This window comes from Glacieibacterium arshaanense (assembly GCF_004681125.1).
GTDB classification, from domain to species: domain Bacteria; phylum Pseudomonadota; class Alphaproteobacteria; order Sphingomonadales; family Sphingomonadaceae; genus Polymorphobacter_A; species Polymorphobacter_A arshaanense.
The window spans coordinates 734983-792653 of the sequence record NZ_SIHO01000001.1; the positions used below are offsets into that span (position 1 = coordinate 734983).

Annotated in this window: 51 protein-coding genes and 1 tRNA gene (1 of these 52 running past the window's edge); 29 read left to right on the top strand and 23 right to left on the bottom strand. The window is 65.5% G+C overall.

Features of this window, described 5'->3' with window-relative positions; translation table 11 throughout:
• Positions 1-18: 18 nt before the first annotated feature.
• Positions 19-1356, top strand: a complete 1338-nt coding sequence (locus EUV02_RS03365) for a hypothetical protein (RefSeq protein ID WP_135244791.1) — start codon at positions 19-21, stop codon at positions 1354-1356.
• Positions 1353-2864, top strand: a complete 1512-nt coding sequence (locus EUV02_RS03370) for a Dyp-type peroxidase (RefSeq protein WP_135244792.1) — start codon at positions 1353-1355, stop codon at positions 2862-2864. Before EUV02_RS03365 ends, EUV02_RS03370 begins: the two co-directional genes overlap by 4 nt.
• A gap of 45 nt (positions 2865-2909) precedes the next feature.
• Here the strand turns inward: EUV02_RS03370 and EUV02_RS03375 are convergent, their stop codons facing one another.
• Positions 2910-5210, bottom strand: a complete 2301-nt coding sequence (locus EUV02_RS03375) for a hypothetical protein (protein WP_135244793.1) — start codon at positions 5208-5210, stop codon at positions 2910-2912.
• Positions 5211-5602: 392 nt separating this feature from the next.
• Here EUV02_RS03375 and EUV02_RS03380 point away from each other — a divergent pair, with 392 nt between their 5' ends.
• On the top strand, positions 5603-7153 hold the full coding sequence (locus EUV02_RS03380; RefSeq protein WP_135244794.1) for an acyl-CoA synthetase: 1551 nt from the start codon (positions 5603-5605) through the stop codon (positions 7151-7153).
• An 84-nt stretch (positions 7154-7237) separates the two neighbouring features.
• Here the strand turns inward: EUV02_RS03380 and EUV02_RS03385 are convergent, their stop codons facing one another.
• The 3 genes from EUV02_RS03385 to EUV02_RS03395 form a co-directional block, all read right to left on the bottom strand.
• Positions 7238-7558 carry a 2Fe-2S iron-sulfur cluster-binding protein gene (locus EUV02_RS03385; RefSeq protein WP_135244795.1) on the bottom strand — a complete coding sequence of 107 codons (321 nt, stop codon included), beginning with the start codon at positions 7556-7558 and terminating at the stop codon, positions 7238-7240.
• Positions 7559-7614: 56 nt separating this feature from the next.
• Positions 7615-8880: a cytochrome P450 gene (locus EUV02_RS03390; protein WP_135244796.1), complete on the bottom strand. Its 1266-nt coding sequence runs from the start codon at positions 8878-8880 to the stop codon at positions 7615-7617.
• Between the two features lie 131 nt (positions 8881-9011).
• Entirely contained in the window at positions 9012-9743 is a 732-nt protein-coding gene (locus EUV02_RS03395; RefSeq protein WP_135244797.1) for a gamma-glutamyl-gamma-aminobutyrate hydrolase family protein, read from the bottom strand.
• Between the two features lie 127 nt (positions 9744-9870).
• On the opposite strand from EUV02_RS03395, the gene EUV02_RS03400 reads away from it, so the two are divergent.
• Positions 9871-10533 (top strand): hypothetical protein, encoded by a 663-nt coding sequence (locus EUV02_RS03400; RefSeq protein ID WP_135244798.1) that lies wholly within the window; start codon positions 9871-9873, stop codon positions 10531-10533.
• Between the two features lie 302 nt (positions 10534-10835).
• Here EUV02_RS03400 and EUV02_RS03405 read toward each other — a convergent pair whose 3' ends face one another.
• The 7 genes from EUV02_RS03405 to EUV02_RS03435 form a co-directional block, all read right to left on the bottom strand.
• Entirely contained in the window at positions 10836-11957 is a 1122-nt protein-coding gene (locus EUV02_RS03405; RefSeq protein WP_135244799.1) for an ABC transporter ATP-binding protein, read from the bottom strand.
• The gene (locus EUV02_RS03410) at positions 11954-12883 is read right to left on the bottom strand and encodes an ABC transporter permease (protein WP_135244800.1); all 930 of its coding nucleotides are present in this window, start codon (positions 12881-12883) and stop codon (positions 11954-11956) included. The genes EUV02_RS03405 and EUV02_RS03410 overlap by 4 nt, the downstream gene beginning before the upstream one ends.
• Entirely contained in the window at positions 12880-13767 is an 888-nt protein-coding gene (locus EUV02_RS03415) for an ABC transporter permease (RefSeq protein ID WP_207790098.1), read from the bottom strand. Before EUV02_RS03415 ends, EUV02_RS03410 begins: the two co-directional genes overlap by 4 nt.
• A gap of 13 nt (positions 13768-13780) precedes the next feature.
• Positions 13781-14827, bottom strand: coding sequence for an ABC transporter substrate-binding protein (locus EUV02_RS03420; RefSeq protein WP_243445745.1), 1047 nt, complete (start codon positions 14825-14827; stop codon positions 13781-13783).
• Positions 14828-14899: 72 nt separating this feature from the next.
• Positions 14900-16276, bottom strand: coding sequence for a glutamine synthetase family protein (locus tag EUV02_RS03425; protein WP_135244802.1), 1377 nt, complete (start codon positions 16274-16276; stop codon positions 14900-14902).
• Positions 16273-17532 (bottom strand): NAD(P)/FAD-dependent oxidoreductase, encoded by a 1260-nt coding sequence (locus EUV02_RS03430; RefSeq protein ID WP_135244803.1) that lies wholly within the window; start codon positions 17530-17532, stop codon positions 16273-16275. Before EUV02_RS03430 ends, EUV02_RS03425 begins: the two co-directional genes overlap by 4 nt.
• The gene (locus tag EUV02_RS03435) at positions 17533-18936 is read right to left on the bottom strand and encodes a glutamine synthetase family protein (RefSeq protein WP_243445746.1); all 1404 of its coding nucleotides are present in this window, start codon (positions 18934-18936) and stop codon (positions 17533-17535) included.
• Positions 18937-19087: 151 nt separating this feature from the next.
• Here EUV02_RS03435 and EUV02_RS03440 point away from each other — a divergent pair, with 151 nt between their 5' ends.
• Complete coding sequence (locus EUV02_RS03440; protein ID WP_135244805.1) at positions 19088-20605, top strand: Do family serine endopeptidase; 1518 nt, start codon at positions 19088-19090, stop codon at positions 20603-20605.
• A gap of 1 nt (position 20606) precedes the next feature.
• On the opposite strand, the gene EUV02_RS03445 is transcribed toward EUV02_RS03440, so the two are convergent.
• Both EUV02_RS03445 and EUV02_RS15855 read right to left on the bottom strand, forming a co-directional pair.
• Positions 20607-21914, bottom strand: coding sequence for a spinster family MFS transporter (locus EUV02_RS03445; RefSeq protein ID WP_135244806.1), 1308 nt, complete (start codon positions 21912-21914; stop codon positions 20607-20609).
• Between the two features lie 200 nt (positions 21915-22114).
• Positions 22115-22342, bottom strand: coding sequence for a hypothetical protein (locus tag EUV02_RS15855; protein WP_243445796.1), 228 nt, complete (start codon positions 22340-22342; stop codon positions 22115-22117).
• A gap of 30 nt (positions 22343-22372) precedes the next feature.
• On the opposite strand from EUV02_RS15855, the gene EUV02_RS03455 reads away from it, so the two are divergent.
• Both EUV02_RS03455 and EUV02_RS03460 read left to right on the top strand, forming a co-directional pair.
• A complete protein-coding gene (locus tag EUV02_RS03455; protein ID WP_279379488.1) occupies positions 22373-22861 on the top strand; it encodes a sigma-70 family RNA polymerase sigma factor in 489 nt (162 codons plus the stop codon).
• Positions 22862-22933: 72 nt separating this feature from the next.
• The gene (locus tag EUV02_RS03460; RefSeq protein WP_135244808.1) at positions 22934-23410 is read left to right on the top strand and encodes a hypothetical protein; all 477 of its coding nucleotides are present in this window, start codon (positions 22934-22936) and stop codon (positions 23408-23410) included.
• Here the strand turns inward: EUV02_RS03460 and EUV02_RS03465 are convergent.
• Together EUV02_RS03465 and lepA are read right to left on the bottom strand one after the other, a co-directional pair.
• Positions 23407-24321 carry an alpha/beta hydrolase gene (locus EUV02_RS03465; RefSeq protein ID WP_135244809.1) on the bottom strand — a complete coding sequence of 305 codons (915 nt, stop codon included), beginning with the start codon at positions 24319-24321 and terminating at the stop codon, positions 23407-23409. The genes EUV02_RS03460 and EUV02_RS03465 overlap by 4 nt on opposite strands.
• Positions 24322-24326: 5 nt before the next feature.
• Positions 24327-26135 carry a translation elongation factor 4 gene (gene lepA / locus EUV02_RS03470; protein ID WP_135244810.1) on the bottom strand — a complete coding sequence of 603 codons (1809 nt, stop codon included), beginning with the start codon at positions 26133-26135 and terminating at the stop codon, positions 24327-24329.
• A 123-nt stretch (positions 26136-26258) separates the two neighbouring features.
• On the opposite strand from lepA, the gene EUV02_RS03475 reads away from it, so the two are divergent.
• Complete coding sequence (locus tag EUV02_RS03475; RefSeq protein ID WP_135244811.1) at positions 26259-26714, top strand: c-type cytochrome; 456 nt, start codon at positions 26259-26261, stop codon at positions 26712-26714.
• 117 nt (positions 26715-26831) lie between these two features.
• Positions 26832-28130, top strand: coding sequence for an FAD-dependent oxidoreductase (locus tag EUV02_RS03480; RefSeq protein WP_135244812.1), 1299 nt, complete (start codon positions 26832-26834; stop codon positions 28128-28130).
• A gap of 4 nt (positions 28131-28134) precedes the next feature.
• Here the strand turns inward: EUV02_RS03480 and EUV02_RS03485 are convergent, their stop codons facing one another.
• A complete protein-coding gene (locus EUV02_RS03485) occupies positions 28135-29094 on the bottom strand; it encodes an alpha/beta fold hydrolase (protein ID WP_135244813.1) in 960 nt (319 codons plus the stop codon).
• A gap of 124 nt (positions 29095-29218) precedes the next feature.
• Here EUV02_RS03485 and EUV02_RS03490 point away from each other — a divergent pair.
• The 12 genes from EUV02_RS03490 (at position 29219) to EUV02_RS03545 (ending at position 41522) form a co-directional block, all read left to right on the top strand.
• Positions 29219-29295, top strand: a tRNA-Pro gene (locus EUV02_RS03490).
• 124 nt (positions 29296-29419) lie between these two features.
• Complete coding sequence (locus tag EUV02_RS03495; RefSeq protein ID WP_135244814.1) at positions 29420-30286, top strand: enoyl-CoA hydratase; 867 nt, start codon at positions 29420-29422, stop codon at positions 30284-30286.
• Between the two features lie 95 nt (positions 30287-30381).
• Positions 30382-31794 (top strand): DUF3336 domain-containing protein, encoded by a 1413-nt coding sequence (locus EUV02_RS03500; protein WP_166430482.1) that lies wholly within the window; start codon positions 30382-30384, stop codon positions 31792-31794.
• A 39-nt stretch (positions 31795-31833) separates the two neighbouring features.
• Positions 31834-32763, top strand: a complete 930-nt coding sequence (locus tag EUV02_RS03505; protein WP_135244816.1) for an HAD family hydrolase — start codon at positions 31834-31836, stop codon at positions 32761-32763.
• Between the two features lie 51 nt (positions 32764-32814).
• Positions 32815-33657 (top strand): M48 family metalloprotease, encoded by an 843-nt coding sequence (locus tag EUV02_RS03510; RefSeq protein ID WP_135244817.1) that lies wholly within the window; start codon positions 32815-32817, stop codon positions 33655-33657.
• Between the two features lie 225 nt (positions 33658-33882).
• A complete protein-coding gene (locus tag EUV02_RS03515; RefSeq protein ID WP_135244818.1) occupies positions 33883-34566 on the top strand; it encodes a TetR/AcrR family transcriptional regulator in 684 nt (227 codons plus the stop codon).
• Positions 34563-35906, top strand: a complete 1344-nt coding sequence (locus EUV02_RS03520; RefSeq protein ID WP_135244819.1) for an FAD-binding oxidoreductase — start codon at positions 34563-34565, stop codon at positions 35904-35906. Before EUV02_RS03515 ends, EUV02_RS03520 begins: the two co-directional genes overlap by 4 nt.
• The gene (locus tag EUV02_RS03525) at positions 35903-36727 is read left to right on the top strand and encodes a DAPG hydrolase family protein (protein WP_207790099.1); all 825 of its coding nucleotides are present in this window, start codon (positions 35903-35905) and stop codon (positions 36725-36727) included. The genes EUV02_RS03520 and EUV02_RS03525 overlap by 4 nt, the downstream gene beginning before the upstream one ends.
• A 94-nt stretch (positions 36728-36821) precedes the next feature.
• Positions 36822-37745 (top strand): UDP-2,3-diacylglucosamine diphosphatase, encoded by a 924-nt coding sequence (locus EUV02_RS03530; protein WP_243445747.1) that lies wholly within the window; start codon positions 36822-36824, stop codon positions 37743-37745.
• Positions 37742-38794 (top strand): glycosyltransferase family 4 protein, encoded by a 1053-nt coding sequence (locus EUV02_RS03535; protein WP_135244820.1) that lies wholly within the window; start codon positions 37742-37744, stop codon positions 38792-38794. Before EUV02_RS03530 ends, EUV02_RS03535 begins: the two co-directional genes overlap by 4 nt.
• Before the next feature lie 168 nt (positions 38795-38962).
• Positions 38963-40240: a Xaa-Pro dipeptidase gene (locus EUV02_RS03540; protein WP_135244821.1), complete on the top strand. Its 1278-nt coding sequence runs from the start codon at positions 38963-38965 to the stop codon at positions 40238-40240.
• The gene (locus tag EUV02_RS03545) at positions 40230-41522 is read left to right on the top strand and encodes a Xaa-Pro dipeptidase (protein WP_135244822.1); all 1293 of its coding nucleotides are present in this window, start codon (positions 40230-40232) and stop codon (positions 41520-41522) included. The genes EUV02_RS03540 and EUV02_RS03545 overlap by 11 nt, the downstream gene beginning before the upstream one ends.
• 3 nt (positions 41523-41525) lie before the next feature.
• On the opposite strand, the gene EUV02_RS03550 is transcribed toward EUV02_RS03545, so the two are convergent.
• Together EUV02_RS03550 and EUV02_RS03555 are read right to left on the bottom strand one after the other, a co-directional pair.
• Positions 41526-42425 (bottom strand): MurR/RpiR family transcriptional regulator, encoded by a 900-nt coding sequence (locus tag EUV02_RS03550; protein WP_135244823.1) that lies wholly within the window; start codon positions 42423-42425, stop codon positions 41526-41528.
• Positions 42426-42506: 81 nt separating this feature from the next.
• Positions 42507-43106: an SOS response-associated peptidase gene (locus tag EUV02_RS03555; RefSeq protein ID WP_135244824.1), complete on the bottom strand. Its 600-nt coding sequence runs from the start codon at positions 43104-43106 to the stop codon at positions 42507-42509.
• Positions 43107-43204: 98 nt separating this feature from the next.
• On the opposite strand from EUV02_RS03555, the gene EUV02_RS03560 reads away from it, so the two are divergent.
• Both EUV02_RS03560 and EUV02_RS03565 read left to right on the top strand, forming a co-directional pair.
• Positions 43205-44083: an alpha/beta hydrolase gene (locus EUV02_RS03560; protein WP_135244825.1), complete on the top strand. Its 879-nt coding sequence runs from the start codon at positions 43205-43207 to the stop codon at positions 44081-44083.
• 17 nt (positions 44084-44100) lie between these two features.
• On the top strand, positions 44101-46218 hold the full coding sequence (locus EUV02_RS03565; protein ID WP_135244826.1) for an acylase: 2118 nt from the start codon (positions 44101-44103) through the stop codon (positions 46216-46218).
• A gap of 1 nt (position 46219) precedes the next feature.
• On the opposite strand, the gene EUV02_RS03570 is transcribed toward EUV02_RS03565, so the two are convergent.
• Positions 46220-48199, bottom strand: coding sequence for an alpha/beta hydrolase family protein (locus tag EUV02_RS03570; RefSeq protein ID WP_135244827.1), 1980 nt, complete (start codon positions 48197-48199; stop codon positions 46220-46222).
• Positions 48200-48335: 136 nt separating this feature from the next.
• Here EUV02_RS03570 and EUV02_RS03575 point away from each other — a divergent pair, with 136 nt between their 5' ends.
• Together EUV02_RS03575 and EUV02_RS03580 are read left to right on the top strand one after the other, a co-directional pair.
• The gene (locus tag EUV02_RS03575) at positions 48336-49592 is read left to right on the top strand and encodes a cysteine desulfurase-like protein (RefSeq protein WP_166430483.1); all 1257 of its coding nucleotides are present in this window, start codon (positions 48336-48338) and stop codon (positions 49590-49592) included.
• A gap of 56 nt (positions 49593-49648) precedes the next feature.
• The gene (locus EUV02_RS03580) at positions 49649-50050 is read left to right on the top strand and encodes an acyl-CoA thioesterase (protein ID WP_135244829.1); all 402 of its coding nucleotides are present in this window, start codon (positions 49649-49651) and stop codon (positions 50048-50050) included.
• Here EUV02_RS03580 and EUV02_RS03585 read toward each other — a convergent pair.
• Positions 50047-50454, bottom strand: a complete 408-nt coding sequence (locus EUV02_RS03585; RefSeq protein ID WP_135244830.1) for an SRPBCC family protein — start codon at positions 50452-50454, stop codon at positions 50047-50049. The two genes, EUV02_RS03580 and EUV02_RS03585, sit on opposite strands and share 4 nt — an antisense overlap.
• Before the next feature lie 114 nt (positions 50455-50568).
• Here EUV02_RS03585 and EUV02_RS03590 point away from each other — a divergent pair, with 114 nt between their 5' ends.
• From EUV02_RS03590 to EUV02_RS03605, 4 genes are read left to right on the top strand one after another with little or no spacing between them, the layout of a single operon-like run.
• Entirely contained in the window at positions 50569-51726 is a 1158-nt protein-coding gene (locus EUV02_RS03590; RefSeq protein WP_135244831.1) for an iron-containing alcohol dehydrogenase, read from the top strand.
• A 52-nt stretch (positions 51727-51778) separates the two neighbouring features.
• Positions 51779-52987, top strand: a complete 1209-nt coding sequence (locus tag EUV02_RS03595; RefSeq protein WP_135244832.1) for a CaiB/BaiF CoA transferase family protein — start codon at positions 51779-51781, stop codon at positions 52985-52987.
• Positions 52968-53741 carry an SDR family NAD(P)-dependent oxidoreductase gene (locus tag EUV02_RS03600; RefSeq protein WP_135244833.1) on the top strand — a complete coding sequence of 258 codons (774 nt, stop codon included), beginning with the start codon at positions 52968-52970 and terminating at the stop codon, positions 53739-53741. Before EUV02_RS03595 ends, EUV02_RS03600 begins: the two co-directional genes overlap by 20 nt.
• Positions 53742-53750: 9 nt before the next feature.
• Positions 53751-55475: a RyR domain-containing protein gene (locus EUV02_RS03605; RefSeq protein ID WP_135244834.1), complete on the top strand. Its 1725-nt coding sequence runs from the start codon at positions 53751-53753 to the stop codon at positions 55473-55475.
• Positions 55476-55579: 104 nt separating this feature from the next.
• On the opposite strand, the gene ilvC is transcribed toward EUV02_RS03605, so the two are convergent.
• From ilvC to EUV02_RS03620, 3 genes are all read right to left on the bottom strand, one after another.
• Positions 55580-56599, bottom strand: a complete 1020-nt coding sequence (ilvC, locus tag EUV02_RS03610; protein WP_135244835.1) for a ketol-acid reductoisomerase — start codon at positions 56597-56599, stop codon at positions 55580-55582.
• Between the two features lie 70 nt (positions 56600-56669).
• Positions 56670-57179: an acetolactate synthase small subunit gene (gene ilvN / locus EUV02_RS03615; protein ID WP_135244836.1), complete on the bottom strand. Its 510-nt coding sequence runs from the start codon at positions 57177-57179 to the stop codon at positions 56670-56672.
• Positions 57179-57671 carry the 3' portion of an acetolactate synthase 3 large subunit gene (locus EUV02_RS03620; protein WP_135244837.1) on the bottom strand. Its footprint extends 1277 nt past the window's final position, so only the last 493 of its 1770 coding nucleotides appear in the window; its start codon lies off the right edge, out of view; its stop codon occupies positions 57179-57181. The genes ilvN and EUV02_RS03620 overlap by 1 nt, the downstream gene beginning before the upstream one ends.

The following is a 57671-nucleotide window of genomic DNA, read 5'->3' on the forward strand; positions in this document are numbered from 1 at the left end:
CCGCAATCGGATTTCCTGGTGTTCGCGCCTGTCCGCGATGGACAGATTGAAGCACTGCGGGCGTTTCTGGCCGGATGCTGCGCGCCTGGTGCACCCGGCCATGCCGACCTGGCGAACCCTGACATTAACTTCGCTGCGCTGCCGATGCTGCACAATATCCGCGCCTTCATTGGCGAGGATCCGTCGCTCGGCGACCGTGCCTTCCACCCGCGCAGCCTCAACACGCTGTTCGGGCACGGTGCCTGGCCGGTCGAGCGTGTTTCGCTCGGACTGCTCGGTTGCTGCGACGGCAGCGTCGATGCGTTTCTGGTGGCGCTCGCAGCGCAGTGCGACGGCTGGCTCGCGGCGCTGTTCATGCATTGCGAAGGCTTTGGCGCCGGTGACGACGTGCTGGCGTTCATGCGCGGCCATGTCGTCAAGTCGCTGGCGAGCTATGTCAACGGACCGGGCCGCACGGTGGTCGCGGTGCATGAAAACGCAGCGCTGCTGACGGCCTTGCGCGCGGCGCGTGGCGCGACGGTCGGGTATGATCCGGCAGCGACGGCGCGGCAACTGGCGGCCGTCGTCGACGTGCCGCTGACACCGCCGGCCCCGACAACGGCCGGTTACGCCTTCGCCAGCCTGCTGCATCTGCTCAGCGTGCCCGCCGCCGTGCTCGCGCTGGTCTCACTGCTGGTCTGGCTGGCACTGCGTTACCCATGGCTGTTCGTGCTGGTGCTGGTGGCCGCGACGGTCAAGCTGTGGTGGCTGCGGCACATCGAAAGCACCGACCCGCTGGTCGTCGTGCCGCCCGACCCCGCCGACATCGCGGCGCGCTCGGCGTTTGAGGATCACGACAGCGCCAACCCGTTTACTGCCATCGGCACGATCAAGCCGGGGCTGTTCCGGATGGGGCTGGTGCGCGTCATCCACTATGTCATCGACTGGGGCGCACGGCACCTGTTCCGCAGCGGGCGCCTGGGGCGCGTCGGCACGATTCACTTTGCCCGCTGGGTGCTGATCGACGGTGGCCGCCGCGTGATTTTCACCAGCGAATATGACGGCAGCGCCGAAGCCTATATGGACGACTTCATCAACAAGGTCGGCTTCGGGCTCAATGTCAGCTTCACCAACGGCATCGGCTATCCGCGCACGCGCTGGCTGATCCTCGACGGCGCCAGCGATGAACAGCGCTTCAAATATTTCATGCGCCACCACCAGATCGTCACGCAATTCTGGTGGCGCGCCTATCCCGGGCAGACAACGTTCGACCTCGCGCGCGCTGCGCGCGTCCGCGCCGGCTATGTCAAGCTGTGCGCCGGCGAGGACCTCGACGAGCTGGCGGCGGCGCGCTGGCTGGCGGAGATCGCCGCATGACCCGCACCTTCGCCCCCGAACCCGTCACTGAATGGGACGATATCCAGGCGCTCGCCGCGAGCGGGCTGGGTGCGCTCGCTGCGAGCGCCTTCCTGCTGCTCGACGTCACCGATGTGGCGGCCGCACGCGCGTGGCTGGCGGCGACCCGCCCGACCAGCGTCGCCGATATCAATGCCGCGCGCGCTGACGGCCGCATCGTCAGCACGGCGTTGCAGCTGGCGCTCAGCGCGCCGGGGCTGGCGGCGCTCGGGCTGGCGCCGGCGGTCATCGACCAGTTCGGCCCCGAGTTCCGGCAAGGGCTGGCGAGCGATGACAGCCGGTCGCGGCGATTGGGCGACATCGGCACCAACGACCCCGCCAACTGGGACTGGGGGTGCGGTGCCGATGTGCCGCACCTGTTGGTCATGCTTTACGCGACCCCCGATGCGCTCGACGCGCATGTCGATAAGGTGCTGGCGACGCTCAGCCCGGGCTTCATCTTGCGCAAGCGCGAGGCCTGTGCGGTGCAGAACGGCCATGAACCGTTCGGCTTCCTCGACGGCATTTCGCAGCCGGTGGTCGATTGGGCTGGCGTGCGCGAGCCCGGCCATGACGCGCTCTACACGCACCTGCTCGCGGCGGGCGAGGTGCTGCTTGGCTACCCCAATGAATATCGCTGCCTGACCGACCGGCCGCTGCTCGATCCGGTGCAGGCGCCGCAGCTGCCGCGGGCGCTTGACGATGCCAGCCGCGCCGACCTCGGCCGTAACGGCAGCTACCTCGTCTACCGCCGGCTGGCGCAGGACGTACCGCTGTTCTGGCAAACGCTGTCAGCGCGCGCCGGCGGCATGACGGCCGCCATCGAGCTCGCCGAAGCAATGGTCGGCCGCGGCATCGACGGCCAGCCTATCCCGGCCCTCGGCACGCGCGCCATTCCCGGTGCCGAGCCCTATGACCTCAACAGCTTCAGCTTTACCGGCGACATGGGCGGCAACATCTGCCCCGTTGGCGCGCACATCCGCCGCGCCAACCCGCGCAACGCCGACCTGCCATCGGTGCCGGACGGCCTGCTCGACAAGCTGCTGGTGACGCTGGGGCTGACCGGCAACGCCCGCGACGACGCTATCTCCTCGACGCGCTTCCACCGCATCCTGCGCCGCGGTCGACGCTTCGGCGACATGTTGTCACCGGTCGAAGCCGCACGCCCCGGCGCCGCCGACCCGCAGGCCGGGTTGCACTTCATCGCGCTGCAGGCGAGCATCTCGCGCCAGTTCGAATTCATCCAGGGTGCCTGGGTCGCCAGCGCCAAATTCGCCGGCCTGTCGGGCGAATCCGACCCGTTGCTCGGCAATCGCTGCCCGTTCCCCGGCACCATGCCTACCGACGGCTTCACCCGCCCCGGCCCCGACGGCAGCATCGAGAAGCACGCGCTGCCGCAGTTCGTGACGGTGACAGCGGGGGGCTATTTCTTCCTGCCCGGGTTGCGCGCGCTGGCGTTTATCGCGGCGTTGCCGGCCGGAGGCTCTTGAAAACTGCGGGCCAGCAGCGTCGCCACCGCTGGCCCGGAGCCGACTTCAGCTCGTCAGTTGCAGCGCGAACGATGCGGTTTCGTGATAGTCATACGCATCGATGAACGCGCCGCCGTTGTGGTGCTTGGCATCGACATGCAGGTGCACCGAGAAGCTGCAGCGTGTGTGCGCGCTGTGCAGTGGCGGGAAGGCACCGAGCAGATACTCGAAGTTGAGCTGGTTCGATGGTTCGACGACCAACTCGCCCTGATCGGCGGTGCCAGACTCGATCAGCCCGCTGGGACCGTTGAGGCCACGCTGCCACGTCAGGTTGTAGCTTGCCATGAACGAGTTCGTGTCGCCCGGGCCGCCGCCGGTGGTGACGCCGCCCACGTGATAGGCGCGGAAGCCGACCGAGAACTTTGTGCCGACGGGACCCGACATGAACTGGCATTCGTCGGCGTTCGCCACGCTGTCCTTGCGCAGATCGACAATGTCGCCGACGACCGGCGTATTGTTGATCCAGAACACATGCGCGCAATCGGCGAAAGGCACGTTCGCAGTGTCGTCGGGGGCTTCCCAGACGCGGAACTGGAACGGCTTGGCAGTACCCGGATCGCTGGCGGGTGCGCCGCCGGGTTTGATGCGGACGCCGTTCGGGCCGAAAAGTTCGATGGTCAGCATGTAGCGGCCATCGGCGAATTTCGTTGTGTCCCAGACCTGATGGTACTGGCCCGACAGCCACATCATGCTCGACCAATAAGGCACCGCGAACAGCCCGATTTCGCCGCCGACGTCGGCAGGCAGCGCGGCGAGGCTGGTCGAGGTGGTGACGATGTCGCCCGGCACGACGATGTAACGCGACCATGATACCGGGCTGTCGAGCGTCGTCGGGCTGCCGACCGGGTTGCCGGTATCGTCCACTGGGACCACCTTGAACCGGTAGTAGGCGACGGTGCCTTCGAGCTGCGGTGAGACCCACAGTCGCAGCCCGAGTGTCGTCGCCCAGGGTGCATCGGTTTGGCCGGCGAAGTCATACAGGCCCGAGTCGGTCGCCAGTGGCCCGACGCGCGACAGGCCGTTCTGCACCGGGAAGTTGTAGTGGTGCGTACTGGCGCCGGTGACATGTTCCAGCATGACGAACGCCGTGCCGTCGCCGGGGTCGGGCTGTTCGGGGCCATCGGCGCACGGACGTGCCTGCGGATTGGTGGTGACGAGGTCGGCGGTTTCGCCTTGCGCGAAATAGTCGTGGCCCGATACGCCGTCATAGACGGTGATCCAGAACGGGCCAAACTGCTGTTTGACGCGGTAGGCGTAAGTGGTGAAGCAGTTGCGCTGCGCCGAAACAAACTGCAGCGGGCGCGAATAGCAGAAGTCGAAACGCCCGCCGGGGCCGATGGCGACTTCGCCGACCTTGCGGGTCGTACAGTTGCAGATGTAGCCCGTCAGATAGGGGCGGGCGCGGACATAGGCTTCTGCCGCGTCGGGCGTCAGCTTGAGCAGCGCCTGATAGTCATCGAAAATGCGTTCGGAGACGAAGGTTTCGCCGGCTGCCGCCTTGATGCCACCGCCGTCAATCGACCGGGCCGCCAGTGGCCGGCGCGTCGCGGCCGCGTTGCGCAGCGCGTCGATACGGCCGCGCCCAATTGCGGCGCCTGCATCGGCAACACGTGGCCGTAACCGCTCCCACGGACGCGGGTCGGGGTCAGGCCCCGGGGGGAAGGGCCAGTCGATTTCGATCGGGATGCGGTCGAGAATGTCGCGCAACCGGTCGATCAAGTCGTCATAGACGAAACGCGTGCAGCAGCAGTGACGCTCGAACACTTCCACTACGCCGTCGCATAGCGGCACGCAGCGCCGCAGCACCGCGATATTGTCGAACGCGCTGTTGCCCAGCGCCTTGTTCGCCGCCAAAACCGCCGAGGCCGACAGCGCGGGATTGCGCATCGATAGCGTCCGCGCCGCGCCGAGTTTGGGCTGGAAGGCGGCCTGTGCAGCGAAGCGGTGGTACCACCACGGCCGGCACTTGCGGACGCGGCCGCTGACGCACAGATATTCGCTGATCAGCAGCGACCAGCGGTCCTGCGGCAGCAGGATGCCGCGCTTGGACCAGTCATCGATGACCTGGTCACCGCGGTACCGCAGCAGGCTTTCGGGATCGATGACTTTGGGATCGGGGACATCGGGGCCAATGGCCAGCTGCAGCCCCTTCAACTGGCCGGGATCGATTCCCAATCGGCCATTGTCGACGACGGCGAGCTTTTTCATGCCGCCGCGCGCATCGAGCGCATAGAGCGCGGTTGGCGGGGCCTTCTCGTTGCTTCCGAGACCGACAAAACGAATTTCAATGCCTGGACGTGTTGCCATTTCTGCTCACTCCCGTGCTCAAGGTTGAACTGCAACCCGGCGCGTTCGCGGCAACACGGAGACGATTTCCGCGTTCGGTCGAACACGCAAAGTCACTCGCTCACTGGCATAGTCTCGCGACCTTTACGGTCCGATGGCAAAGTCCAACACGGGCTTAGCGCGAAGCACGCCAGCGTTATCCGACCCCTGCGTCCGACATTGGGGATCTCTGTCCCGGTCAAAACGCATTGTTAACCATACCGAATTTTGCCGAGTCGCGCGAGTCGAAATGCGACATCCGCCGATGCATGTGTCCGGCGCGGCGGCGGTGCTTGCCCCGGTCCGGGATTTCGGCGAAAACCGGGGCAACCGCGAACGGCGCGCAACAGCTCCGGCGGAGGAGGGGAAACGCCATGAACAACAATGCCGGTGCGCCGGCCGCGACCAGCGCCGTCATCGACTGGATCGCGCAGGGTGCAGCGCATTTTCCCGACAAGCTGGCGACGGTCGACCTGCACAGCGGCCGGCGTCACAGCTACGCCGTCATGCACGACCGCGTCGGGCGCATTGCCGGGCATCTGGCGGCGCTGGGCTGCATCCGCGGCGACCGCGTGGCGATGCTGTCGCTCAACAGCAGCGATATGCTCGACGTGCAGTTTGCGTGCTGGCGCATCGGGCTGATTTACACGCCGCTCAACTTCCGACTGACCGCCAACGAGCTGGCGTTCATGGTCAACGACAGCGACGCCAAGGTGTTTTTCTATGACACCAGCCTGGCGCAGGTGCAGGCGACACTTCAGCCGATGACCAAGGTGGACCACTGGATTGCGCTCGATGCAACGGGCGGTGCCAGCGCGTTCGAGGCCGCGATTGCCGCCGCGACACCGGTTACCGAACAGGTCCGCCAAGCCGGTGAGGACCTGTGCATGATCATGTACTCGTCGGGCACTACCGGCACGCCCAAGGGCGTCACCTTCAGCCACCAGCAATGCCACTTCGCGTTTGCCGGCATGGTCGCGTCGGCGGCAGCCTCGTACGACATGGTCAGCGTTGCGGTGATGCCATTGTTCCACATTGGCGGGCTGGCGATTTTCACGCTGCCGGCGCTGTTTTTCGGCGGCACCGCGATCATCGTCCGGGCGTTCGAGCCCGGCGCGATGCTCGGGCTGTTCAGCGATGCGGCGCTCGGCATCACACACTTTCTCGGCGTGCCGGCGATCTTCAACGCGATGGGCGCGCACCCCGATTTCGCCACCGCGGACTTCTCGCGGATGCTGGCGATGTTCGTCGGCGCCGAAAGCGTTCCCGAGCCGCTGCTGCGTAAGTGGTTCGACCGCGGGATTTCGTTGCGCGAAGGCTTCGGCATGACCGAAACCTGCGCGGTGACGCTGATGTGCGACGCGCGCGACGTGCCCGGCAAGATCGGCTCGGCCGGGCGGCCGGTGCGCTGGTGCAACGTCAAGATCGCGCGCCCCGACGGCAGCACGGCCGATGTAGGCGAAAAGGGCGAGATCTGGATCCAGGGCATGAACATCACGCCGGGCTACTGGAACCGCGCCGACGCCAACGACAGCAGCTTCGTCGACGGCTGGTTCCGCTCGGGCGACGCCGGCCGCATGGACGCCGACGGCTATTTCTATATCGAGGACCGTCTGAAGGACATGTACATTTCAGGCGGCGAGAACGTCTATCCGGCTGAAATCGAAAGCATCCTTTACGGCCACCCGGCCGTCCGCGAAGTCGCCATCATCGGCCTGCCCGACGAGAAATGGGGCGAAACCGGTTGCGCAGTCGTGGCGCTCAAGCCCGGCGCGACTCTGAATTTGGCCGAGCTGATTCAATTCTGCGGTGACAAGCTCGCGCGCTTCAAATTGCCGACGCGGCTCGAGCTCGTCGATGCGCTGCCGCGCAATGCGACGGGCAAGGTGCTGAAGTTCGAGTTGCGGGCGAAGTATAAGGGGTAGGGCCTCCGGCGGGCAGGGGTGACCCCTGCACCCAATATATGGGTGCAGGGCCCGAGGCCCTGCCCGCCGGAGGCCCTTGAATCCTTAGTGCTGCGATTCCGGCATGCGCACCACGAGCCCGTCGAGTTCGGCGGTCATGTGGATCTGGCAGGCCAAGCGGCTGTTCGGCTCGACGCCTTCGGCGAATTCGAGCATGTCGTGTTCCATCTGCGTGCGCTCGCCGGTCAGCGGCGCCCACTTGGGGTCGATATAGACGTGGCAGGTGGCGCAAGCGCAGTTGCCGCCGCAATCGCCGTCGATGCCGGGGACGCTGTTCTGGATCGCGGCTTCCATGACCGAAACGCCGTTGTCGACATCGACTCCGTGCTCGGTACCATTGGCTTCAATAAACGTGACGTGTGACATTCGGTCCCCCGAAAAGGCGGTTGAGGCGGGATTGGCGGTGGGTGCTGCGGTGGGCGTCAGCCCGGGATGCGCACCATCATCTTTTCATAGCCCTTGACGAACGACGAAGAGACGCGAACCGGCGGTTCGAGCACTTCGATCATCGGCCAGCGCTTGAGGATTTCTTCCCAGACGATCTTGAGCTGCATTTCGGCGAGGCGGTTGCCGACGCAGCGGTGGATGCCGAAGCCGAACGACAGGTGCTGGCGCGGGCGGGCACGATCGATGATGAAGGCGTTGGGGTTTTCGATTTCGCTCTCGTCGCGGTTGCCCGAAACGTACCACATCACGACCTTGTCGCCCTTGCGGATGTGCTGGCCGCCGAGGATGGTGTCCTGCAACGCAGTGCGGCGCATGTGCGCCAGCGGCGTCTGGTAGCGGATGATTTCGGGCACCATCGTTTCGACCAGCTTGTGGTTCTGGCGCAGCTTTTCATACTGGTCGGGGTTTTCGTTGAGGAACAACAGGCCGCCCGAAATCGAGTTGCGCGTCGTGTCATTGCCGCCGACGATCAGCAGGATGAGGTTGCCGAGATATTCCATCGGCGCCATGTCGCGCGTCGCCGGATCGTGCGCCATCATCGAAATGAGGTCGCCGGCGGGCGGCGCATTGACGCGCTCGTTCCACAAATTGGTGAAATACTGCAGGCATTCGAGCAGGATGACCTGACGCTCCTGGCGGTTTGGGTTGCCGGGCAGATCGGGGTCCGACGTCGCGATGTCCGACCAATAGGTCAGCTTGCGCCGTTCTTCCCACGGGAAGTCGAACAGCGTCGCGAGCATCTGCGTCGTCAGTTCGATCGAGACGCGGTCGACCCAGTCGAACGGTTCATTGATCGGCAGGTTGTCGAAAATCTTCTGCGCGCGTTCGCGGATCAGCACTTCGAGCACGGCGAGGTTCGCCGGCGCGACGATCGGCGACACCGCCTTGCGCTGCACGTCATGCTTGGGCGGGTCCATCGCGATGAACATCGGCAGGATGAAATCATCGTCCATGTCGGCGACGGTGATGCCGCCGAGGTGCGCGTCGGACGAGAAAATGGCGTGATTGGTATCGACCGCCATGATGTCCTTGTAGCGGGTGACCGACCAGTACGGGCCGAACTTGCTCTCGGCGCAATAATGGATCGGCGCGTCGCGACGCAGGCGTTCGAAGAATGGCCAGAAGGTGTTGTTGACGAAGCGGGCGCCGTCCGAGACGTCGATCTTGTCGAGCGGCATCGAGAACGCTTCTTCGCGGGCTGCCGCCATCAAATCATCGGATTGCTTGAACGCCGTCGCCATCTTTGGATCTCCCCAAGAGAAATACATGCGCTCCCCGCCTCCCCGGCAGGTTGAGCGCGACTCACGACAGGATAATGCCGCAATCGCTGCAGCAGCGCAAACGATTTTTGCGTAGTTCTAGTCTGTACTTTTTAGCTGCGCGCCAGCCGCCCCATTTCGCCGAACAGCGCCTGGGCGTCGGGGCTGGCTTCGGTGCGCCATTCGGGGTGCCATTGCACCGCGAGCACCGGCGCCTTGCCGACCTGCGCCGAAAACGCCTCGATGATGCCGTCGGGCGCGGTGGCTTCGATCTTGAGCCCCGTGCCGAGCTTGTCGACGCCCTGATAGTGCACCGAATTGACCGTCAGTCCTGGCCGTCCGTACAGCCCCGCCAGCCGCCCGCCGGGTGTCAGGTTGACGGCATGGGTGTGTGCGAACATGCCGGGCAAATCAGCGCCATCGGGGGCGTGGTGCGGCAGCGCGCCGTCGCCAAGGTCGCGGCGCAGCGTGCCGCCGAACGCGACGTTGAGCTCTTGGAACCCCCGGCAAATGCCGAACACCGGTCGGCCGAGCTTGAGCATCGCATCGACCAGCGCCAGCGCCATGCTGTCGCGCGCCGGGTCGAACGGGCCGGCGGCGTCGGAGACTTCCTCGCCGTAGAGTTTGGTATCGACGTTCGACGGGCTGCCGGTGAGCAGCAGCGCATCGAGCCGCGGCGCGACTTCGGCGGCCTGCATCAGATCGGGCAGCGACGGCACGATGAGGGCGGCGGCATCGGCATAGCGCATCGCCTCGGCGACATAGCGCGTCATCACCGATTGTGCGGCCTCGCCGCCGGTGGTGCGGTTGCAGGCAATGATGCCGAAAACAGGACGTGTGCTCATGCACCCAGACCTACACGCAAGGCCGGCGCGCGGGAAGGGGGGCGGTGCGGCAAGCAAGCGCATTTGCGGTCGCGGCGGCACTGCGATAGGCTGGCAGCGGACTGCAACCACAACAGGGGAATTCGACATGAAGATTTTGCTTCGCGCTGCCGCTTTGGCGATGGCGCCGGTACTGCTGACCGCAACCGCCGCCAGCGCCCAGATGATGGGCGCGGCACCACAGGCGGCACCGCCGGTCGGCGTGCGCGGCACCGTCACCAGCGTCGCTGGTACCGTTGATACGGGCATGAAAATCGGCGTCACAGGCAAGAACGGCAAGCCGATGGTGCTGTTGCTCGCGCCCAAGTCGAGCTTCGTGTCGTCGACCGTTATCGGCATCGACGCGATCAAGCCAAACAGCTTCATCGGCACCGCGGCCGAGCCCGGGCCGAACGGCACGCTGGTCGCGACCGAAGTCCATGTCTTCCCCGAAAGCATGCGCGGCGTCGGCGAAGGCCACCGCCCCTGGGACACTAGCGCGACCAGCTCGATGACCAACGGCAATGTCGATGACGTCACCGAAGGCGGCCTGTCGAAGAAGAACGGCCGGACGCTGACGGTCAACTACAAGGGCGGCAAGCAAACGGTCTATGTGCCGGTGACGGTGCCGATCGTGGCGTTCGCGCCCGCGGATGCGACGCTGTTGGTGAAGGGCGCGAAGGTGTTTACGTTTGCGCAGAAGCAGCCCGACGGGTCTTTGGTGAGCAACCGGTTGGTGGTTGGTGTTGGGGGCAGCACGCCGCCGATGTGAGGCCAAGCCGGCTGCGCCGAAGCTGAAAATTGCTCTTCGCGATTTTCGGCTTCGGCGCAGACTCGGCGCAGCGCCCGGCCGGCGGGGCGGCGGCGACCGCCGACGAACCCGTCCGACGCGCGGGCTTTGCCCGCGCGGCTTACTTGCTCGTTTTCTGTGTTCTGCGACCGGCCTTCATACTGGAGCCGACGCTCACCCCTCACCCCGGCGCGCTGGCGCGCGAGTCGCCCTCTCCCTCAAGGGGAGAGGGTCAAGCAGCGCGGGCTTTGCCCGCGCACGGGCGCTAAGTCGTGGAAGCCCAACTAACCGGCAAGCACGGCAGGCGCACAAGCATGCCAACTCAACCAAACCGGCTGCTCCTCGACAAAATCCTCCTGATCCCACCGCGTCAGATTCGGCCGGATCACCAGCATCTGGCGGCCGTTGGTCAGGATCACCTTGAACACCGACTCGCTGCCCAGATAGGCGATATGGTCGATCACGCCGGCGACAACATTATACCCCTCGGGGCAATCCTCCAGCTTGGGTGGCACCACCCCGTCGCGCCGGAACAGGCTGATCTTTTCGGGCCGCAGTGCCAGGTATAAGGTCGCGCCTTCGTTCCCCAGCACCGCATGGTCGATATAGACGTCGCCGAGTTCCTTGGTGGCGATGATTGCCTCGGTCGGGTTGTCGGTCTTGAGCGTGCCTTCGACCATGTTCACCGTGCCGATGAAGTCTGCCACGAAGCGACTGTTGGGGAATTCGTACAGGTCCGACGGCGTCGCCAGCTGGATCAGCCGGCCGCGCTCCATCACCGCGCAGCGTGTGGCGAGCGCCAGCGCTTCGTCCTGGTCGTGCGTCACCATGACGAAGGTGATGCCGACCTTGTGCTGCAGGCTGGCGAGCTCAAAGCGCATCGCCTCGCGCAGCTTGGCATCGAGCGCCGACAGCGGTTCATCGAGCAGCAGCACGCGCGGCCGCTTGGCTAGCGCGCGCGCCAAGGCGACACGCTGGCGCTGGCCACCCGACATCTGGTCGGGCATGCGGCCGCCAAAGCCTTCGAGCTGGACGAGGGCGAGTGCCTCCTCGACGCGGCGGTCGCGCTCGGCCTTGGCGACGCCGTCGATCTTGAGGCCGTAAGCGACATTGTCGGCAACCGACATGTGCGGGAACACCGCGTAGGACTGGAACACCATGTTGACCGGCCGGCGGTTGGGTGGGACGCCGTCGGTGTCCTTGCCGTCGATGCGGATGGTGCCTTCGGTCGGCGTTTCGAAGCCCGCCAGCATGCGCAGCAATGTCGTCTTGCCGCAGCCCGAGGGCCCAAGCAGCGCGAAGAATTCGCCTTCGTTGATGGTCAGCGACACGTCATCGACCGCGGCATGGTCGCCGAAGCGCTTGGTGACGCCTTCGATCGAGATAATCGGCGGTTTCGAACTCATGCGCCGGCGACCTCCTTGGGGTTCTGGAAACGCAGCGCCACCACCGTCAGCAGCACCGTCAGCACGATAAGCAACGTCGACGCGGCGTTGACTTCGGGGGTCACCGAGAAGCGCACCATCGAATAGACCTTGACCGGGAAGGTGATGGTGTCGGGGCCGGCGGTGAAGAAGGTGATGACGAAATCATCGAGGCTGAGCGTGAACGCCAGCAGCGCGCCGGCGATCAGCGACGGCTTGAGGTGCGGGATGAGCACGTCGCGGAATGCCTGTGCGTCGGTGGCGCCGAGGTCGCGTGCGGCCTCTTCCTGCGAACGATCGAAGCTGGCCAGCCGGGCGCGGACGACCACCGCCACGAACGGAAAGCTGAACGAGATATGCGCGATGACGATCGGCCCGAGGTTGAACGGCCAGACCAGGTCCTGCGGCCACGGCATGATGCGCGCGAAGAACACCAGCATCGCCACGCCCATGCAGATCTCGGGAATGACGATCGGCATCGCCATCGCGCCTTCGAACGCCGTCTTGCCGCGGAAGTCGAAGCGCCACAGCGCCACCGCCGCGAGCGCGCCGAGGATGACGCTGGCGATGGTCGATAGTGCGGCAATCGACAGCGAGTTGCCGAACGCTTCAAGCAACGAGCTGTCGGTGAGCGCCTTGACGTACCAGTCGGTGGTGAAGCCGCGCCAGACGATGTTGCGCTTGCTGTCGTTGAAGCTGAACGCCATCAGCGTGATCAGCGGCAGGTAGAGAAACAGCCCGACGATGACGAGCCACAGCTGCAGCGGCCAGCGGCGGAGATAGTCGAGCGGGCCGGGGGTGTTGCGGCGCGGGCGCGCGGTTGCCACGGCGGCGCTGACTTCGGCGGGGCCGAACTGCGCGTCGGCAATCTCTGCGGCCAAAACGCCGTCGTCGCCAGGCGCGCTCATCGTGCCCCCCGCCGGCGCTGGATCAGCGCCTGCACCGCGACCATGACGAAGGTCAGATAGAGCAGCAGGAACGACAGAGCGGCGCCGAACGGCCAGTCATTGGCGCGCTTGAACTGGCGCTCGATGACGTTGGCGATCATCTGGCTGTCGGGACCGCCGAGCAGGTCGGGCGTCAGATAGGCGCCGAGTGCGGGGATGAAGGTAATCAGCACGCCCGACAGGATGCCGGGCAGCGCCAAAGGCACCACCACCTGCATCATCGTGCGGAAATGCCCGGCGCCAAGGTCGAGGCTGGCTTCGATCAGCGAACGGTCGAGGCGGTCGAGCGCGGCGTAGAGCGGCAGCACCATGAACGGCAAATGCACATAGACCAGCCCGAACAGCACCGCGGGGTTGTTGTGGAGCATTTCGAGCGGCACGAACGGCGGCACATTGAGCACCAGCCCGACCTGTTTCCAGATCCAGCCGAGCGTCAGGTTGATATAGCCCTCGTCGCGCAGCACCGCGATCAGCGCGTAGGTGCGGATGAGCAGGTTCGTCCAGAACGGCAGCATGACCGCCAGCAGCAGCCACGCCTTGACCTTGTCGGGGGCGAAGGTGATGGCGAGCGCCACCGGAAATCCGGCGACGAGGCAGATGACCGTGCAGGCGGCCGCCATGACGATCGATTTGAAGAAGATGCCGAGGTAAAGCGGCTGGATGGCCTGCGCGTAATTGGCGAACGTTCCCGAAATCTCGATCTCGGTCAGCCCGACGTTGCGGCCGAAGCTGTACGCCCAGACCACCGCCAGTGGCACCAGGAAGAACAGCGTCAGCCAGAACAGCGGCGGCCCCAGCGTGGCCAGCAGCGTTTTTCGTTCCTGCCGCCAGTTTTCGCCGCTCACGCCCGCGCTCCGGTCAGGCGGCGCGGATCTTGGTCATCGCGGTCTCGAAGGCGCTTTGCTGCGCGGCACCTTCGAACTTGCCGAACTCCGACCTGTCGAAACCTATGCCGCTCGGGAAGATGACCGGGTTGTTGCGGTAGCTTTCGGGCATCAGTGCGCGTGCGGCGGCGTTAGGGGTGGGGTAGGAGATGGTTTCGGCAATCTCTGCACCAGCCTTGGCATCGAGCAGATAGTTGATGAACGCGTGCGCATTGTTCGGGCGCGGCGCACCCTTGGGGATGCACAGCGTGTCCGAATTGAGCAGGCTGCCTTCCTTGGGCACGATAAAATCGATGTCGGGGTCCTCGGTCATGATCTGCGCGATGTCGCCGTTATACTCGAGCACGAGGTCGACATCGCCGGCGAGCAGCATGTCCTGGCCATTGTCTTCGTGGAACGCCTTGATGTTGGGCTTCTGCTTGATGAACATCGCGGTGACCTGATCGATCGTCGCCTGATCGATGCCGTTGACCGAATGGCCGAGGTAGCGCGCGCCAAGGCGAATCAGGTCGGCCGATTCGCTGAGCAGGGCGATTCGGCCCTTGTACTGGTCCGAATCGAACAGGTATTTCCAGCTGTCGGGAACGCCTTGCACCTTCGATTTGCGGTAGCCGATACCGAGCACCAGCCAGGTGTAGGGCATCGACCACTTGCGGCCCGGATCGTACGGCGGATCGAGGAAGGCCTTCTCGACATTCTTGAAATTGGGGATTTTGGCATGGTCGAGCGGCATCAGCATGTCGGCCTCCGACATGCGCTGAACGAACTCGTTTGACGGAACAATGACGTCAAATCCGGGGTTCCCGGCCTTGAGCTTGGCGAAAAGTTCGTCGTTTGTGGCAAAAAGGCTCATGTTGACGTCGATTCCGGTCTTGGCCCGGAAGTCCGAAAGCGTCGTTTTGCCGATGTAAGTGTCCCAGGTGTAGAAGTTGAGCTTGGCCTCTTCGCCGTCCGCGACCGCGGTTTTTTCCTTCGAGCAGCCTTCGAGGCCGAATGTCAGACCGACTGCCGCGATACCCATGCCGGCCAAAATCGACCGACGCGAATGTTCTGACCTCAAGCTCATAAACCCCTCCGTCAAGCGCGTTGAAACTCAAGCAGAGCGCAAAACCCAATCATAGTCCAGAGGCGTCACCACGCCGTTGAAACGTTCCTGTTCGACGCGCTTCACGGTCGCGAACATGTCGAGCACGCGGCGGCCGAAATAGCCCTCGAGCAGCTCCGACCGCGCCAGTCGTTCGACGGCATAGCCCCAGTCGGTCGGCAACCGTTCGCCGGTTTCGCCGTAGCCGTCACCGACGACCGGCGGACCGGGGTCGGTCTTGTTGGTCAGCCCGTGGTGCATCGACGCCAGTACGGCGGCGACCGCCAGATAAGGGTTGGCATCGGCACCGCAGATGCGGTGTTCGATGTGGCGGCTGCTCGGCGGCCCGGCGGGCACGCGCAATGGTACAGTGCGATTGTTGGTGCCCCAGCCGGCGCGGACTGGGGCGTAGCTGTTGCGGCGGAAGCGCCGGTAGCTGTTGGCGTTTGGCGCGAAGAACGCCATCGAATCCGCCGCGAAGACGCACGCGCCACCAATGGCGTGGCGCAGGGTTTCGGAGCCTTCGAGCGCCTCGGAGGTGAAGATGTTGTGGCCGGTCTTGTCATTCATGCTGACATGGATGTGCAGCCCGCTGCCCGACTGGTCGGCGAACGGTTTGGCCATGAAGGTCGCGGTGCGGCCCATGCTCGCTGCCACGCCCTTGGCGGCGCGCTTGAAGCGAATCGCGTCATCACACGCCGCCAGTGCGTCGGGCTTGTGCGCCAGCGTCACTTCGAGCTGGCCGGGTGCATATTCGGCAATCGCCGCGCCCGAGGGGATGCACATGGCGTCGCAGGCCTCCCACAGCGCGCGCAGATACTTGCTTTCGATGTCATCGGCGTCGAGTCCGTAAACCTGCGCCTGCGTCGGGCGGCGGCCGTCGGAGCCCTTGGCGAGCTGGATGCCGCCTTCGGGGGTGCGCTCGGCGTCGAGCAGGTAGAATTCGAGTTCGCAGGCGAGCACCGGCGTCAGGCCGTCGGCGGCGTAGCGGTCGAGCACCGTCTTGAGGATTTGGCGCGGGTCGAGCTGGCACGGCGTGCCGTCGAGTTCGTGCATCGCCAGCATGACCTGCGCTGCATCGTCGCCAAGCCACGGCGCCAGCGTCAGCGTGCCCGGCACCGGCCAGGCGAGGCGGTCGGCATCGCCGTCTTCCCAGACCAGGCCCGATTCCTCGACATCGAGCCCGGTGGTGTCGACGACCAGCACCGAGCCCGGCAGGAAGCGGCCATCGGCGAAGGCGCCCTTCATCTCGTGGCGTCGCAGCCGCTTGCCGCGCGGCACACCGCACAGGTTGGTGTAGAAGATGTCGAAATATTCGACATGCGGGAACGCCGCGAGGAAAGCCTCGAGTTCGGCGGGGTCGGCGGCGGTGCTGGGTCTGGTCATAATCTATCGCGTAGCGCGTACCATAGCATCCCTGCAACATGTAGCGGTGTGCGCAGCAGCGCACCGCCCGGAAAAGCCGGGGTGGGGAGCGCTGCCAAACGGTCGAAAGTCGCGCCGTTTCCGGCCAGCGCTTCGGCGATCAGCGTCCCCATCAGGCAGCCCAGCATGACGCCCTGGCCCGAATAGCCATGCGCGTGGATGACATCGCCGCGCCGGCCGACTTCGGCGAAGCGGCTCAGCGTGATGGTGACGTCGCCGCTCCAGCCATAGTCGATGCGCGCGTCCTTCAGTTGCGGGAAAACGCGCAGCATGTGCGGGCGCACGAACGCGGGTACGTTCGCGGGGGCACCGGGGAGGTATTTTTCGCCACCGGCAAACAGCAGTCGCCCGTCGGCCGAGCGGCGGAAGTAATCGAGCACGAAGCGCGTGTCGGCGACCGCCGCGTCGCTGGGTAGTAGCTTTGCCGCCATATCGCCGAGTGGCTCGGTGGCGATGATGCTGTTGCCGACGGCCATGACCTTGCGCGCCAGATCGGGCGCCAGCGCGCCGATGCCGCCGTCGCAGGCGAGGATGACGGTGCGGGCGCGCAACTGGCCGCGTGACGTGGTGACGGTGGCGCCGCTGATGGCCGTTGCGGCGGTATCTTCGTGCAGCACCGCGCCGGCGCGCTCGGCCGCCGTTGCCAGTCCGAGCGCGAGTTTGAGCGGGTGGACATGACCGGCACCGGGGTCGAACAGGCCGCCGTGATAGGCAGCGCTGGCGATGTGCGCGGGCAGGTCGGGCTTTTCGACGATGACCGGCGTGCCGGTGCCGCCAAGGCGTTGGTATGCCGTGATTTCGGCGCGCAGATGCGCCATGTCGGCCGGGTGCGCTGCCGCCTGCACATGGCCGCGTCGCGCGTCGCAGTCGATGTTTTCGCGCGCGATCAGGTCCCAGAAATGGTCGCGGGCGCGGTCGCCGATGGCGTTGAGCGCGCGCGCCGGTGCTTCGCCGAATTGGTCGATGAGTTCCGCCGCGCCCTTGCGCAGCCCCGGAATCGCCTGACCGCCGTTGCGCCCCGAAGCGCCCCAGCCGATTTTCGCGGCCTCGATCAGCCGGACGTCATGCCCGGCACGCGCCAGCGCCAGCGCCGACGACAGCCCGGTATAGCCACCGCCGATGACCGCCACGTCGCAATCGACGCTGCCGTCGAGCGCCGGGCGCGGCGGCGCGGTGTGCGCGGTCGCGGCGTACCAGGAAGGCGGGTAGGCGGTCACTCAGACCTTGAGCAGCAGATGCTCGCGTTCCCAGGCGGTGACCACGTCCTGATAGGCCTCAAGCTCGGCGAACTTAATCGCGGCGAACGCGTCGAAGAACGGCTCGCCCAACAAATTGCGCACCGCACGGGCGTGGGTGAACTTGTCGAGCGCTTCGTTGAGCGTGCGGGGCAGGGTGCGCGCCATGCGGTAGGCGCTGCCGTCGATCTGCGCGCGCGGCTCGCTTTCCTCGATCATGCCGATGTAGCCGGCGACCAGCGATGCCGCCATCGACAGGTACGGGTTGGCATCGGCGCCGGGCAGGCGGTTTTCGATGCGGCGGTTTTCGGGGTCGCTGATTGGCACGCGCAGGCCGCACGACCGGTTATCGAGGCCCCATTGCACGTTGATCGGCGCATCGTGCGACGGCCGCATCCGGCGGAAGCTGTTGACATTGGGGGCAAACATCAGCGCGATCTGCGGCAGATGCTGCTGCAAACCGGCGACATGGCTACGGAACAACGGGCTGTCATGGCCATCGGCATCGGCGAACAGATTCAGACCCGTTTCGATATCGACGACCGACTGGTGGAGATGCATGGCGCTGCCCGGCTGGTCATCCATGGGCTTGGCCATGAACGTCGCATACATGCCATTTTCGAGCGCGACCTGCCGGACGATGCGCTTGAACAACACGACCTGGTCGGCGAGCAGCAGCGGGTCGCCGTGGTTGAAGTTGATTTCGAGCTGCGCCGCGCCGGCTTCGTGGATCATCGTGTCGAGGTCGAGCCCGGCTTTTTCGCTGTGCTCGTAAATCTTGTCGATGATCTCCTCGAACTCGTTGATCGCATCGAGGCCGTAGGGTTCGGACGCGGTTTCGGCACGACCGTTGCGGCCGATCGGCGGTTTGAGTGGAATGTCGGGGTCGGTGTTGATGCTGGTCAGGAAGAATTCGACTTCGGGGGCGACCAGCGCCTTCCAGCCACGCGCGGCATATAGCCCGATGACCTTCTTGAGCAGATTGCGCGGATAGATTTCGACGGGTTGATGGTCGCGGCCATAGGGGTCGGCGATGACGACGGCAGTGGGCACCTTGAAATAGGGGGCGATGCGCAACGACGTCGGGTCGGGCACCAGCGTCATGTCGGGGTCCTGAAACGGCGCCACCGCGGGGTCTTCGGGATAATCGCCGGTGACCGTCACGATCAGGATCGAGCTGGCGATTTTCAGCGCGCCGCCCTGCACCGACTTCACCATCTTGGCGGCGGGCAGTACCTTACCGCGGACGATGCCGTTCATGTCAGGCACCATGCATTCGACTTCGACAATGCCGTGGCGCGTCAGCCAGTCTTCAAGTTCGGCGGCGACTTTTGCGTAATAGAGTTTGCGGTCGGCAATGAGTTGGCGTTCGGCGGCGGTGGGCACGGGGTTAGCCTTTGTGTTGCAGCGGTTGCCTTGCAGCGCAAAGCTGCGCATCCTAGATGAACCTATCGGCGTTCCGGCTCAAGGGCAGTGATTGCCCGGCGGCAGGCGCCACAGGCGTGTTTGATGTGTAACCCTTGCGAGTAGCCAGTCCATGCCCACGCCGCGAAATGCACTTTACGACCGGCCGCTGATGGCCGGGGCCGGGGTGTTGCTGCTTGCCATGGTCGGCAGCGGCGTCGGCATAACCGCCGCGCTCAAGCTGCGCGACCGCGAAACGGTTGTCACCGCGCCGGTCGCGGCAGCAGTGCGCGCCCCCGCGCCGGCATCGGGCGAACTGGCCGATATGGTCGCCACCGTCGTCCCCGCCGTGGTCCAGGTCCAGGTGACAGGTCTGCGCCATCACACCCCCGGCGTCATTTCGCCCGACGGCAGCGATAGCCTGCGGCGCTTTTATGATGACGCGCCGCAAGGCGAGGAGGCCGATGCCGACGAAGTGCTGGGGTCGGGCTTTATCTTTGATTCCAAGGGGCTTGTCGTAACCAACGCACATGTCGTCGAAGGTGGCAGCAAGATCCGCGTACGCCTCGCGTCGGGTCGTGAAGTCGCTGCCGAACTCGTCGGGGCCGACAGCAAGACCGACCTCGCCGTATTGCGCATTGCCAGCGACACTGCCGGTCTGCCGACGGTCAAATGGGGCGATTCGGACAAGGTGCGCGTCGGCGATGCGATTTTCGCGGTCGGCTCGCCGTTCGGGTTGGGCAGCACCGTTACCAGCGGCATCGTATCGGGCCGCGGTCGTGAGATCGGCGAGGGGCCGTACGACGACTTTCTGCAAATCGACGCCGCTATCAACCAGGGCAACTCGGGCGGGCCGCTGTTCGACCGCTACGGCCATGTCATCGGCGTCAACACCGCGATCTATTCGCCCAGCGACAGCGGCGGCAACGTCGGCATCGGCTTCGCCATTCCGGCGCATATGGTGCAGCAGGTGGTGCGCCAACTGGTCACCAACGGCCATGTTGTCCGCGGCCAGATTGGCATTTCAATCCAGCCAGTTACCGAAGATATTGCAGATTCGATGGGATTGAAGGAAGCGCGTGGCGCACTCGTCGCCGGCGTCACCCCTGACAGCCCGGCAGCGCGCGGCGGTGTGCGTATCGGCGATATCATCACGCGCTTCGGCGGCGCCCCGGTGGTCAATGCCCGCGACCTGACGCGGCTGGTGGCGGAATCGACGATTGGCGAAGTCCGCCCCGTCGAGGTGCTGCGCAACGGTCAGTTGGTCAAACTGCAGGTCGCGACGATGTCGGCCGAGCGGCCGGTGCTCGCCGCGGCGCCGGTGGCACTGCCATCGGCAGCGGCAAAGGGTGGTAGCGCCGATATTCTCGGGCTGGTGGTGACGCGCACGACGCCCGAACTCAACGCCCGCGCCGAACAGCCGGCGCGCGCGACGGGGTTGATGATCACGCGGGTCGATCCGACCAGCGGCGGCTTCGACCGCGGGTTAGAGGTTGGCGATTTGATTATTGCAGCCAATCACTTGCGTGTCGATTCTCCCGAACAACTTAAAGCCGGTGTTGCGGCCGCCGGACGCGCCGGACGTCACAACATCCTGCTCGAAGTGCTGCGCGGCGATGAGCATGCTTTCGTGGCGGTGCCGCTGTCCTGAACTATTCGGGGTCGAGGTCCGCCTTGAGGCGCAGGCTGGCGCGCCAAAAGAAGAACGCCGGCAACACACCAAGCCAAGCCGCGCCGTAAAGCACCCAGCGCACGCTGTCGGGGCCGGCAATCGGTTTCAGCGCATCCGACAGCATCCCGAACAACAACGGCCCGAGCCCAAGGCCGATGAGGTTCTGCGCGAACACCATGATCGCCGTTGCCATCGCCCGTGCATGCGGTCGCACCAGCCGCTGCGCCACCGAATAGGTCGGCCCCCAGTAGAGCATGTTGGCGATGCCGGGGATGAACAGCAGCGCCAGCGCGGTGACCCAGTTGTCGGCGCAATAGCCCAGGAATAGCAACGGCGCCGCCAGAATGATCCCCACCACAGGCGCGGTCAGCAGGTGGCGCGGGTTGTGCTTGCCGAAGCGGTCGGCAAGATAGCCGCCGGCCCAGGTGCCGATGAAACCGGCGATGCCGCCGCTGAGGCCCAGCCACAGTCCAGTCTCGCCCGGTGACAGCCCGTGGTTGCGCATGAACAGGATCGCCACCCAGACGCCCTTGCCATAGGCGAGGAACGCGATCAGCCCGGCGCCGATTGCGAGTTGCACGAACGCCTTGCTCGACAGCACTTCCTTCAACGCAGCACGCGCGTTGATTTGCGGCACCGCCGGCGTTGCGGCGCGCAACGTCCGTGCGGCATGGCTGACACGCGGGTCGCGCAGCACCAGCCAGACCAACGCCGATAAGAATATCCCCGGTGCGCCCACGACAAAAAACGCCGTGCGCCAACCGAAAAGATCGTTGAGTTGGCCGCCGATAACCATCCCCAGCAGGCCGCCGATGGGAATGCCGAGCCCGTAGAATGCGATCGCCGAGGCCCGACGTTCACGCGGCACCATGTCCGAAATCAGCGAATGTGCCGCCGGCGTGCACCCCGCCTCGCCAACGCCGACACCAACGCGCGCCAGCAACAGCTGCGTGAAATTGGTCGCCAGGCCACTGACCGCGGTCATCGCCGACCAGAGCAGCAGCGAGATCGAAATCAGCCCGACGCGGTTGCTGTGTGGCTTGTCGGCATAGCGCGCGATCGGCACGCCCAGAATCGCATAGAACAGCGCAAACGCCAGCCCGGTGAGCAGCCCGAGTTGCGTATCCGACAGGTCAAGGTCGCGCTTGATCGGCTCGGCCAGGATGTTCACCACCTGCCGGTCGATGAAATTGAAGATGTAGACGATCAGCAGAATCCACAGCAGCACCCGCTCCGAATTGACGCGCTGTTCCTTTACCGGCGCGCCGTCCTGCAACTGTGTCGCCATACCGTCCCCAACTTTGTTTTTTGCAAGTTGGACGTGCCGCGCGGATTGCGCAAGCGGGGAAGGGCCTCCGGCGGGCAGGGGCTTGCCCCTGCACCCAGATATTGGGTCGGCGCATCAAGCGCAGCCTTGGCTACTGCTGCGCGGCGCTAAACTAATGGGTGCAGGGGCAAGCCTCTGCCCGCCGGAGGCACTTCAACCCGTCAATGCGGCGGCAGCGGCAACGGCTCGTGCGTCATTAAGGTGATGCTGATCCGCCGGTTGCGCGGGTCGAGCCGGTCGGTGGGGTTGAACGGGTCGGTATCGGCGACGCCTTCGATGCGGCGGAAGCGGTTGGGCGCGTGTCGACCACCATCGAGTTCGAGGATCTGGTGCAGATCGGCATGCTGGCGCTGGTCGAGGCGGCGCGGGGGTTCGAGGACCGTGGCCATGCGGCGTTCGCCACCTAAGCGACAGTCCGCGTGCGCGGCTCGATGATCGACCAGCTGCGCAAGAGCGCGACGTTGGTGCGCTCGGCGATCCGCCGGCGCCGTGAGTTCGGGCAGGTCAAATCGGTGCTCGAAGGCCTGCTCGGCCGGGCACCGACCGACGAGGAAATGGCTGAAAAGCTCGAATTGACTGTCGCGGCCTTTCGCGTCGCCAGCAACGCAACACAGGCGGTGCGCTACGAATCAATCGACGATGTCTATTCGGACCACAGCGAATGGTTCGCCGATGACGCCCCTGACGCGTTCGACAATCTGGCGCGGGCCAATTTGAAGCGCGCCATCAGCAACGCCGTAGGCGACCTGCCCGAGCGCGAGGCGCTGGTGCTTCAGCTCTACTACGTCGAGGAAATGAACCTCGAGGAGATCGGCCAGGTGCTCGATGTCGGCGCGGCGCGCATCTGCCAGATCAAGAAGTCGGCACTCGGCAAGCTGCGCGCCAAGCTGGAGGGCTGGGACGATTGATTTTGCAGGCATGAGAACGCTGGACGCCCTGCGCTTGCGCGCCTAGCATCGCGGGCAACCGAGGAAATCCCAATGTCAAAATCGAAACCGCATGACCATATCGCGGGCATGGCCGATCTGGCGCGCAAACATGGCGAACTGGCACAGGCGAGCAGCGAGGTCATCACGCGCCGCCTTGAACTCGCGGTATCGCCGAATGTGCTGACCGCCGACGGCCAGGCCGAAATGGCGCGTATGGTGCCCGAAAAGGCGCATGCCTTCGCGCGTTCGGGCAGCGAAACGGTGTTCCACCTCAACGCCATGCTGCTGCGCGCCGGCAGCGACTGGCTGCGCGAAACTACTTTTGCCGCTCAGGCAACGACGCAGATGTTGACCGCAGCGACCCCGGCAGCAGCGCTGCAGGCGCAACAGGATTATCTGGCCGGCCTTACCCAGCGCATGACCGCGTCGGGCAATGCGCTGGTTGCCGCATCAACGGCACTGCAGGCGGCGGCGCTGGCGCCGGTGCACCGCACCGCGACGTCGAACGCGCGGCGTCTTAAACGCTAGGACGCAACCGGCGGCGCAGCCATCACGAAGCGCGCCACATCATCGAGCACCGGAATATTCCAGCGATACGGCGCCGCGAACGCCGCGAGCATGTCCTTGTGCTCGACCCCGGCGTAGGTCTTGACCGTTACCGGCGCGCCGGCGGCACGCAATGCGGCAGCAAAGTCATAAGTAATCCGCGGTGCGGCGACGTCATCGACGCTGCCGGTCAACAGCAAGGTCGGCGGCGCTCCGGAGCCGACGAAATCGATCGGTTCGACGGGTTCGCCGTCGGGCGTTTTGCCGAATACATCGGCCAGCTTGGCACGGACGCGTGGTGTCAGCGTATAGCGACCGCCCGAAATGCCGATCAGCGCATTGACCTTGTTCGCCACCCCGAACGATGGATTTAGAGCCAGCATTGCCGCGATATACGATCCCGCCGAATGTCCAGCGACCGCGACACGCTGCGGATCCCCGCCCAGCCGCGCGGCATTGGCGATGGCCCACTGAACCGCTATTGCACCGTCGGCGACGAAAGCGGGATAGCTAACCTGCGGCACCAGCCGGTAATCGGGCACGACCGCGATGATGCCGCGCGACGCCAGCGCGCGGCCGACAAAGCGGTGGTCGCCGCGGTCGCCCTTGACCCAGCCGCCGCCGTAGAAAAACACTACAACGGGCGCATTGGCGACATCGCCGGCGGGCAGATACACATCGAGCTGCTGGCGGGCATCGTTTCCATAGGCGGCGCTTTCCGCCAGCCGCACGCCGTCGCTGCCCGGCGTCACCGCATCGAGCCGGTTGAGGTTGAGCAACGGGTCGGGGCCCTTGAGCGACGACAGCAGGTAGTATTCGCGGCCCGCTGCAATCGCGGCGACGGCCGCAACCGCACCGCCGCCCAGCAATATGCGACGCGTAACCGGCTTCATGCGCGCTACTTGTCGTCGCCCATGCGCAACGCGGCGATGAAGGCTTCTTGCGGAATATCGACACTGCCGTACTGGCGCATCCGCTTCTTGCCTTCCTTCTGCTTGTCGAGCAGCTTCTTCTTGCGGCTGATGTCGCCGCCGTAGCACTTCGCGGTCACGTCCTTGCGCATTGCCGCGATGGTTTCGCGCGCGATGACCTTGCCGCCGATCGCCGCCTGGATCGGGATCTTGAAAAGGTGGCGCGGGATCAGGTCCTTCATGCGCTCGCACATATGGCGGCCGCGCGCCTCGGCAGCGCCGCGGTGGACGATCATGCTCAGCGCATCGACGGGCTCGGCATTGACCATGATGCTCATCTTGACGAGGTCGCCCTCGCGGTGGCCGATCTGGTGGTAGTCGAAGCTCGCATAGCCGCGCGAAATCGACTTGAGCCGGTCGTAGAAGTCGAACACCACTTCGTTCAATGGCAGCTCATAGGTGATCTGCGCGCGGCCGCCGACATAGGTCAGGTTCTTCTGGATGCCGCGGCGGTCCTGGCACAGCTTGAGAATTGAGCCGAGATATTCGTCGGGAGTGAAGATCGTCGCTTCGATCCACGGCTCCTCGATCAATTCGATGGTCGAGGGGTCGGGCATGTCCGACGGGTTGTGCAATTCGATTTCGCGGCCATCACGCAACAACATCTTGTAAACCACGGAAGGTGCTGTGGTAATCAGGTCGAGGTCGTATTCGCGCGTCAGCCGCTCCTGAATGATTTCCAGGTGCAGCAGGCCGAGGAAGCCGCAGCGGAAACCGAAGCCCAATGCAGCGCTGCTTTCGGTTTCGAAGCTGAAGCTGGCGTCATTCAACCGCAACCGCCCGAGCGAATCGCGCAGCTTTTCAAATTCGGCGGCGTCAACCGGGAACAGCCCACAGAACACCACCGGCTGGACTTCCTTGAACCCCGGCAGCGCGTGTGCGGTGGGCTTCTTGGCGTCGGTGATGGTGTCGCCGACGTTGGTCTGAGCGACTTCCTTGATCTGCGCGGTGATGAACCCGATTTCGCCCGGCCCGAGGGCGTCGATGACCTCGATTTTCGGGCGGAACACGCCGACGCGGTCGACCAGATGCTTGGTGCCGGCGGCCATCATCATGATTTCCTGGCCCTTGACGAGCTTGCCGTCGATGACGCGGACCAGAATGACGACGCCGAGATAGGGGTCGTACCACGAATCGACCAGCATCGCCTTCAACGGCGCGTCGAAGTCGCCCTTGGGCGGCGGGATGAACTTGACGATGGCTTCGAGCACGTCGCCGATGCCCAGTCCGGTTTTGGCGCTGGTCATCACTGCATCGTCGGTCGAAATGCCGATGACGTCCTCGATCTGCGCCTTGACCCGTTCGGGTTCGGCGGCGGGCAGGTCAACCTTGTTGATGACCGGCACGATGATATGGTCGTGTTCGATCGACTGATAGACGTTGGCGAGCGTCTGCGCCTCGACACCTTGCGCCGCGTCCACCACCAGTAGCGCGCCCTCGCACGCCGCCAGCGACCGCGACACTTCATAGGCGAAGTCGACGTGGCCTGGCGTGTCCATCAGGTTGAGAACATAGACTTTCCCATCGCTGGCCGTGTAATCGAGCCGCACCGTCTGCGACTTGATGGTGATGCCGCGTTCCTTTTCGATGTCCATGTTGTCGAGCACCTGCTCGGACATCTCGCGCGCGGTCAGCCCGCCGGTCTGCTGGATCAGCCGGTCGGCGAGTGTCGACTTGCCGTGATCGATGTGCGCGATAATCGAAAAATTGCGGATTTGGGAGAGCGATGCGGTCATGCGCGTCCCTGTAGCAGAGCGCGCACAGCAAGCAAATGCGACGCCCGGGCGGCGGGCGCGCTTGACGAGGGGCGCGGTGCATCGCAGTCTGCGGCATCATCGCTCAACGAAGGAACCTGACCCATGCGCCTGTTGCCCCTCGTCGCCACCACGTTGATGCTTGCGCTCGGCAGCGCTGCCATCGCCCAGGTCCCGCCCGCCAAGGTCATCGAAACGCGCCAGGCCAATTACAAGCAGATGGGCAAGGCGTTCAAGGCGATCCGCGACCAGTACAGCAGCGGCTCGCCCGATATCGCCGTGATCCAGAAGAACGCCGCGATCATCGCGTCGCTGGCACCGCAGATCACCAGCTGGTTCCCCGCCGGTACCGGCGCGTCGGCCGGCAAAACCGAAGCGCTGCCGGCGATCTGGGAAAAGCCCGCCGATTTCAAGGCCGCCGCCAACCGGCTGGTCACCGAATCCGCCAAGCTGAAGACGCTCGCCGATGCCGGCGACCTCGCCGCGACGGGCGCGCAGGTCAAGGCGGTCGGTGCGTCTTGCGGCGGCTGCCACGACAGTTTCAAGAAGAAGGACGACTGACCTCCACGATCTGACCGGCGTCCCGACGCGGTAGCTTGACGTTGCCGCGCCGGGCGACGCAAAGCTAAAATAACAGGCCAAAAATCGGCCAAAAACAAGATCATCGGGGAGGGGGCATTGCTCCAGATTGCTGTTATCGGCGCCGGGCCGGCGGGCTATTACACCGCCGAAGCGCTCGCCAAGACGTTAGGCGAGGTCAAGGTCGACATCATCGACCGGCTGCCTACCCCGTTCGGACTGATCCGCGCTGGCGTTGCCCCCGACCACCAGTCGATCAAGGCAGTGACCAAGCGCTACGAGGCGACCGCCGCGAGCGAGGGCGTCGGCTTCATCGGCAATCTGCAGATTGGCACCGACGTCAGCATCGACGAGTTGCGCGGGCTGTACGACGCTGTCGTGCTCGCCACCGGTGCGCCGCACGACCGGCCCCTCGGCATTCCCGGCGAGGATTTGCCCGGCGTGCTCGGCTCGGGGTCGTTTGTCGGCTGGTACAACGGCCACCCCGATTTCGCCGACCTTGACGTCAAACTCGCGCACTGCGGCGTCGCGGTGATTGGCAATGGCAATGTCGCGATCGACGTGGCGCGCATCATCGCCAAGACCCCCGAAGAACTCGGCAGCTCGGATATCGTCGCGCATGCGTCGGCGGAACTGCTCAATTCGGCGGTCTGCGACATCCACATCATCGGCCGGCGTGGCCCGCACCAGGCGAGCTTCACGCCCAAGGAAATGGGCGAGCTCGGCCAGCTCGAACGTGCACAGCCGTTCGTGGCGCCTGCCGACCTGCCGCCCGAGGCCGAGGACGCCGAACTCGAACCCGGTTTACGCAAGACTGTCAGCCATTTGCGCGCCTTTGCCGCCAAGCCGAACGAAGGCAAGCCGGTCGCCATCCACTTCGACTTCTTCTACCGCCCGGTCGCCATCGAAGGCGACGGCAAGGTCGAGCGATTGATCGTCGAACGCACCAAACTCGACGGTGGCCGCGCGGTTGGCACTGGCGATATGCGCACCATCGACTGCGGGCTGGTGGTATCGTGCATTGGCTACCAGACACCGAGCATTCCGGGCGTGCCACACGACGACAATGCCGGGCGCTTCGCCAGCGACAATGGCCGCATCGCGCCGGGGCTCTACGCCGTCGGCTGGGCGCAGCATGGCCCGACCGGCACCATCGGCACCAACCGCCCCGATGCCTTCGCGATTGCCGAAATGATTGCCGCCGATAGTGGCGGGCAGGGTTCAGAACGTGCCGGCCGCGCCGGGCTTGATGCGCTCATCGCCGAACGCAACATCCACGTCACCAGCTTCGAAGACTGGCGCGCCATCGACAATGCCGAAATGGCGCGCGCGCGTGCCGGTGCGCCGCGCGAAAAGTTCGTGCGCCGCCATGAGATGCTGTCTGTCACCAAGCCCTGAGGCTTCAGAGCCCTTCGACGAACGCCTGCAGCGCCGCATTGGTCTCGGCGGGCGCCTCCTGCTGAACCCAATGGCCGATGCCTTCGATCAGCGTCGTGCCGCGAAAATCGTCGCAGGCGGCACCGGCACTGGCATAGAGATCGACACCGGGGATGAAGTGGCGGACGGGGTCGCGGGTGCCGGCGATGAACGCCGCGGGCTGGGTGATGTGGCGGCCCAGCACCGGACCGCGCTCCTCGAAATCAAGGTCTTGCGCGCGGTAGCGGTTGAACGGCCCGCGCCAGCCGCCGGCCTTGAACGCGGCCTCGTACACCGCAAGGTCGGCGCGCGTCATCCAGGCAGGGTAGGGGTCGGGGACGGTCAGCCCGGTGAAGAATTTGCTGTCGGCGGGCCGGTCATTGATCAGCGCCGACTCGGTCGCGCCACCGGACAATGCGAAATAGACTTTGGCGAGTGCCTGCGGGTCGGCTTCGAACTCGGCTTCGGCGACGCCCTCGGGCTGGAAATACAGCTGGTAGAAGAACTTGCCGGCATAGATCTGTCGCGCCAGCGCGAGGAACGGCACGTCGCCGGCCGGCAGATGCGGCACGCTGAGGCCGGCGACGGCGGCAACCTTGTCTGTATGGCGCAGCGCAGTTTGCCAGACGATTGGTGCACCCCAGTCATGCCCGAAAAGGATGGCGCGACCGCCGAGCGCATCGATGACTGCCGCTGTGTCGCCGGCGAGCTGCGACAGCGTGTAGGCGGCGATGGCGTGCGGCTTGTCGCTGGCGCCGTAGCCGCGCACGTCCATCGCTGCGATGCGGTAGCCGAGCCCCGCGAAGTGCGCGAGCTGGTGGCGCCACGAATAGCCGAGTTCGGGCCAGCCATGGACGCAAAGGATTGGCAAATACGGGCTGTCGGCCGGTCCCTCGACACGTACGTGGAGGTTGACGTCGCCGTTGCGGACGGTGATTTCGGCCATGGCTGCTACCTTTCGCTGTACGCGCCGAGGATGCCAGTGCCGGCCTGCGCAAACAAGTCGCCCAAAACCGCAATCAAGTGCTTGCCCGTCGCCGCCCGCCTCGCTATAGCCTCGCGCCTTGCGTCGGGGCGTAGCTCAGCCCGGTAGAGCGCTGCCTTCGGGAGGCAGAGGCCGGAGGTTCGAATCCTCTCGCCCCGACCAAGCACTTTGAGCGGCAACGGGTTCCCGGCCCGCCCCGCAGCCCCACCCACAAAATCCTTGCACTTTCGGCGGCGTTTCGGTCGTGTCAGCTGTGCCTTGCGGCATTGGCTGATGGAGACCGACGATGGCTGAAGCCCCGACATTCGAAGAGATTCGCTACGACAAGCCGGCGCCGGGCGTCGCGCGCGTCACGCTGGCACGGCCCGACCGGCACAATGCGCAGGGGCCGAAGATGCTCTACGAAATCAACGATGCGCTCGATCTCGCGATGTACGATGATGAGGTGCGCGTCGTCATCGTCGCGGCCGACGGCAAGAATTTCTCGTCGGGGCATGACCTTGCCGATACCAGCAACATCGGCGCGTCGCGGCCGCCGATTTTCGGCCATGGCGGCTTCGATCACCCCGGGCCGCAGGGCTGGATGGTCAAGGAGCAGGAAATTTACCTCGGGCTGTGCTGGCGCTGGCGCAACCTCGGCAAGCCGATCATCGCGCAGGTCCAGGGCAAGGCGATTGCCGGCGGGCTGATGCTGATCTGGCCGTTCGACCTGATTGTCGCGTCGGAGGATGCCGAGTTTTCCGACCCCGTCGTGGCGTTCGGCATGCCCGGCGTCGAATATTTCGTCCATGCCTTCGAACTCGGCGCGCGCCGCGCCAAGGAACTGCTGTTCACCGGTGAGCCCATCGGCGCTGCCGAAGCCAAGGCGCTGGGCATGGTCAACCGTGTCGTGCCGCGCGACGAACTTGAAAGCCACACGCTGGCGCTCGCGGCGAAGATCGCCACCCGCCCGATGATCGGCCTCAAGATGGCGAAGATGAGCGTCAACCAGTCGATCGACGCACAGGGGCTGTGGACGGCGCTGCAATCGGCGTTCAACCTCCATCAGTTCGGGCACGCCAACAACCGCGTCATCCATGGCGGACTGGTCGACCCCGCCGGCCTCGAGGTTGTGCGCAATGATGCGCGTGCCGGCATGTCGCGCAAGGCGTAAGGCGACACCAGCTTACCGTGTTATTGCGACTGGTGGCGCGCGACCGGGTCCGCTAGCATCGCCGGTAAAGAGCAATGGGGCCGAAGGATCATCGTATGAATCTGTCACCAATTCGACGCGCCGGCGCAACGCAGTTCGAAGCCAGCAACTATGCCGACTGGTCGGCAAAGGCGCAGGCGCATGACGTGCGGTCGGGCAAGGCGAAGTGGCGCGCCACCGATGCGACCGACCTGTACGACTATAAATCGATCGCCCGCCGCCTCGCGACCTTGCGGGCCTTCCGCGCTGCCGGCGACGACAAGGCGCTACTTTACGCGCTCAACGAGGGCATCCACGGCAACATGGACGGCATGGGCAACGAGCGCCTGTATCAGGAGGCGCAGTTCGGCACCAAGCATCTGATCGAAGCCTATGTCGCCGAAATCGCCAGCGCGCTCGACCACCTCGCCAGCAAGAAGGTGCGGTCGATCAAGCCCGAGGAAAAGCGCGATTTCTTCAACCGCGCACGCCATTGCTACGGCCAGTCGGCGCTGATGCTCAGTGGCTCGGGGGCGTTCCTGTTCTTCCACATGGGTGTCGTCAAGACGCTGTGGCAGGAAGGTGTGCTGCCCGACATCATCTCGGGGTCGAGCGGCGGCTCGATTGTCGGCGCCATCGTCTGCACGCATCTCGATAGCGAACTCGCACCCTATTTCGATGCCAAATGGCTCGACGAGCAGGCCGAACTGCATGGCGCCAAGCCTGCCGAAGGCAAGCGCATGACGTCGGCGCAGGTGCGCGCGCAGCTCGACACGCTGATCCCCGATTTGACGTTTCAGGAGGCCTATCAGCTTACCGGCCGCCACCTCAACGTCTCGGTCGCGCCGTCAGAGCGCCACCAGAATTCGCGGCTGCTCAACGCCATCGCCTCGCCCAACGTGATGATCCGCGAAGCCGTCGCGGCGTCGTGCGCGGTGCCCGGCATCTTTGATCCGGTGGCGCTGATGGCGAAAGACCACAAGGGCAAGCGCGTGCCGTATTTGTCCGACCGCAAATGGGTCGACGGCTCGATGACCAACGATCTACCGGCCAAGCGGCTGGCGCGGCTCTACGGCGTCAACCACTATATCGTCAGCCAGGCCAACCCGCACGTCACGCCGTTCATCAGCGATTTGAAGTCGCCTAATTCGGTGCTGGAGTCGGTCAAGCAGGCGACGGTCGCCAGCACCAAGGCATGGATGAATGCCGGTCTATCGATCTGGGAAAAGCCGCTGTCGTTCTTCCCGGCGCTCAACGGCCTCGCCAATATGACGATGTCGATCATCGATCAGGACTATGGCGGCGACATCACCATCATCAACCCGCCGCGGCTGTGGTCGCCGGCGAAAATCCTCAGCCAGCTGTCGCTCGATGAAATGGAAGACCTGATCGCCACTGGCGAAGCGATGACCTGGCCCAAGGTCGAGATGATCCGCACGCAGACGGTGATCAGCAAGACGCTGACGCAGTGTGCAGGCACTGAGTTTTAAGCGTCCGGGTTTCAAAGTAGCCACGGGAAGGATTGCGCCATGGCTTTGTCCGGTAACCCGGTGCTGGCCTCGTGGCGCGACGGCGCGGCGAAGGTGGCCATCCTCGATTTCGTGGCGCGGGTGACGGATGCCGGCCACGCCGATTATGTGCCGCCCGCCGACCGCATTGCGGTGTTCGACAATGACGGCACCTTATGGGCCGAACAGCCTTTGCCGGTGCAGGCGTTCTTCGTGCTCGACCGCATCCGCGCGCTGGCGCCGCAGCACCCCGAATGGCGCGACGAACAGCCGTTCAAGGCGGTGCTTGACGGCGATACCGCGGGCATCATGGCGCTCGGCATGGATGGGCTCGTCGCACTGGTGATGGCGACGCACGCCGGCATGACGACCGAGGCGTTTGCTGACCTCGTCGGCGACTGGATTGCCACCGCACGCCACGCGCGCTTCGACAGGCCCTATACCGACCTTGTCTACCAGCCGATGCTCGACGTGCTGGCGCTGCTGCGCGCCAATGATTTCAAGAGCTTCATTATCTCGGGCGGCGGCGTCGAGTTCATGCGCAGCTTCAGCGAAGCTGCTTACGGCATCCCCGCCGAACAAGTCATCGGCAGCAGCATCGTCACCAATTACATCGTCGAAGACGGCACGCCGATGCTGGTGCGCGCCGCCGAACTGCACCATTACAATGACAAGGAAGGCAAGCCTGTCGCCATCAACCGGCACATCGGCCGGCGCCCGATTGCAGCGTTCGGCAACTCCGACGGCGATTTCGCCATGCTCGAGTGGGTGACCAGTGGCCCCGGCGCGCGGCTCGGCGTGCTCGTCCATCACGATGATGCGGCGCGCGAATACGCCTATGACCGCGATGCCGGCCTCGCGCGGCTGGTGCGCGGGCTCGACGAGGGGCCGGCGCGCGGCTGGACGATTGCCAGCATCGCCAAGGACTGGGCGCGGGTGTTCCCGTTCTAGTGCGATGGCGCACGGCTTGTTCATGAAGTGCCGCGCAGGTTATAAACCGTAATGACCAAACCCCGGTACAACATGCGCCCCGTGCCCGGCCTGCTGCGTGCCGGCCCCGATGGCGATGTGTTTCCGGTGATTGTTACCCCCTATGGCGACCGCGTGGTGATGCGCGGGGAAGCCGATATCGGCGCCGTGCCGCTCAGGTGCTTGCGCCGCGATCCCACGCAGGACGCGCGCGCGACGCTGCATCGCACCGACTGGCGCGGCTGGCGGCTCGATGTCGCCGATGTCACGCCCGACAGCTGGGTTTCGGGGATCAAGCTGAAGTCGCGGTTGCCGCTGCGCGGCCTGGCGATTGTCGCCGCGTTGCTGCTGGTGATCATCATCGGGCTTTGGCTGGGGCGCGACCGGATCATCATCGCCACGGCGCCGCTGCTGCCGCACCGCGTCACCGACCAGATCGGCCGCGACTATCTCGCCGAGATGGGGCGCGTCTGCGACAATGGCCCGGGCAGCGCGGCGCTGATGCGGCTGACCGCGCGGCTGGCGCCGCCGACCTTGCCCGAGCCGCTGTCGGTCAAGGTTGTCGACAGCGCCGACGTCAACGCCGTCGCGCTGCCGGGCGGGCATGTCGCGGTCTATCGCGGGCTGATCGCGCAGGCCGGCTCGCCGGATGAAGTGGCTGCGGCGCTGGCACACGAAATCGAGCATGTCGCCTATCAGCACCCCAATCAGTTGATTCTGCGCGAAAGCGGCCCGGCGGTGCTGGCGCGCACGCTCGGCAATAGCGAGCTTGAGGTTGCTGATCTGACCGTCCTCAAGAAGGGCGACAAGGCGGCCGAAGCTGAGGCAGATGCCGGTGCCATCACACTGCTCGACGCTGCCAATATCTCGACGTAGGGTGGCGCCGATTTCTTCAACCGCCTCGGCCGGATCAGCAGCATTTTCGATAGCAGCCACCCGTCGGACATGTCGCGGGCGCGGCGCTTTTCCGGCGCCGTGAAGTCGGGCACCACGCCCGCCATGAGTGATGCGGACTGGAAGGCGTTGCAGGCAATTTGTTCGGCCTGAGTCGACGTCGTATCGATATTTGACACTATGTCATTATTGACATAGTGTCATTTCATGGATGTAAAATCGTCATCATTGCCGGGCAGCAAGCGCGCCCGGACGCGCGACCAGCTGCTGGTTTCCGCGCAACTGCTGCTGATGGAGCAAAATGCGGCAGCGCTCGGCCTGCGGCGCATCACCGATCATGCCGGTTTGGTGCATGCCAGCTTTTACAACTACTATCCTGATATCGGGGGGCTGATCGGCGACCTTGGCGAGTTGCTCGGTGCGACGCACGCCGCGGCAATGGCCGAGCTCGATACCGCGAACCTGGATGTTGCGGCGCGTTTTGCGCTGATCACCCGCCAGACCTTGCGCATGGTGGCGGGGCAACCCGGATTTGGTCGGCTGATGTTCGATGTCGGCCTGCCCATCGATAGCCTCAGCAGCGAACTGCGCCTGCGGCTCAAGCTGGACATTGCCGAAGGGGTCGCTCGCGGCATGTTCAAGGTCAGCGATATCGATATTGCCACCAGCATGGTCGCCGGTGCGATCAGCGGACTGGCGCTTGACCTGCACCGCGGCAGCTTGCCGGTTGCGGCGATCGACGCGGCGACCAGCGCGTTGCTGGTCCAGCTCGGGCTCGACCGGCAGACTTCCGAGCAGCTCGGCCATGCGCCCGTCGATTTTCCGCCGCCGCCGGAACTGCCAATGCGCTGGCTGGCACTGCCGCCGGTCGCCCTAGGTGAAACGCGATGAAACGCCGCAATGACAAGGGCGTGGTACTTGCCAAGGGCGCGGCGGGCTTTGATGCGGCACTGCTCGGCACCAGCTTCAACGCGCAGGACCCCGGCCGCCGGCCCGACCTGATCGTGCAGGCCAATGACGTCGATGACGTGATCGCCGCGGTCCGGCGGGCAAATGACGAAGGCCTGGCCATCGGCATCTGTTCGGGCGGCCACAGCTGGGCGCAGAACCACATCCGCGACGGCGGCATGATGCTCGACCTGTCGCGGCTGAACAGTATTGCCGTCGACGCCGCCAGCGGCACCGCGGTCATCGGCCCGGGCTGCCTGTCGGGCGATCTCAACGCCGCGCTGGTGAGGCACAAGCTCTTCTTCCCCGTCGCGCACGCCTACACCGTCGGCATGGGCGGCTTCCTGTTGCAAGGCGGTTTTGGCTGGAACAGCCGCGCCAACGGCCTTGCCTGCCAGAATGTCATCGGCATCGATGTCGTGCTCGCCGACGGTACCTTGGTGCACGCCAGCGCCGACGAGAACCCCGAGCTGCTCTGGGCGGCGCGCGGCGCTGGTCCGGGCTTCTTCGGCGTCGTCGTGCGCTTCCACCTGCAACTGCGTCCGCGCCCGAAGTTCATCGGCATGAAGCTGCAGGTGTTTCGCATCCGCCATCTCGAGGCGGTGATGACTTGGGCCGATCGCGTCGGGCCCGATGTCTTGCCCTCGGTCGAGTTCCAGATGGTTTTCAACCGGCGCGCCGCCGGTATCTTCGCGCATGGCATCGAAGTGCTCGCGCCGGTGCTCGCCGATAGCTGGCGCGAAGCCCGCGACGCGGTCGCGTTCATCGCAGACAGCCCGATCCGCAGCAAGGCCAGCCTGACGTTGCCGCTGCTGCCGATGTCGCTTGGCCTGATGATGAACACGGGCGAAAAGACGCTGTTCCTGCCGAACACGCGCTGGACCGCCGACAGCATGTGGATGAATGAGCCCATCGAGCCGCTGCTGCCGGCGCTGCGGGCGATTGCCGATAGCCAGCCGGCGGCGCCAAGCCATGCGTTGTGGCTCAACTGGAATGCGCCGGCGTCGCGCCCCGATATGGCGTTCTCGCTCGAAGCGCGGACGTATCTGGCGCTTTACGGCGGCTTGCGCGGTGCGGCGGCGAACCCGGCGGACGAAAGCTGGGCGACCGATCACATGCGCGCGCTGCAGGCGCACAGCGTCGGCGTGCAGCTAGCCGATGAAAACCTCGGGCGGCGGCCGGCGCCGTTCATGGCGCCTGCCAATCTGGCGCGGCTCGATGCACTGCGGGCGCAATATGATCCGCAGGGTCGTTTCAATCCTTATATGGGACGTGTCGCATGATGCGCAGCAAGCCCGTCGCCGGGCGATATCTCGGGTACCGTGCAGCAGATGAGGCGCAGCGCTATGCGCGCTTCTACAACCCCGAACTTGAGCCGCTGGCGCCACATGTCTGCGCGGCGCTCGATCGCGGCGTCGTGCCAGATGTGCTGTTACCCCCGGTGGAAGAAGCCCCCGAAAACCTGTTCGGCGGCAGCCCCGTGCTCGAGGACGGCTTCGTGTTGACCGATGATGGCGGCATGCGCGTCAGTATACGCACCGCGATGCCGGGCGTGACGCCAGCGATGATCGACTGGTGGTTCGGCTGGCACGGCGACGCGGCCGCCAAGTACAAGCTGTGGCATCCGCAGGCGCATGTCCACGTCGCGTGGCGCGATACCCCGCCGGCCGCTGCGGGCAGAGCGCGCTACATCGGCCAGACCTCGATCGTCGACGAGTATATCGGCAGCGACCTGGTGCGCGGGGCGATCTGCTTCGTGCCGCCTGTCGAATTGGGCTTCACCGACCGCAGTCTTGAACCCGGCGGCACCGCGACCATCGTCTGCGCGCGGCTCGGGCTAGCAGACGCGCCGATCGATATCGGCTATCTCGCGCATCAGGTGCGCAGCGTGCCGGGCGGCAGCGAAATGCGGTCGCGGTTCTGGATGGGCGGGCGGCATATCGCCGGCCGCAACCTCGCCGGCAGCATGGCGGCGATGGTGGCCAAGCGCGTGCTGCGCCTGACCGAGAGCGACGCGCGGAACCTGCTGGTGCATTGCGGGCAGGAAATGCCGCATCTGGCGGCGTTCCTGCCAGCGCTGTTCGCCGAATTCGGTGACAGTTGAACGGCACCCTGTCACGTTGATGTCACACCGGTGTCGCGTATCTGACACAGCCGCACTGTAGAGGCCATCGCATCGCAGACGATGAGGTGGCCGCATGGCAACACAGGTTCAATCGGCAGCGGTCGAAGTGTCGCAAATGCTGCACCGCGCGAAGTCGGGTTTTCGCAATGCCGAGCTGGTGCCGTTGCTCCCCGACTGGGGCGAGGGCGACGAAGAACCGGTGCCGGCCCGCGGCAAGATCAAACTGCGCACCGTCTGGATTTCGGACATCCACCTGGGCACCGCCGGCTGCAATGCGACGCTGCTACTCGACTTCCTCAAATCGGTGCAGCCTGAAACGCTCTATCTGGTGGGCGACATCATCGACGGCTGGCGGTTGAAGCGCGGCTGGTACTGGCCTGCCGCGCACAACGACATCGTCCGCCGCGTGCTCAAGCTGGCGAACAAGGGCGTCCGCGTCGTCTACATCCCCGGCAACCATGACGAGATGCTCCGCGACTATGGCGGGCTGAGCTTCGGCGGCGTCGAAGTCGTTGAAAATGCAGTGCACACCACCGCCGACGGTCGCCGCCTGCTGGTGCTGCACGGCGACGAGTTCGACGGCGTCGTGCTCTATGCGCGCTGGCTGGCGTTCCTCGGCGACTATGCCTATGCGCTGCTGCTCAAGCTTAACATCGTGTTCAACGCGGTGCGGCGACGGTTCGGACTGCCGTACTGGTCGCTCTCGGCGCATATCAAGAAGCGCGTCAAGAATGCCGTGGCGTTCGTGTCGCGGTTCGAGGAGGCGGTGGCGCACGCCGCCCACGAAGCCGGCGTTGACGGCGTGGTCTGCGGCCACATCCACTGCGCCGAAATCCGCAAGTTCGGTGAAGTCACTTATTATAACGACGGCGACTGGGTCGAAAGCTGCACCGCGCTGGTCGAACATGGCGACGGTCGTATCGAAATCCTCGACTGGGCAAAACATGTCGCGCAACGCACCGCCGGCGCGCTGACACCGGATCCGGTGTTCGCATGAGAATCGCACTGGTCAGCGACGCCTGGGCGCCACAGGTCAACGGCGTCGTCCGCACGCTGATGACCACCGCCGCGATGCTGGAGGCCGCCGGGCACCAGGTGCTGACGGTGACACCCGACCGTTTCGCGTCGATCCCGTGCCCGACCTATCCCGAAATCCGGCTGGCATTGACCAGCGGGCGGCGGGTCGGCGGTTTGATTGCCGATTTTGCGCCCGACGCGGTGCATATCGCCACCGAAGGCCCGCTCGGCTGGCTGGCGCGGCGCTGGTGCCTCAAGAACGCCATGCCGTTCACGACGTCGTTCCACACGCGCTTTCCCGACTATGCAGCGCTGCGCACGCGCATCGATGCGCGGCATTTCTGGGGCATGGTGACGCGCTTTCACCGCCCGGCGCGCGCCGTGCTGGTGGCGACGCCGCGGCTTGGCCGTGAACTTGCGGCACACGGGCTGCGCCAGACGCGGATCTGGTCGCGCGGCGTCGATTGCGCACAGTTCGCGGCCGACCTGCCGCCATTGCCGCAAATGGCCGAGCTGCCGCGCCCGATTGCGCTATCGGTCGGGCGCGTCGCGGTCGAAAAGAACCTCGAAGCCTTTCTCGACGCCGATTTCGCCGGCAGCAAGGTCGTCGTCGGTGACGGCCCGGCGCTTGCCAGCCTGCGCGCGCGCTACCCGCACGTCATCTTCACCGGCGCGCTGCACGGGCACGAGCTGGCGCGCGCCTACGCCGCAGCCGACGTATTCGCCTTCCCCAGCCGCACCGATACCTTCGGGCTGGTGATGATAGAGGCGCTCGCCAGCGGCGCGCCCGTCGCGGGCTACCCGGTCGCCGGACCGCTCGATATCGTCGGCGCCGATGGCTGTGGCGATGTGCCTGGCTTCACGGCGCGCATCGGCGCGGTCGATGAAGACATGGGCAACGCGTTGCAATTGGCACTGACGGCGCGACCTGACGACTGCGTCGCCTATGCGCGCCAGTTCAGTTGGGAAGCGTGCCTCGAACAGTTCCTGTCGGCGTTGCAGCCGCCGTCGTTGGCGCAGGTTGCGTAATATATTGAAAGTAAATAGATAATTCAGATTCACCGGCACACTGCGACGTTGCAGTTTCGGCTGGACCCGTGAAGACTGACCACATTCGCTGCATCGCACAAACCGCACTTGCCGACGTCGCACCGCGCGTCTAGCCTCGTTTCTTTAACGGGGCTCGGGAGTATGGCGATGCGTAAATGGGGTATGTTGCTCGGTGCGATGCTGGTTGCGGTGGCGCCGGCGGGCGCTGAAACCGTGGCGGTCAGCGGTGCGCGGATGATCGATGTCATCAGCGGCAGCGTCGTCGCCAATCCAGTTGTCGTCATCACCGATGGCCGCATCACCGCCGCCGGTACCAGCGCCAGCGTTACCGTGCCCGCCGGTGCCAAGCGCATCGACCTGGCCGGCATGACATTGCTGCCGGGCCTTATCGACATGCACGTCCATCTGACCGGCGACCCGACGCTTGGTGGCTATGCCGAACTCGAAGTCACCGACAGCTATGCGATGGCGGTCGGCGTCGCCAGCGCCGCGCGCACGCTCAACGCCGGTTTCACCACGGTTCGCAACGTCGGCAGCGGCAATTTTGACGATGTCGGGCTGAAGCAGGCGATTGAACACCGCATTATCCCCGGACCGCGCATCATCCCGGCGACCTATGCCATCGGCGCCACCGGCGGGCATTGCGACAACACCGAGCTGCCGCCGTCGATCAAGGTCCTGGGCTATAGCGGTGTTGCCGACGGTGCCGACGCGATCCGCGCCAAGGTCCGCGAACTGCGCAAATACGGCGCCGAGGTCATCAAATTCTGCGGTACGGGCGGCGTGCTGTCGAAAACCGATAGCGTCGGCGGGCAACAATACACGCTCGCCGAAATGCAGGCGCTGGTCGGTGAAGCGCACATGCTGGGCATGAAAGTGGCGATGCACGCGCACGGCACCGCCGGCATCAACGACGGCCTGCGCGCCGGGGTCGACACCATCGAACACGCCAGCCTGGCCGACGCCGAATCGTTCAAGCTCGCCAAGGCCAGCGGCGCGTGGTTCTCGATGGACATCTACAACGACGACTACATCCTGTCCGAAGGCGCCAAGAACGGGATTTTCCCCGAATCGCTCGCCAAGGAAAAGGAAGTCGGCCTCAAGCAGCGCCAGACCTTCCGCGCCGCCAACACCGCCGGGGTCAAGATGGTGTTCGGCACCGACGGCGGCGTCTATCCCAACGGCGACAACGCCAAGCAATTCGCCAAGATGGTCGAATGGGGCATGACGCCGATGCAGGCGATCCAGGCCGCCACCGTCAACGCGGGGCAGGCGCTGGCGCGTACCGGCGATGTCGGCGCGATTGCGGTGGGCCGCTACGGCGACATCATCGCGGTCGCGGGTGATCCGCTCGCCGATGTCTCGGTGCTCACCAATGTCGCCGTCGTCATCAAGGGCGGCGAGGTCGTCAAGGATGCGCGCTAGGCTGCGGCTGCTCGCCGGCGCGCTGCTGGCGGTTCTGGCGGGCGCGGCACACGCCGAAACCGTTGCGGTGCACGCGGCGCACATGCTCGATGTCGGCAGCGGACAGATGATCGATGACGCGGTGGTGGTCATCACCGATGGCCGCGTCACTGCGCGCGGCACGGCAGCAGCCGTCGCGGCGCCCGCCGATGCGAAACGCATCGAGCTCGGCGCGATGACGATGCTGCCCGGCCTGATCGATATGCACGTGCATCTGAGCGACGACCCGATGATCAGCGGCTACCGCCGGCTCGAACTCGTCGACAGCTTCTGGATGGCGGTCGGCGTCGCCAATGCCGCGAAGACGCTCGACGGCGGCTTCACCACGGTGCGCAACGTCGGCAGCCACAATTTCGATGATGTCGGGCTGAAACAGGCGATCGAGCGCGGCATCATCCGCGGCCCGCGAATCGTGCCCGCGACCTATATCATCTGCGCCACCGGCGGGCCGTGCGATTCGACCGAGCTGCCGCCGTCGCTGGTCCGCACCGGCTACACCGGCGCCACCAACGGCCCCGAAGCGCTGCGCGCCCGTGTCCGCGAGCTGCGCAAATACGGCGCCGAAGTCATCAAATTCAACGGCACCGGCGGCGTGCTGTCGAAGGGCGGCGCCGTCGGCGCACAGCAATACAGCTACGCCGAAATGGCGGCGCTGGTCAGCGAGGCGCATATGCTGGGCATGAAGGTCGCCATGCACGCCCACGGCGCCAGCGGCATCAACGACGGGCTGCGCGCCGGTGTCGACACCATCGAACACGCCAGCCTTGCCGACGAAGAATCGTTCCGGCTCGCCAAGGCGAATGGCGCGTGGTTCTCGATGGATATCTACGACGACGACTATATCCTCGCCGAAGGCGCCAAGAACGGCCTGTATCCCGAGTCGCTCGAAAAGGAGCGCGCCGTCGGGCTGAAGCAGCGCCAGGTGTTCCGCGCCGCGCACGCCGCCGGCGTCAGAATGGTTTATGGCACCGATGCCGGCACCTATCCCAACGGCAACAACAGCGTGCAGTTCGCCAAGATGGTCGAATGGGGCATGACGCCGATCGAGGCGATCCAGACGGCAACGGTCAATGCCGCGCAGGCGCTGGGGCGCACCGGCGATGTCGGCACGCTGGCGGTCGGGCAATACGGCGACATCATCGCGGTTGCAGGCGACCCGCGCCGCGACGTCACTGAACTGACGCGTGTGCATGTCGTGATCAAGGGCGGCGAGGTGGTGCGCGACGACCGCGCGACGAAATAGCTGCTAGCGCTTGCGCGCCGGCTTGGTACGCGCCCGACCACCGGGCGAACGCGCCGGCATTGTCGTGCCGCCGCGACCCTGGAAGCCGATAAAGTCCTCATACGCCGCCGACAGCCGCGCCAACCGGGCATGGACCTGCGGCTCGCCGATCAGCCGCACGACATCATCGACCAGCAGGTTGAGCATCGACCCGAGCGCGCTGTTCATGTCCCAGAAGTGCCCGAAGCTGACCTCGGCCGTCAGCACGTGCGGCGCCACGTCGCGCGCCCAGGGGCAATAGGGATCGGTGACGATGACAACCGGTACGCCGCGCCCCGTCGCGTGCTCCGCGAGCTTGCGCAGGTGCTGTGAATAGCGCCGCACGTCGATCAGCACGACGACGTCATTGTCCTGCGCCTCGGAGGTGACTTCGGCAAAGGTGCCCGCCGCAGTATCGACCAGCCGCACGCCGGGGCGAACATAGCCGAGCTGGCTCGAAAGCCCCATGGCCAGCCCGCGTTCGCTCTGGAAGCCGGCGATGAACACGCGGTTTGCACCCGCGAGCAACGTCGCAACCGCCTGCCATTCGGGCGTTGTCGCCAGCCGGTAGACCTCGGCAATCGCCGCGGTTTCGGCGCGCAGCCGCTCGTCGAGACCAGCACCGCTCGCCGACGCCAGCAGCCACGGCGCATCGCCCAGCCCGTCGCGGAGGTCCTGCTTGAGCGCCGACAGCCGGTGATAGCCGAGCGACTTGAGGAAGCGCCCGACGGTCATCGCGCTGACGCCGACGCGCGCGCCGATCGACGCGGCGGTTTCGAACGGCACCCCCGACATGTTTTCCAGCAGGAAGTTGGCAATCATCCGTTCGGACATGGTGAAGCTGTCGTAACGGTCACGCAGCAGGAGTTCGACGCGGTTGGTCATATCTGCGTGGCTAGCATGATCAATCGCTGTGTTAAATCACGAACATCGCCTTGCTGGCGTTAGCACAACAATTTCTTGGCGTCAGGCCTCGACCATTACCATCGCAGCATCATCAAAGGGTTGCGCAAGTTCCACGGCGACCGTGAGCGGTGCTGCGAGCCAGTCGGCGTAGCGGTCGCGCGGCACGATCACCGGCATCGCCTTGGGGTGAATCGCCCCGACCAAGGTGTTGGGCGCGCAGGTCAGGAACGCCATGCGTGGCGTTTCGTCCGGCACCGGCCGCCAGATCCCGGCGAAGGCGAACGGCACGTCTTCGGGGTCGGCCATGCCGAACCAGTAGATGCGTTTCTTGCCGGTGGCGGGGTCGGGCGCCGCCGACCATTCCGAAAACGCCGTCACTGGCACCAGGCAGCGCCGTTCGGGGTTGGCGAGCGCACCGTGCCAGAACGGCGACGAAAGGTTGCGGACATTGGTCACCGGCCGCGCCACGCCGGGCGGCGGCGGGAAGCCCCAGCGCATGATATCAAGGTGACGCGCACCGCCCGCGTCCTGCCGCACCACCGGTGCCTCGCGGTCGGGATAGATGGCCGGAAACGCCGGCAAATTGACCCCGCGCGTGTCGACTGCGAACAGCCGCGCGATGGCTTCGGTGTTGCTGGTCATGCGGTACAGGTTGCACATGCGGGTCGCTCCGGTTTACCGCTATGTGCCGCAGCCGCCACGCCGGAGTCGAGGTGGCGCGGATGGGGGACGCATGAACACACACGAACGCAGCCGCGATGCTGCTTAGCCGCCGCAGCCTGATGCTGGGCGGCGGCGCGGCGACACTTGCAGCAGGGGGCTATGCATTGCTGAATCCGTCGAAACTGTTGCCGGTGCTCGATTTCGTCGACCGCGTGATGCCCGGCGATGCGCCGACCACGCACGTCGCGGCCAATGTCAGCTTCGGCGCCGACCCGCGCCAGCGGCTCGATGTCTATGCGCCGGCCAAGCGCAAGGGCGCGCTGCCGGTGGTGCTGTTCTTCTACGGCGGCAGCTGGAGTTCGGGGCGCCGGCAGGACTATGGCTTTGCCGGGCGGGCGTTCGCCTCTCGCGGCTTTGTCACCGTCGTGCCCGACTACCGCCTCGTGCCGCAGGTGCATTTCCCGGGCTTTGTCCAGGATGGTGCCGCGGCGCTTGAGTGGGTGCGTGGGCATATCGGCGGGCTGGGCGGTGACGCGGCGCGCATCGGCGTCAGCGGCCATTCGGCAGGGGCTTACAACGCTGCGATGCTGGCGCTCGATCCGCAATTTGGTGTGGCCGCCGATGTCCGCGCCTTTGTCGGCCTCGCCGGGCCGTATGACTTTTACCCGTTCACCACGCCGTCGGCGCAGGCGGCATTCGGCAACGCGCCCGAGCCGGCGCTGACCCAGCCGGTCAGTTTCGCGCATGCCGGCGCGCCGCCGAGCCTGCTGCTCAGCGGCACCGCCGATACCACTGTGCGCCCGCGCAACAGCAAGCGGCTGGCAGCGGCGCTGACGCAAGCAGGCAGTCCGGTGACGCAGAAGCTCTATCCCGATGTCGGGCACAGCGGCATCGTCATGGCGCTGGCGCGGCCGTTCCGCCACATCGCCAGCGTGCTGGACGACGCCGGCGATTTCTTCACCACGCACCTTTGAAAACAGGTAGGTCGGTCATGCACAAGGCACTCAAGGCGATGCTCTTCGGCGGCGGCGCGCTCGCGGTCACCGCCATCGCTCTGGCTAGCTGGGAAGGGCTCCTCGCCCCGCAATCGGTCGCCGACCCGTTGGTGAAACACGACGTCCGCATCGTCCGCGATAGTTGGGGCGTCCCGCACATCTTCGGCAAGACCGACGCCGATGTGGCTTACGGGCTGGCCTATGCGCATGCCGAGGACGACTTCGGCACGATCGCCGAAACGCTGGCGATGGTGCGCGGCCGTGCCGGTGCGATGCTCGGCCCCGACGGTGCCAAGTTCGACTATGTCGGCCACCTGCTCGACGCGCGCACCGTCGCCGACAAGGGCTATATGACGCAGCTGTCGCCCGACACGCGCGCGTTGGTAGAAGCCTATGCCGCCGGCCTCAACAAATACGCCGTCGACCATCCCGAGGAAGTGCCGATGCGCGCGCTGTTCCCGGTCAACGGCCGCGACATCGTGGCGGGCTTTGCGCTGCGCTCGCCGTTCTTCTTCGGGCTCGATCGCGTGCTCGGCCCACTGACCACCGACAAGCTGCCGCCGCGCGACTCTGGCCCCGGCGAACAACGCGGCTCGAACGCCTTCGCGATTGCCGGCAAGCGCAGCGGCGACGGCGTGACGCGGTTGCTGTCGAACTCGCACCAGCCGTGGGTCGGCGGCGTCGCCTGGTACGAAGTCGTCGTGCACTCGGACGCCGGCTGGGACTTCGCCGGCGCGCTGTTCCCCGGCATGCCGTATCCGGCGCTCGGCCATAACAACACGCTGGGTTGGACAAACACCGTCAACCGCGCCGACCTGATCGACACCTACAAGCTCGTGCTCGATGCCAGCGGTGACAACTATCGCTACGACGGCCAATGGCGACCGCTCGAGCGCCACCGCGTCTGGCTGCCGGTGCGCTTCGGGCCGTTCGTCATTCCGGTACCGCGCACCGTGGCGCGCAGCGTGCAGGGGCCGGTCATCGAAAACAAGCTCGGCGCGTTCGCGGTGCGCTACGCCGGCATGGGCGATGTCCGGCAGGTCGAACAATATTACCGGCTCAACAAGGCGCGCGATTTCGCCGAATGGCAGCGGGTGATGGCGATGCAGGCGGTGCCGGCGACCAACTTTGTCTACGCTGACGCCGCGGGCAATATCGGCATGTTCTACAACGCCCGCTTCCCGCAGCGCGCGCCCGGTTTCGACTGGAAAGGCGTGCTACCCGGCGACACGTCGAAGGCAGTGTGGAAGTCGTATGTGCCGTTCGCCGGCTACCCGCAGGTCATCAATCCGCCGAGCGGCTGGGTCGCCAACTCAAACAACACGCCGTTCATTGCCACCGCGCCCGGCGACAACCTCGACGCGTCGAAGTTCGCGCCCGAACTCGGCATCGAGACCTTCATCACCAACCGCGCGATGCGCTTCCAGTCGCTGTTCGCCGCCTTGGGCGACGCACCGATCGGCCGCGACGCGCTGCTGTCGATCAAGTTCGACAAGGCCTATGACCGCGCCAGCTGGGCCGGCAAGCGCCAGCGCGAAATCCTCGCGCTCGACTTCAAGGACGCCCCCGATCTCGCCAAGGCGCAGAAACTGCTGTCGACCTGGGACTTCGTCCAGGACGGGCAGGGCGATGCCGATGCGCTGGCGGCGGTGATGGTCAACTCGGTGTCGATGCTCGCCTATTTCGGCGATGCGATGCCCGACGCGCGCGAAGACTTCACCGCGCAGGTCAAGTTCCTCAACACCGCGTTCGGCCGCCTCGACCCGCCGCTCGCGACCTTGCAGCGTGTCCAGCGCGGCAACGTCGATCTCGGCGTGCTCGGCGGTCCCGAAGTCCTGCGCGCCATCCACTCGCGCCGCGACGAAAAGCTCGGGCGGCTGGTCGGGCAGGGCGGCGACAGCTTCATCATGCTCGTCGAATGGGGCGCGGCGGGTAAGACAGGGGCCGGCACCGTCAGTTCGGAAAGCATCGTCCAGTTCGGTGCCGCGACCTCACGCGAAGCCTCACCGCACTACAACGACCAGGCCAAGCTGTTCGTCGCCGAAAAGTTCAAGCCCAACTGGCTGACCGCCAACACACTGGCGCCGCACACCGAAAGCGACCGGCGCCCCTAGGTTACGGCGCGCCCATGTTGGCAGCAAGGAACGCTGCGCTGCGGTCGAGCATGTCGGCGCGCACGCCGCTGTCGTCAAGCTGGTGGTCAAGTCCCGGATAGGTGATCAGCTCGTGGCGCTTGCCGGCACTGGCCAGCGCGCTATCCATCAGCTTGCTCTGGCCGATGTCGACATTGATGTCCTGGTCGCCGTGGAACATCAGCACCGGCGCCTGCATCGCGGCAGCGTTGCGCGCCGGTGACCCCGAAATCGTCAGCGGGCCGTCGCCGACGAACTCGACAACACGCTGATAGTTGGTGAAGCGGCGTGAAAAGTCCTTGAGCGCCTGCAGGTCGGTTACCGGTGCAATAGCCACCACTGCTTTGTACAGCGCCGGATCGGTAATCGCCGCCTGCAGTGCGGCATAGCCGCCGTAGCTCCAGCCGACGATGGCAGTGCGCTTGGGGTCGGCAATGCCCTGCGCCGCCAGCCAGCGCGCGCCATCGTTGATGTCGCCGATTGCTGTCGGCCACGACTTGAAGCCGTTCTTGACGTAATAGTCCTGCCCATAGCCCGCCGAGCCGCGGTAATTCGGCTGCAGCACGACATAGCCGAGCTGCGCGAAATATTGCGCAAGCCAGTCGAAGCCCCATTGATCGCGCGCCGATGGCCCCCCGTGCGGCATGATGATCGCCGGCAGGTTGGTCCTGGCGCCGCCGGGCGGCATCGTCACATAGCCGGCAATCTGTGTGCCGTCCTTGGCGGGGAAGGTCACCGGGGTCACGGTCGCCAGTTTGAGATCGGCGAGTTGCGGCCGCAATGCCACCAATTCGCCCAGCTCCTTGGTCGCGGTATCGAAACGGTAGTAGCGGCCGGGATCAACGTCCGATCCGGCAAAAATCAGCTTCTTGCTGCCATCCCAGCTTTCATCAAGGACATCGACCGTCGGGCCACCGAGGAGTGCCTTGGTCAGTGCCGCGCTCAACTTGCGCAGCCCGGGATCGAAGAATTCGAGTTGATTGCGGTCGGTAACATAGCTTGCTGCAACCGGCCTCCGGAACTTGCCGATGCGCAGCACACCGTCGATATCAACATGCGGGTGCGCGTAAATCAGTGCATCGGCCGCGCCGGTGCCATTGGCATTCACGGCAAACAGTGCGAGTCGTCCATCGCGCGGCTTCAATGCCAGCAGATTGTCGCCGTCGGTATCGAAGCCGTCATAGCTGAGGTCGGTGTAGCCATCGAGCGAGCCGACGCCGGCGGGTCGCCAGTCCTTCGAGGTTTTGGTGCGATAAAAATAGCTGATCTCGCCACTGTAATAGCCGGTATTGTTGGTCAATATCGACGCCATCAAGCGCACCGCACCGCGGTTATCTGTATCAAATTCAACGACATTGGTCTTGCCCGCCTCAACCGTTTCCATGCGCGCGGTGTTGACGTTGACGCGCTGCACGCTGGTGCCCGGATCGACATTGGCGACGCGTGTGCCGGTGGAATTTTCCTCGGCCAGCGCGACCTGCATCAGCACATGTTCGGGATCATCGGGCAACCAGTCGATGACGTTGCCGCTGGTCTGGATGATGGTCAGCGTGCGCGCGTTACTGCGACTGCCGAGCGTCTTGGGATTGCTGCCATCGGCGTCGATGGCCATGATGCGGGTGAAACCGAGCTTGTCTTCGATGGCATTGGTGACGCCGTAGAGGAGGCAGATGAGGCGCTTGTCGGTCTTCCACTGGCACCAAGCCGGACGGACCGTGTTGTTCTGCGTGCCCAGCACCACCTTGGTTGCACCGGTGGCGATATCGGCGACGACAATGGCGGTGCCGAGCGTGCCCACCGGCGTCAGATAGACGATACGCGCGCCATCGGGCGAGAGTTGGACGCCCCAGGCCAGCGGTCGCGCGCCGAATGCCTTGGCGAGCGCCGCAGCATCGGCGGCATGTGCCGCAACGGGCAGGGTCAGCAGTATGGCGGCGGTGGCGAGGGCTTTGAAGATACGCATTTTACACTCCCTGTTCCCGCCCAAGTCTCGCGGTGCGGCGCGGCGATTGCAACCACTTGCAACTGCTTCGCATCCACAATGGATGCGATTGTCGGCACGGTTGCTGCGGCCTGCGGCTTCGACTAGCGTCGGCGCTATGACCAGCTGGAACATCGATACCGTCCGCGCCGCCTTTCCGGCGCTTGCCCTCACCGATGACGGGCGCGCGCGCGCCTATTTTGATGCGCCGGCGGGCACGCAGGTCGCCGGGCGCGTCATCGATGCGATGGCCCACGCGATGGTACACGCCTGCGCCAATGACGGCGGGCTGTTCCGCACCAGCATTGCCGCGAGCGCCATCGTCGATGCCGCTCATGACGGCGTCGCGGCGCTGTTCAATGCCGAGCCCGACGAGGTGCTGTTCGGGTTGAACACCACGTCGTTATTCTTCGAATTCGCCGCGATCCTGTCGCGCGACTGGGCGGCGGGCGATGAAATCGTGCTGACGCGGATGGACCATGACGCCAATGTCGCGCCGTGGTTGCAGGCCGCCGCCGACAAGGGCGTCACCGTGCGTTGGCTCGAGTTCGACTACGACAGCTTTGAATTCCGCTACGACATGCTGGGCGACCTTATCGGACCGCGCACCAAGCTGGTCGCGGTCGGTCATGCCAGCAACTTCACCGGCACGATCAACGATGTCGCGCGCGTTTGTGCCGCCGCGCGCGCGGTCGGGGCGGTCAGCGTAGTCGATGCGGTACAGTCGGCGCCGCACATCGCCATCGACGTCAAGGCGCTGGGTTGCGACCTGTTGTGCGCCAGCGCGTACAAATATTTCGGGCCGCATGCCGCGACCTTGTTCCTGTCGCGTGCGCTGCAGGCGAAGCTGCGGCCGTGGAAGGTGCGCCCGTCGGTCGATGACATGCCAACGCGCTTTGCGCCGGGTACACCTTCATTCGAAGCGCAGGCCGGGACGCTGGCGGCGATCGAGCATTTCGCCTGGCTCGGCAGCAGCTTCGGTGGCGCCGCCGCCGATGCGCCGTTGCGGGCGCGCATTGTTGCGGGTTTCGACGCGGTGACGCGCTACGAAACCGATTTGATGCGCCAGTTCCTCAGCGGCGCGGCGGCGATCCCGGGCTTCAAGCTGTTCGGCATCGGTAATGCCAACCGGTTGGCGTCGCGGGTGCCGACCTTCACCTTCACCATCGGCGGCCATGATGCACCGGCGGTGGTCGCTGAACTTGCGGCGCGTAACATCTTCGCGTGGAGCGGCTATTATTACGCGTGGGAGCCGGCGACCGCGCTGGGGCTGCGCGAAGGGCCGGGCGCCATTCGCGTCGGGCTGTCGCATTACAACAGCAGCGCCGAAGTCGATACGCTGCTCGCCGCCCTGTCCGACATCGCAGCCAGCTAGCGCTGCGGCGAAATGCTGCGCGACAGCCGCGGCATTTATGCGTATAGCCCATACGCATGACTGACGCCGCACTGCCTTTCCGCTTCGCTTTGCCCGTGGCGAACGAGGACATCGACCACATGGGTCATGTCAACAACGCGGTGTATCTGAAATGGGTGCAGGCGGCGGTGGTCGGTCACTGGGCCAAGCTGGCGACCCCTCAGGAGTTCGCCGAGCATCTGTGGATCGCGCTGCGCCACGAAATCGACTACCGCAAGCCGGCGTTCGTTGACGACAATATCGTCGCCAATGTCGTGCTCGACAGCGTCCGCGGCGCGCGCGCCTGGTACTCGACGTTCATCATGCGCGGCGAGGAAGTTATCGCCGAGGTCAAATCGACCTGGTGCTGCATCGACGCCGAAACCAAGACCCCGGTGCGCATCGCCCGCGATATCGTCACGCGCTTTTTCGAGCGCTAGCAGCTTTCGAGCTGGCTTTTCATCACGGCCAACCCGGTCGTCATGAAGCCGCCAAACGGTTCGGCAAGCGTGTCGGGCAGCACATCGGCAGTCCAGACCACCGTTGACCGGTCTGACCCGTTGGCAAACACCTGAATCGCGCCGTTGTGATGGACGACACTGGCATCCTCGATGCTCCACACCAGGCGCCGGGCGTAACTATCACAAGCAACAATGCGTTCTTTGAGCACGGTGCCGTTGGCAAAGGTGACAACGCGCGTCGGCGGGTTCGCGCCGTTGATCATGTCGGTGGTGATGACGAACCCCGGCACCAGCCGGCTGTGCAACGCGCCGACATCGCGCACGGCATCCCAGATGCGGTCGGCTGCAACTTCGATAGTGATTTCGTGGCAAATACTGGCCATTGGTCAACCTCCCTTTTGAGACGTTACGGATACCCCTGAGCGGAGTCCGTGGCTGGCGGAATTCGGACGGGGTCGGCACGCGCAACGGCCGCGGTGAATTTGGAGACGCAGAGCATGGCCATCATCAATCTTCCGCGCATTGTCCGCGTCGGCGGCGGCGCGCTCGCCGAACTGCCGGCGGCGATGGCGCAGCTCGGGCTGTCGCGGCCGTTCGTGGTGACCGACCCGTTCCTCGCCGGCAGCGGCATGGTCGATACGCTGCTTGGCGTGCTGGCCGCCGTCGGGCTGGAGGCGCGTGTATTCGCCGACACGGTATCCGATCCGACCACCGCAACCGTCGAGGCGGCGCTCGCGGTGCTGGGCGAGGGCGGCCATGACTGCATCATCGGCCTGGGTGGCGGTAGCCCGATCGATACCGCAAAGGCTGTCGGCGCGCTGGCGCTCGATCCGCGTCCGGTCCCAATGCTCAAGGTGCCCGCGGTCAACGACTTGCCCGGCCTGCCGGTGATTGCCGTGCCGACGACGGCGGGGACGGGGGCGGAAGCCACGCGCGTCATCGTCATCACCGACGAGGCGACCTCCGAAAAGATGCTGTGCATGGGGCTGGCGTTCCTGCCGGTCATCGCCATCGTCGACTTCGAACTGACGATGGGCAAGCCGCGCCGGCTGACGGCGGATACCGGCATCGATTCGCTGACGCATGCGATCGAGGCCTATGTCTCGAAGCGCGCCAATCCGTTTGCCGATGCACTAGCGCTGTCGGCGATGCGGCTGATTACCCCCAACATCCGCCGCGCCTGCTCGCACCCCGATGACCGCGCCGCGCGCGAGGCGATGATGGTCGGCGCGCACCATGCCGGCATCGCCTTCTCGAACGCCTCGGTGGCGCTGGTGCATGGCATGAGCCGGCCGATCGGCGCGTTCTTCCATGTCCCGCACGGCCTGTCGAATGCGATGCTGCTGCCTGCGGTGACGGCGTTTTCGGCACCCGCGGCGCGACAGCGCTACGCCGATTGCGCGCGCATGATGGGGCTGGCGGACGCGGCGGAGAGCGACCAGTCGGCGGTCGGACGGCTGGTCGAGGCGCTCGAAGTGCTCAACGCCGATCTCGAGGTGCCGACTCCGGCGATGTTCGGCATCGCGCGCGAGCAGTTCCACGCGCTGATCCCGACGATGGCCGAACAGGCGTTGGCCTCGGGGTCGCCGGCGAACAACCCGCGCGTGCCCGAAAAGGCCGAGATCGAGGCGCTGTACAGGCAGATATATCCCTGACCGCGACGACGCGGCATTTGCGTGGGTCTGTGCCCCCTGCTAACCCGTTGGCATGACTGCGACCCCACCGCGCCGCCCGAGCCTTGACGGTATCCGTGTCCTCGATCTGTCGCGCGTGCTGGCGGGGCCGTGGTGCACGATGATCCTCGCCGACCTCGGTGCCGAAGTCATCAAGATCGAAAACCCCAAGGGTGGTGACGACACGCGCAAATGGGGCCCGCCCTATGCTGCGGGTGAGGCCGCCTATTACCTCGCCGCCAACCGCAACAAGCAGAGCGTCGCGGTCAACATCGCCACACCCGAAGGCCAGGCGATCATCCGCGGGCTGGCGCTGCAATGCGACGTGCTGGTCGAAAATTACAAGCTCGGCGGTCTCGACAAATACGGCCTCGATTACGCGTCGCTGTCGGCGGACCACCCGGGGCTGATTTACTGTTCGATTTCGGGCTATGGCCGCACCGGGCCGCGCGCCGCCGAGCCCGGCTATGACTATGTCATCCAGGCCGAAGCCGGGCTGATGTCGTTCACCGGTGAGGTCGAAGGCGCGCCGATGAAGGCCGGCGTCGCGGTTGCCGACCTGTTCACCGGCATGGCGGCGGCACAAGCCATTCTGGCAGCAATCATCGCGCAGAAACGCGACGGGTTGGGCCAGCACATCGACATGGCGCTTTATGATTGCCAGCTGGCAATGCTCGCCAATATCGGCAGCAGCGTGCTGGTATCGGGTGAGGAACCGCGGCGCTACGGCAACGGCCATCCGACGGTGGTGCCGTATCAGTTGTTCAAGACCAGTGACGGCGAAGTCGTCATCGCGGTCGGCAATGACGGGCAGTTCGCGCATTTGTGCAACAATCTGCTCGGCCGCCCCGAAATCGCCGCCGACCCGCGCTTTGTCACCAACAGCGACCGCGTCGTCCACCGCGTCGCGCTGAATGACGTCCTGGTGCCGCTGATTGCCGCCAAGCCGACGCACTATTGGCTCGAAGGCTTGAAGGCGGCGGGCGTGCCGGCAGGCGCAGTGCGTTCGGTTGGTACGGCACTCGCCGCGCCCGAAACTGCGGCACGCGGCATGGTCGGCAAGGTGGCGCATCCGACTGCGGGCGAGGTGTCACTGATCGCCTCGCCGCTCAAACTTTCGGGCACACCGCCGGTAACGATGGTTGCGCCGCCGCTTTTGGGGGAGCACACGCAAGAGGTGCTGCGCCGCTTTGGACTGGCCGAAATGGCCCTTGGGGGAAACAATGGACCTGCAACTTCGTGACAAGGTGATCTTCGTCGCCGGTGCCAGTCGTGGCATCGGGCTCGGGATCGTCGAAACCTGCCTCGCCGAAGGCGCGCGCGTCGCCATGGCGGCGCGTGGTGCCGAAGCGCTCGAAGCCGCCCGCGCCCGGCTGGCGGCGCAATATGGCGCTGACAAGCTGTGGAGCTTCGCCGGCGACATGCGCGACAGCGGTGATATCGAAGCCGCCGTGCGCGGCGCCGAAGCTTCGCTCGGGCCGATCTGGGGCGCCGTCGCCAATGTCGGGCTCGACGAAACGCCGCCGGGGTTCGACGTGACCGATGACCATTGGGAGGCCGGGCTGACGCAGAACCTGACGTCGGCGTACCGGCTGTGCCGCGCCGTGCTGCGCAACATGCAGGCGCGCGGCGAGGGGGCATTGCTGCTCATCAGTTCGATCGCCGGACTGACCGCGCTCGGCACGCCGCTGACCTATGGCACGTCGAAGGCGGCGATGAACCATCTGGCGCGCGAACTGGCGCTTCTGCAAGGCCGCCACAACATCCGCGTCAATGCGCTGGCACCGGGCAACATCATCTTCCCCGGCGGTGGCTGGGAAGAACGCTCGACCGGCCCGCGCGCCGACTCCTGGGCGCAATGGGTCAAGCGCGAAGTGCCACTGCGGCGCTACGGCACGCCCGAAGAAATCGGCAATATGGCAGCGTTCCTGCTGTCGCCGCGCGCCAGCTTTGTCACTGGTGCTGTGGTGCCGGTCGACGGTGGACAATCGCGGTAAGCCTTCGCGATGCGGCGTTTCCTCAACCTCACAGTGCTGCTGGTGGTGCTGGCCATCAGCTCGATCAGCTTTGCCATCTGGGGGTGGAGCGTCCAGGCGCACGCGCTAGAATTGACGACGAGCGATATCTTCTATCGCGCACTCGGCAGCATCACGCTGCTGACGTTTTACGAAGACGCCTCAACCTTCAACCACGAATGGCGAATCGAAATCGCGCGCTGGCTCGGGCTCGCGACATTCAGCGTCATCGGCGCCAAGGCATTGATGCTGCTGCTGTCGAAGCAGCTCGCCGAAATCGGTGGTCGGCAGCGTTCGGGGCATTTGCTGATTGTCGGTGACCACGGCGTCGCGCGCTGGGTCGCCGAAGCCGCCGGCGCGCGCCGCGTGCTGACGACCTGGATTACCGACAGCGTCGCGCCCGAGCCGCCGGTGCCGGGCGTGCTGGTCGTCGAACGGCGCTGGAACGCCGATGTTGCCGAAACCTTCGGGGCCGACCGCGCGCGCCAATGCCTCGTCGCGTTTGGCGACGAAGCGCGGCTGATCGCGGCTGTACGCGACCTGCGGCAGGCAGCGCCCAAGGTGCCCGTCGTGATGAACTGCGCCGACCCGTGGTTTGCCGAACGCATGGACGAGCTCGAGAACATCTCGGGGGTCCGCATCGTCTCCGAAGCGCAGCTGGCGTTGCGCGCGCTGCACTGGACGCACCCGCCGTTCCTCGTCGCCAAGGCGCTCGGCCAGCAGCGTATCCACGCTGTCATGCTGGGCTTCGGCCGTGGCGGCGAGGCGGCGATGACCGACCTGCTGCTGTCATCGCTGGTAACCTACCTGGGCAAGCCCAAACTGACGATCATCGACCCGCGCGCCCGCGAAATCGAAGCCAGCCTGGCGCTGCGCTGCCCCGACCTGCGCGGCAGCGTCGACATCGATGTCATCGATCCCGGCTTCAGCTACGACTCACGCATCGTCCCGCGCGCCGCGCTCGAAGCCGCACACGCCGATGTGCCGATCACCGTGGTCTATGTCAGCCTCGACAATGACCAGCGCAGCATGGCGGCGGCGATTTCGATGCAGGCGCTGGTGCGCCGCGCCGGCTGGACGATCGGGCCGATCTTCACCCGCGTCAGCGCGCACGGCGCACTCCCCGACCAAGGGGTCGAAGGCGAGGCCGGTCAATCCGCGGGGCTGGTGTCGTTCGGGTCGATGTACGATTTTGCCTCTGGGATAGGGCTGTTCGAATCGGACCCCGACGCGCTGCCGCGCCAGTTCCACGAAGCCTATCGCCGTGGCGCCCCCGACCACGCCGCCGCCAACATGCCGTGGGAAGACCTGCGCGAGGAGCACCGCGAATCGAACCGCCGCCTCGTCATGCACCTGCCCGCCAAGCTGGCGAGCAGCGGCTTCGACCTCGGCCAGTGGATCGAAGCGCAGCGCAAGCCCGGCAACAACGACGCCGAAAGCGCGCGCCTGCTGACCATGCCCGACTTCGCCGCCGATCCGAAGATGCTCGAAGCGCTCGCCGAACTCGAACACGAACGCTGGATGATGGAGCGCCGCCTCGGTGGATGGTCGCCCGGCAACAAGCGCGACAACGCCCGCCGCATCCACCCCGATCTGCGGCCGTACGAAGACCTCAGCGAACATTCGAAGCAGTTCGACCGCGAGATCATCATCGCGGCGGCAGCGGCGTTGCAGTCGTCGTATCTGGAACGAAGGGCCTCCGGCGGGCAGGCCTGAGGCCTGCACCCAATTAATTGCGCACAAACGAAAACCGCCGCGCCTTGCGGGGCGCGGCGGCAAACTTACGGGTGCAGGGCCACGGCCCTGCCCGCCGGAGGCTCTTAGTTCTTAGCCTTGTCCACCAACTGGTTCTTGCCAATCCACGGCATCATCGCACGCAGCTTCGAGCCAACTTCCTCGATCTGGTGCGCCGCAGCCGCCTTGCGCGACGCCTTCAGCTCGGGCTGGCCGGCGCGGTTGTCGAGGATGAAGTTCTTGACGAAGCGGCCGCCCTGGATGTCGGCGAGGACGCGCTTCATTTCGGCCTTGGTGTCGGCGGTGATGATGCGCGGGCCGGTGGTGATGTCGCCATATTCTGCGGTGTTCGAGATCGAATAGCGCATGTTGGCGATGCCGCCTTCATACATCAGGTCGACGATCAGCTTCACTTCGTGGAGGCATTCGAAATACGCCATTTCGGGCGCGTAGCCGGCTTCGGTCAGCGTTTCGAAGCCCGCCTGGATGAGGTGGGTGAGACCGCCGCACAGCACCGCCTGCTCACCGAACAGGTCGGTTTCGCACTCTTCGCGGAAGGTGGTTTCGATGATGCCCGAGCGGCCACCGCCGACGGCGCTGGCATACGACAGGCCGAGATCATGGGCGTTGCCGCTGGCGTCCTGGTGTACGGCGATCAGGCAGGGGACGCCGCCGCCGCGGACGTATTCGCTGCGGACGGTGTGGCCAGGGCCCTTGGGCGCGATCATGAACACGTCGATGTCGGCGCGCGGCTCGATCAGCTGGAAGTGAACGTTGAGGCCGTGCGCGAACGCCAGCGCCGCGCCGGGCTTCATGTTCGGGCCGAGGTCTTCGGCGTAGATCGCAGCCTGATGTTCGTCGGGCGCCAGCACCATCAGCACATCGGCCCATTTGGCGGCTTCGGCGTTCGACATGACCTTGAAGCCGGCAGCTTCGGCCTTGGCGGCGGTGGCCGAACCCGGACGCAGCGCGATGGCCACTTCCTTGACGCCCGAATCGCGCAGGTTCTGCGCATGGGCGTGGCCCTGCGAGCCATAGCCGATGATGGCGATCTTCTTGGTCTTGATCAGGCCGATGTCGGCATCGGCATCATAATAAACGCGCATGGTCTGTGCTTTCCTGCTGCTTCGTTTTCGTCGTGCCCGGTTTCAGCGGGCTGACAGGGTGGGGTGGGGGTTAAACGGCTTCCTTGCCGCGAGCAATCGCCACGACGCCGGTGCGCGCGACTTCGACAAGCCCTACTTCGCGCATCAGCTCGACGAACTGGTTGACCTTCTCGGTCGAGCCGCTGATTTCGAAGACGAAGCTTTGCGTCGTGGTGTCGACGGGTCGCGCCCGGAAAATGTCGGCGAGCCGCAGCGCCTCGACGCGCTTGTCACCGACGCCGGCGACCTTGACGAGCGCCATCTCGCGTTCGACGTGGGGCCCGAGCGCCGTCAGGTCGAGCACGCGGTGCACCGGCACCAGCCGGTCGAGTTGCGCCATGATCTGTTCGATGACGGCGGGCGGCCCGCTGGTCACCACGGTGATGCGGCTGACGGCATGGTCGCCAGACACATCGGCGACCGTCAGGCTGTCGATGTTGTAGCCGCGCGCCGAAAACAGCCCGACGATGCGCGCCAGCACGCCGGCTTCGTTATCGACGAGGATCGACAGCGTATGACGTTCGGAGGGGGCGGTTTTCATTAGACCAGGGCCTGTGCATCTTCGTCGGCGGCCGATGTCTTGTCATCGGGGCCGAGCATCATGTCAGTGTGCGCTGCGCCCGACGCGATCATCGGGAAGCAGTTCGTCAGTTGGGCGACGCGGCAATCGACGAGCACCGGGCCGGGCGTTGCGATCATCGCGGCAATGCCGGTGTCGAGGTCGGCGGCGTTCTCGATGCGGATACCAGTCCAGCCATAGGCTTCCGCCAGCTTGACGAAGTCAGGCAGCGAATCCGAATAGCTTTCCGAATAGCGCGAGCCGTGGTTGAGCTCCTGCCACTGGCGCACCATCCCCATATACTCGTTGTTGACGACGAAGATCTTGACCGGCAGTCGGTACTGGATCGCCGTGCCGAGCTCCTGGATGTTCATCTGGATCGACGCCTCGCCGGCGATGTCGATGACCAGCGCATTGGGGTTGCCGAGCTGCGCGCCGATGGCCGCCGGAAGCCCGTAGCCCATCGTGCCGAGG

Coding starts and splice junctions, on each gene's coding strand:
- EUV02_RS03565 (WP_135244826.1), top strand. CDS start 44,101: ATGCACAAGGCACTCAAGGCGATGCTCTTCGGCGGCGGCGCGCTCGCG.
- EUV02_RS03605 (WP_135244834.1), top strand. CDS start 53,751: ATGCGGCGTTTCCTCAACCTCACAGTGCTGCTGGTGGTGCTGGCCATC.
- EUV02_RS03475 (WP_135244811.1), top strand. CDS start 26,259: ATGCGCCTGTTGCCCCTCGTCGCCACCACGTTGATGCTTGCGCTCGGC.
- EUV02_RS03375 (WP_135244793.1), bottom strand. CDS start 5,210: ATGGCAACACGTCCAGGCATTGAAATTCGTTTTGTCGGTCTCGGAAGC.
- EUV02_RS03520 (WP_135244819.1), top strand. CDS start 34,563: ATGAAACGCCGCAATGACAAGGGCGTGGTACTTGCCAAGGGCGCGGCG.
- EUV02_RS03485 (WP_135244813.1), bottom strand. CDS start 29,094: ATGGCCGAAATCACCGTCCGCAACGGCGACGTCAACCTCCACGTACGT.
- EUV02_RS03405 (WP_135244799.1), bottom strand. CDS start 11,957: ATGAGTTCGAAACCGCCGATTATCTCGATCGAAGGCGTCACCAAGCGC.
- EUV02_RS03460 (WP_135244808.1), top strand. CDS start 22,934: ATGTCAAAATCGAAACCGCATGACCATATCGCGGGCATGGCCGATCTG.
- EUV02_RS03535 (WP_135244820.1), top strand. CDS start 37,742: ATGAGAATCGCACTGGTCAGCGACGCCTGGGCGCCACAGGTCAACGGC.
- EUV02_RS03395 (WP_135244797.1), bottom strand. CDS start 9,743: ATGAGCACACGTCCTGTTTTCGGCATCATTGCCTGCAACCGCACCACC.
- EUV02_RS03560 (WP_135244825.1), top strand. CDS start 43,205: ATGCTGCTTAGCCGCCGCAGCCTGATGCTGGGCGGCGGCGCGGCGACA.
- EUV02_RS03385 (WP_135244795.1), bottom strand. CDS start 7,558: ATGTCACACGTCACGTTTATTGAAGCCAATGGTACCGAGCACGGAGTC.
- EUV02_RS03515 (WP_135244818.1), top strand. CDS start 33,883: ATGGATGTAAAATCGTCATCATTGCCGGGCAGCAAGCGCGCCCGGACG.
- EUV02_RS15855 (WP_243445796.1), bottom strand. CDS start 22,342: ATGGCCACGGTCCTCGAACCCCCGCGCCGCCTCGACCAGCGCCAGCAT.
- EUV02_RS03595 (WP_135244832.1), top strand. CDS start 51,779: ATGACTGCGACCCCACCGCGCCGCCCGAGCCTTGACGGTATCCGTGTC.
- EUV02_RS03400 (WP_135244798.1), top strand. CDS start 9,871: ATGAAGATTTTGCTTCGCGCTGCCGCTTTGGCGATGGCGCCGGTACTG.
- EUV02_RS03505 (WP_135244816.1), top strand. CDS start 31,834: ATGGCTTTGTCCGGTAACCCGGTGCTGGCCTCGTGGCGCGACGGCGCG.
- EUV02_RS03495 (WP_135244814.1), top strand. CDS start 29,420: ATGGCTGAAGCCCCGACATTCGAAGAGATTCGCTACGACAAGCCGGCG.
- EUV02_RS03540 (WP_135244821.1), top strand. CDS start 38,963: ATGCGTAAATGGGGTATGTTGCTCGGTGCGATGCTGGTTGCGGTGGCG.
- EUV02_RS03545 (WP_135244822.1), top strand. CDS start 40,230: ATGCGCGCTAGGCTGCGGCTGCTCGCCGGCGCGCTGCTGGCGGTTCTG.
- EUV02_RS03575 (WP_166430483.1), top strand. CDS start 48,336: ATGACCAGCTGGAACATCGATACCGTCCGCGCCGCCTTTCCGGCGCTT.
- EUV02_RS03465 (WP_135244809.1), bottom strand. CDS start 24,321: ATGAAGCCGGTTACGCGTCGCATATTGCTGGGCGGCGGTGCGGTTGCG.
- EUV02_RS03370 (WP_135244792.1), top strand. CDS start 1,353: ATGACCCGCACCTTCGCCCCCGAACCCGTCACTGAATGGGACGATATC.
- EUV02_RS03550 (WP_135244823.1), bottom strand. CDS start 42,425: ATGACCAACCGCGTCGAACTCCTGCTGCGTGACCGTTACGACAGCTTC.
- EUV02_RS03590 (WP_135244831.1), top strand. CDS start 50,569: ATGGCCATCATCAATCTTCCGCGCATTGTCCGCGTCGGCGGCGGCGCG.
- EUV02_RS03440 (WP_135244805.1), top strand. CDS start 19,088: ATGCCCACGCCGCGAAATGCACTTTACGACCGGCCGCTGATGGCCGGG.
- EUV02_RS03600 (WP_135244833.1), top strand. CDS start 52,968: ATGGACCTGCAACTTCGTGACAAGGTGATCTTCGTCGCCGGTGCCAGT.
- lepA (WP_135244810.1), bottom strand. CDS start 26,135: ATGACCGCATCGCTCTCCCAAATCCGCAATTTTTCGATTATCGCGCAC.
- EUV02_RS03555 (WP_135244824.1), bottom strand. CDS start 43,106: ATGTGCAACCTGTACCGCATGACCAGCAACACCGAAGCCATCGCGCGG.
- EUV02_RS03420 (WP_243445745.1), bottom strand. CDS start 14,827: ATGGGTATCGCGGCAGTCGGTCTGACATTCGGCCTCGAAGGCTGCTCG.
- EUV02_RS03570 (WP_135244827.1), bottom strand. CDS start 48,199: ATGCGTATCTTCAAAGCCCTCGCCACCGCCGCCATACTGCTGACCCTG.
- EUV02_RS03410 (WP_135244800.1), bottom strand. CDS start 12,883: ATGAGCGCGCCTGGCGACGACGGCGTTTTGGCCGCAGAGATTGCCGAC.
- EUV02_RS03445 (WP_135244806.1), bottom strand. CDS start 21,914: ATGGCGACACAGTTGCAGGACGGCGCGCCGGTAAAGGAACAGCGCGTC.
- EUV02_RS03580 (WP_135244829.1), top strand. CDS start 49,649: ATGACTGACGCCGCACTGCCTTTCCGCTTCGCTTTGCCCGTGGCGAAC.
- ilvN (WP_135244836.1), bottom strand. CDS start 57,179: ATGAAAACCGCCCCCTCCGAACGTCATACGCTGTCGATCCTCGTCGAT.
- EUV02_RS03380 (WP_135244794.1), top strand. CDS start 5,603: ATGAACAACAATGCCGGTGCGCCGGCCGCGACCAGCGCCGTCATCGAC.
- EUV02_RS03530 (WP_243445747.1), top strand. CDS start 36,822: ATGGCAACACAGGTTCAATCGGCAGCGGTCGAAGTGTCGCAAATGCTG.
- EUV02_RS03585 (WP_135244830.1), bottom strand. CDS start 50,454: ATGGCCAGTATTTGCCACGAAATCACTATCGAAGTTGCAGCCGACCGC.
- EUV02_RS03390 (WP_135244796.1), bottom strand. CDS start 8,880: ATGGCGACGGCGTTCAAGCAATCCGATGATTTGATGGCGGCAGCCCGC.
- EUV02_RS03500 (WP_166430482.1), top strand. CDS start 30,382: ATGAATCTGTCACCAATTCGACGCGCCGGCGCAACGCAGTTCGAAGCC.
- ilvC (WP_135244835.1), bottom strand. CDS start 56,599: ATGCGCGTTTATTATGATGCCGATGCCGACATCGGCCTGATCAAGACC.
- EUV02_RS03510 (WP_135244817.1), top strand. CDS start 32,815: ATGACCAAACCCCGGTACAACATGCGCCCCGTGCCCGGCCTGCTGCGT.
- EUV02_RS03425 (WP_135244802.1), bottom strand. CDS start 16,276: ATGACCAGACCCAGCACCGCCGCCGACCCCGCCGAACTCGAGGCTTTC.
- EUV02_RS03525 (WP_207790099.1), top strand. CDS start 35,903: ATGATGCGCAGCAAGCCCGTCGCCGGGCGATATCTCGGGTACCGTGCA.